The sequence below is a fragment of the Flavobacterium sp. SLB02 genome (genome assembly GCF_009664855.1).
Lineage (GTDB): Bacteria > Bacteroidota > Bacteroidia > Flavobacteriales > Flavobacteriaceae > Flavobacterium.
In genome coordinates this window covers 576,714-634,384 of the sequence record NZ_CP045928.1, presented here as the reverse complement: position 1 = coordinate 634,384, position 57,671 = coordinate 576,714, and the positions used below count along the sequence as shown (strand labels likewise).

The following is a 57,671-nucleotide window of genomic DNA, read 5'->3' as shown; positions in this document are numbered from 1 at the left end:
TAGATCTTTGTTTTGCCGGATCACCCTGAACTCCTTTTCCTACGGTATTTCTGGTATCCTGACTGAACTTGGTACCATCAAATTTCTGAGCAAATTCTTTTCTGATTCTAAGTGCTCCTGTCCATCCGCCAATTCCAAAATCAGCACCATTATTTTCCCAAGCACCAATTTGTCCGTTTGTTAAAACAGTTGTTGCTCCCCAGTTTTGAGAAACCGCTCCATCTGACTGGATTCCGAAAATGATTTCTTCAGAGGTATTGTTATCTGCTTTAAAGTTGTCCAGGTATTTTGGTTTCAAAGTATAACCGCCTGCAATAATTTCGTTACACATTATAATACAATCATCAAAACGATTGGCCTGAATGTAAACCTGAGCATTCAAATACATTTTAGCCAAAATCATGCGCGCCATAGACTGATCTAATCTTCCGTATTCATTTGTTCTGGCTGCTTTTAGATCTGGTAAAACTGCTTTTAATTCATTTTCGATAAAATCAAATAATTGCTTTCTGTTAAACTCAGGTCCGGTAAAATTTACGGGATCGTTCTCAGTATACATTGGTGCTTTTCCAAATAAATCCATCATATTGTAATACGCATACGCTCGTAAAACACGAACTTCTTTACGCCAAAGTGCAATATCTGCTAATGTTGTAGCATTAGTAATACCTCTTGAACTTAATTTTTCGGGTGTACTCTGACGTAAAAACTCGTTGGCATAAGAAACTGAAACCATCGTTCTGCTAAACATTCCTAAAATAACCGGATTTGCCGCTGTCCAGATATTACGTTGTAATTCTGCTGTTCCTCCATCATTTTCATAACTCCAAACCAATTCGTCTGTTGTTAATTCCTGCATGTATAATAAACATCTTGTAAACTGGCTTGTTCCTGCATCTACACCTTCAAGCGAAGAGTTATCAGGGCCAAGTACTCCTGTTAAAGTTAGATTTCCGTACACTCCGGCAAATGCTTGTTTGTATCCTGCAGGTGTAGCAAATAATACATCTGAAGAAAGAACATCGTCATCTTCTGAGACTACATTTAAATCATCAGTACAAGACTGAAAAAGGGTAGTCAATGCTAAAATTGTTATTAAAATATATTTTTTCATCGTTTCGTTATTAAAATTTAAGATTAAGACCAAACAAGATAGATCGCTGTCTTGGATAAATCGTTTTGTCTACACCATTATTAGTAATTTCAGGATCTAAACCACTGTATTTTGTAATTACAAAAACGTTTTGAACTCCGGTTGAAAATCTTAAAGATGCTTTGCTGTTTAGCCAGTTATTCAGCGTGTATCCTAACGTAATATTGTCCATTTTTAAGAAAGACGCATTCTCGATATAAAGATCTGACAGTACTACATTTGAAGTAGTCTGAAAATTAGTTTCTCTTATCTGAGACGGAATATTACTTAAAACACCACCGTTTTCCATCGCATCATATTGTGCTCTGCTGGCGTCTACTGCATTAAAAATCCTATTACCAATACTGGCTCTTAAATTGAATGAAAAATCGAATTTTTTATAATTCATATTAGATGCAAATCCTAAAGTAAAATCTGGATCCGGATTATTATAAATGTATTTATCAGCATCATTTCTGACATTATCGCCATTTAAATCTGCAAAACCTCCTTCGATTGGTTTTCCTTCATTATTGTATAATTGCTTGTATACGTAGAAAGAATACGGCGTATATCCTTCTCTGAAAATTTGGCCCGGAGTTCCTGTTCCTGCAATATTGTCTCCTAAAAAGATATCGCTTCCGTTTACCAGATTCTTGATTCTTCTTTCGAATTTGGCAATATTAAAATTCATATTCCAGTTAAAATTCTCTGTTTTGATAGCATTTGCATTGATCGTAAATTCGACCCCTTTTGTGGTAAAGCTTCCTACGTTTTGATACACACGGTTAGAGAAATTACTACCATCAGATATTGCGGCGTTTACTAATAAATCTTTAGATTCTTTGTAATACACATCAAGTCCGGCAGTTAAACGATTGTCTAAAAAACCAAAATCAAGACCTGCGTTATACGAAGTAGTTTCTTCCCATTTTAAATTATTTGTCCTTTTTGAAGGAAGTGCCACCGGAACCGGACTCGAACCAAAATAGTATTCAGAGTTTCCGCCACCAAGCTGGTATTTTTGCAGGTATCCGTTTGGCTCAGGAATATCCTGTTGCCCTGTTATACCATAACTTAATCTTAATTTTAAATCAGACAATACCGTGCTTTCTTTAAAGAAATCTTCTTTGATTTTCCATGCAAAGGCTACAGATGGAAAATTCCCCCAACGATTCGCTTCTTCAAATCTTGAAGAACCATCTCTTCTGTAAGACAGTGTTAGTAAATATTTATCTCTGAAATTTAAATTTGTTCTGGCAAAGAATCCTAATAAAACAACATCTGTGTCCAGAGTAGTTTCAGGAAATGTAGATGGCAAATCCGGATTTAGAATATTACCGGTTTCAAATTTTGAGCTTTGAAATTTTTGATACGAATAACCACCCGTCATTTCAAAAACCAGTGAGTTGAATGTTTTGTTATACACCAAATAAGTATCTAATAATTTATTCTTTCTGGTCGCTTCTGTATATTCATTTGTACCATACGGAATGTTGTTATTTGATGGCGCAGAACCTGCATCAGCACCAACCAATCTTCTTCTTTCTCCATTCGATTCGTCATAACCCACATTTACAACAGCTCTTAACGCAGGTAAAAAATGAAATTTATAATCAATTTCAAAATTTCCAAAAATTCTGTCATTCGTTCCTCTGTCATTGGTATTCAACAATTGCGAAACTGGATTTCTTGCTGCAGTTGAAACTAAAGGATAATTTCCGTTGGAATCAATTCCGGTAGTATATTCAAAATATCCTCCGTAAGGTGCACCCTCAACTTTGATAGGCTGAGTTGGGTCAAAACCAATAGCAGCTCCTTCAACAGCATCTGTAAATCTGTTTTTTTCGTTGGTATAATTCGCAGAAAGTCTTAGTTTTAAATGATTGTCAAAGAATGTAGGATTCATTACTAAACCAACTGTATTTCTTTTAAAATCATTGGTCAAACGCAATCCTTGCTGATCTGTATTTCCCAAAGTTAAACTTGTTGGAATGATGTTGAATAAACTTCCTCTAACGGCTAAACTCTGATCTATAGTTCCTGTGTTTCTGTAAATTGCTTTTTGCCAATCTGTATTTGCAGTTCCTAATTTATTTAGATCATCGCTTCTTCTGTCTGCGATAACACTTCTAAATTCATCTGCACTAAAAACATCAACTGTTTTAGTTAGCGTGCCCGCAGCATATTGTACATTATAATCTACAGATAATGTTTTGCTTCCTTTTTTGGTAGTAATAATAATAACACCATTTGAAGCACGAGAACCGTAAATTGCAGAAGCCGATGCATCTTTTAAAACCGTAATAGATTCAACAGTCGCTGGATTTAATGATGCCAAAAAGGAAGAAGACCCTGTATTAGTAGCATTGTCAAGCGGTAATCCGTCAATTACAATAAGAGGATCATTACTGGCAAAAAGCGAACTTCCTCCTCGAATTCTGATTTGTGAACTAGAACCTGGAGCACCCGTTGAATTTACGGTTAAACCAGCTACTCTTCCACTAAGCAGATTTTCTGTTGTAATATTATTTCCTTTGTTAAAGTCTTTCGTAGTAAGTGCAGTAACAGATCCGGTAGCGTCTTTCTTTTTCACGCTTCCGTAACCTACCTGAACCACTACTTCTTTTAGTTGATTATTATCTTCTTCCAGATTTACCGTTATGTTTTTCTGTCCGGCAACCGCAATAGTCTGAGTGGTATAACCGGTATAAGAAAATGTAATTTGACTATCTGCTTTTACTCCGGATAATTGAAATTTTCCGTCAAAATCAGTAGAGGTACTAATGTTTGTCCCTACTACTTTAATGTTTACTCCCGGGATGGGCTGCTTGGCCCCCTTTTCCATGACAACTCCGCTAATGGTGTTCTGAGCAAAAACACAAAAAGGAAGTAAGAGTAATAAAAGTAAAAATTTGTTTTTAATTCTTTTCATACTTTTTTAATTGGGTTGGTTTAAGTTAGTGTTGGTTACAAAATGATTGCAGGGATAAATAACCTGTAAAGAAACAAGGCTTATTTTTTTAATAATTCTTTGTATAGAAATCGTTTCTTAAGAGTATAACCTGCTTTTTAAAATAAGCTTACGCTCTTCTTTTTACAATAAGAAAAGATCTTTCTCTGTAGATTTTAATTGAAGTGTTGGTCATCTTTAAATTGTTTTTGGTTAGATAATTGGTTAGTTTGGTTTTATTGACTTACTCTGATCGAAAAATAAAGTAGTATTACTCAAACGTTGTAGCTGTCAACTCACATTGCAAATTAAGGATACAGGAAGTTATTAAGACAGGGAAAAAATCATTTATAAAAGGGGACAATTTCGTAAAAGTGTATATACAACACTTCATAAAAACATATTCTTCAATTTTTTCTTTCAAAAAAAATGATAATCTGAATAATCAACCTCTATAATAATCGATTTAACAATCAAATAGTTTGTGGTTTTTTAATGGGCATATTCTCAAAAAAAAACAATTTTAAAAAGTCTCGAATATTAATTTCTAACTAAGAAAATTCAAAAAACAACGAAATCAGAAACTATCAATAATCCATTTTGGCAATTATTCTTAACACATAGAAACATAGAATTATTGAACTCAAAAAAAGGCGTTTTACTTGCATTAATACATCTCAATACTTCGGGAAATGTCGTGAAGTTAAGCTTTAACAAAATAAAATTATTGCAAATAAAATCCGTTTTTTTCGGCGTTTTTACAAAGTAAATCTGTTTTATCCGCGTCAAAATTATACGCTGATTTCATTGATTCGCTAAAGCGAAAATGCTCATAAAAACGGATTTTTCTAAATACTTTCTTGATTAAACTGTCGTAATTTTATAGATTTCCCCTTAAGCTAATGACGTTGTGCTTTGGGACTATGATTGAGAAACGAGTTTCTTTTTGATTTACCTTTTTCACAATCACAAAATCTATGTTTCTATATGTTTAATTTTTATGCACAGCCCATAGCTTATTGTTGATCTAAAAAAACCAGTAGTGTTTTTTATACATTAGATAATAATTGTGTTAATTTCGCAAAGTATCAGATTTTAAATATTTCACATAAAAAATTGATCCCGCGTTCTGATCACATCCCTTTATTTTTCGTATATCAAAGAGCAGTAAGCTTTTTAAAAAAAATTCTATGAATAAGTTAATGTTCTTTCTTGTTATTAGTCTCCTGCACCTACCTGCATCGGGACAGAATTACCCGATAAGACATCTTGATATTTCATCAGGACTTTCTAACAACTCTGTTGCCTCTATATATCAGGATCAAAATGGTTATATGTGGTTTGGAACTTTTGATGGACTGAACAGATATGACGGAAATGATTTTAAAATTTACCGCCATATTCACACTGATCCAAATTCTATTCAGGGAAATGCCATTAGCTGTATCGAAGGTGACTTTGAAAATAATTTATGGGTAGGAACAACGGCAGGACCAGTGGTTTTTAATGCCGAACGATCTTCTTTTAGTCCCTTGAAATATTATGATACCAACAAAAAAATTAAACCTTTAAATGTTACCGCCTACGAAATAATTGCCGTTCATTCTTTGCATATTATTCTGGTCGCTACCAAAGAGGCGATTGTACTTTATAAAGAAGGTGAGAAAATTGGAACCGCAATACCTTTCAACGGAAAGTTAAATTATATCGCAAGATCAATATCTTATAATGCAAAAAAACAAATCTTCTATGTTTTTATAACCGGAACCGGTCTTTGTCAATATGACATTAAAACAAAAAAACTAACACTTTTAAACAACTCCATTACAGGCGCAAATTGCATTAAACTCACAAACGAAGGTCTCTGGATTGGATCAGACGAAGGTGCTTACCTGTATAATGACAATGTGAATACCTATTCTAAAAATTACTTTCTGGAAAAAACTGTGGTTCGCGATTTTTATCAGCAAGAAAACAGACTCTGGATTGCCACTGACGGAGCTGGTCTTTACACCCTCACAAAAAATCAGAATACTCCTGTTTTATATCGTGCCAGCGGTCCGGTTTCATTGCTTAACAGTAAATCGCTGTATGATATCTTCGAAAGCAAAAACGGCGAAATGTGGTTGGGAACCCTGCGTGGTGGCGTAAGTATGATGGGAAAAAAACCGCTTTATTTTAATCATTTTAAAAGCAAAGATCCGCTGACCAATAAAGAAGACGAAGATCCTGCCGCAAACTTCATGCTTTCTTTCTGCGAAGATGAAAAGAAAAACATCTGGATTGGTACTGATGGCGCCGGAATGAGATACTGGAACAGAAAACAAAACACTTACGATGTTTACTCGACAACAGCGGCTGCGGGCAGAAAAATTCAGAGCAATTTTGTTACCAGCATCGTCAGGGATTCTGATAATGCGATCTGGGTGGCGATGTGGAAAGGCGGAGTCTGCCGTATTGATCCCAAATCAAAAGCCATCCAGAATTTCTCCATTTACAATCAATTCACTAAAAAAGCAGAACAGGAATCATGGCTGCTTTTTATAGATTCAAAAGAAACGTTGTGGCTTGCCGTAACTAATGGCGGAGCATTATATCAATTTGATAAAAAACAAAACAAATTCATCTGCTATAGCACAACTTTACGAGACGTTACTTGTCTGTACGAAACCAAAGACGGAAAAATCTGGGGCGGAACCTTCAATTCTTTTTTTGAAATAGAACCCAAAACAAAAAAAGTAAAAAACTATCATTCAGATTATACTATTAGATGCATAACCGAAGATCAAAACAAAAATCTTTGGATTGGTACTGTTGAAGGCGGCCTGCTTTTATTCAACCGAAAAACAGGCACTTTCAAAAATTATACGACACAAAACGGTCTTGCGAGCAATACCATACTTCGACTTTTAGAAGACAAAAAGGGGAATTTATGGATGAGCACGTATCACGGAATCTCAAGATTGAATCCGAAGAATAATACTTTTAGAAATTTTGGAGTTACTGATGGACTTCAAGGCAATCAATTTAGCTGGAATGCAGGCAAGAAACTTTCGACAGGAGAATTTATTTTTGGCGGTATAAACGGGTTCAATGTTTTTGATCCTGACAATATCAAGGACAAAAAAAATGCGGGTAAATTTTTATTGAATGATTTGCTGGTAAACAATCAGTCTCTAAAATTGGACAGTCCTTATATCACAGAGAAAAAACTCGAAATGATAAGCGCTGCCGAACTTCCTTATGAAAAATCGGCATTGAGTTTTGATTTTGTTTATCTTGATTATGTCAATTCCGAAAAAATTAATACCGCTTACTTTCTGGAAGGATGGGACAAAAACTGGAATTATACCTCTAATAATAACAGGGCAAATTACTCCAGACTGACTGAAGGAACCTATGTTTTTAAAGTAAAAACAACCGATGTTTTTGGAAATTGGACCAATGAAGTAACACTCGCGACGGTAAAGATCCTTCCGCCATGGTACAGAACATGGTGGGCTTATACTTTTTATCTAATCGCTGCTGCCGCTGCAATTTATGCCTACGTAGGTTATCATAAAAACAAGGAAAGACTTCGCTACGAAATAAAACTGGCCCGTATGGAGCATAAAAAAGACAAGGAACATGCCGAAAAACAGTTTTCTATGTTTACCTATATGGCTCATGAATTGCGCACTCCCCTATCTTTAATTATAAATCCGCTAAAAAGTACCATTGAGAGAAAAAACCGTTCTGAAGATGATCTTGACCTAAATCTTGCCTATAAAAATGCTAAAAGATTACTGAGTCTCACAGATCAGTTATTATTGTTTAGAAAAGCGGAAACAGATCTTGATGAACTCAAAATTTCTAAGATTGATTTAAACAGTTTGTGTCGCGAAATCTACGACAGCTTCACACAAATGGCAGCCGTTAAAAATTTAAATTACCAGTTTATTGAAGAAAAAACACCTGTTGAAATATATGGCGATTATGAAAAATTAGAAATTACGCTTTTCAATTTAATCTCCAATGCTTTCAAATTTACCCCCAATAACGGATCAATAAGTATCGAGATAATCGAAAAAAACGCTGATGTTTCTATTATTATATCAGACACCGGCAGCGGAATTAATGAGAATGATATTGATACTATTTTTGAAAAATTCAAGCAAATTCAGTCAAAAGCCAGCAATGGTTTTGGAATAGGTCTTTATGTGGCCAAATATTTTGTCACTAAACATCATGGCGAAATAAAATGTACAAGTGAAGTCGGAAAAGGTACTTCGTTCACTATTAGCCTTCCAAAAGGAAAAAGTCATTTTGCAGAAATGAGTATTAATGAGATGCATCCGCAAATGTCACCTCTTGTAGGCGAACTTCTTGAAGGAATGCCGGCAGATAGTCAAAACACATCAAATCTACCAAATCCTGAGAATATACAGAACGAATTAATCAGTACAAAAAAGGTATTGCTTATTGTTGAAGACAATCCCGAAATGAATCATTATCTGGTACAGCTTTTTACCAAAAACTATATTGTTTATTCGGCAGCAAATGGAATCGAAGGACTGAAACTGGTCGAAAAACACATGCCCGATATTGTACTAAGCGATATTTCTATGGAAGGCATGAATGGTTTGGATTTATGCAAAAAAATCAAACAAAATGATGATTTGAGCCATATTCCGGTGATACTTCTTACAGCCACAACCAGCAATGACATTCATTTGCAAAGTATTACCGAAGGTGCAGATGATTATGTTACCAAACCTTTTGACAGCGATATACTTCTGGCCAGAGTTGATTCTGTTCTTCGAAACAGAGGACAATTGCGCAAGTATTTCCTGGACAGCATAACACTTCGTGAAAATATAAATAAAGTTCCTCTCGAGTACAAAGAATTTCTGGATAAATGCATCGAAATTGTCGAAGCCAATCTTGAAAACAGCGAATTTAATCTAAAAAGCTTCTCTGCAGCAATGGGCATGAGCCATTCAAGTCTTTACAAAAAGATTAAAGCAATTTCGGGACAAACCGTAAATGTTTTTATCCGATCGATCAGAATCCGCAGAGCCGCAGTAATTATGCTTACTGAAAATATTAATATCGCGCAGGTTGGCCCTCAGGTTGGTATAGAAGATCAGCGCTATTTCCGTCAACAGTTCGTAAAATTGTTTGGCATGAAACCTTCAGAATATATCAAAAAATATAGAAATTCATTTAATAAGGAATTGAATATTATTCAAAAAAGAGATATTACATAATTTAGAATTAAGAAGCATTAATTTAAGCGCTTTTTAGTTAATTAAAAAGCGCTTTGTTATCTTGTAAGTAATGCATTGCTTCTTTTACAACTTGTACAGAGTTTTTAGGATTAAAACCCAATTCTGATCTTGCTTTAGAAATGTCAAAGTCTTGTTGTAAACCTGAAAATATTGCAATGTCTTTTGTAGTAAGTAAAGGCGCTTTGCCACTTAGTTTGCTCCCTACTTCCATAAACCAGGCAGCCACAAACAATACTACTTTAGGAACTGCTATTGGCAGCTTTATTTGCAGTTCGGGAAAAAGTTCCTGTGCAATTTTGGTTGTATCTTTGATTGACATACATTTTTCGTTTGCCAAAATATATCGTTCCCCATTTTTACCTTTTGTTGCCGCCAGGTAGCAGCCTTCAGCAACATCCTTTACGTCAATCCAATTCAAAGTGATCTTGGTTTCAATAGGAATTTGCTTTCTCAAAATCAGGTTAATGATGTTATAAGAAACACTCAAAGAGGCAAAGGCTTTACTATTAATCATTGCTGAAGGTAAAACAGCAACTAGCTCAATATTATATTTTTTTGCTAATTGGAAAGCTAATTTCTCCCCATCATTTTTAGAATTGAAGTACATGTCCCTGCGGTCAGGATTATAGCCATTACTTTCCTTTATGGGAAGTTTCGAAAAATCTGTCGATGCGATAGAACTCACATAAACAATTCGCTTTACACCAGCAGCAACTGCGGCTTCTATCGTGTTTTTTGCCCCTTCAAGATTTATATCATAGATTTCTTTTTTCGGATCTTTTGCCCAAAGTTTAAATGCTGCTCCCACTGCATAAAAAACCTCAACCCCTTGCAATGCATTTATCAGTGACTGTTTGTCGGTAATATCTGCCTTGCACCACTTCACAATTCAATCCGGCAAAAGGCTCTTTATTTTTGATATTACGAACCGAAGCTCTAACAGGAATACCTTTTTCAATCAGCAATCTCACTAAGTTATTTCCCAAATGTCCGTTTGCTCCTGTGACCAATGCTAAATTTTTCTGTGTCATATTTTTATTTTTTAATGATGACACAAAATTGAGAATCGCTTTTTCAAAACTACCTCACAAATGTTACCTAATCATTTCTTTGCGGATTCTGCTTAAACTTTTAGGATTCATTCCCAAAAACGAAGCGATATAATGCAAGGGAACATTGTGCAAAATGTCAGGGTAGTTTTTCATTAATTTACGGTATCGTTCTTCTGCCGTTAGAATTGCCATTTCTTTTGAACGGTTTTCATGATAAAAAAGTGATTGCTGAAAAACAGAAATGCTGAAGTCTTTAAAAACCATACTTTGCCCTATCAATAAATCCAAATTGGCTTTGGTAATTCTAAGCAACTCACAATCTGTAACACTCTCCAGATTTTCGTCAGACTTTGTTTGGTTAATAAAATGTATATACGATGTAATAAATCCAGTTGGACAATTGATGTTTGTCGTAACTTCATTGCCTTTGCTATTGTAGTGAAAAAGTCGCAAAAATCCGGATACAACAAAATACAAGTGTTTAGGAATTTTCCCTTCTTCTTCAAGAATACAATTTTTCAAAAAAAATACAGGCTCAAAATACTGTTCGAACAATTCCTTCTCTTTTTCAGAAAGTATTATATCTTTAGAAATAAGTTTTAATAGTGGTAAGTGCATTTGCCAAAGTTAGAGAATTATTTTTTTGAGTTATGCTCAATTCGGCTAAACTATTGTTTCAGTTCATTTATCAATTTTCCGAACTCTAGCCCTATCCAACTGAGCTACGCGCTTAAAACCAATAAAATATAAAACAAAAATACCACTCGACTTGAGTGGTATTTTCCGTGAACGCAGAAGGATTCGAACCTTCGACCGCCTGCTTAGAAGGCAGGTGCTCTATCCAGCTGAGCTATGCGTCCTTATTTTAAATATAACTAAACCACACTGATAAAAACAAAAAAGCCACTCGATTGAATGGCTTTTTATGTGAACGCAGAAGGATTCGAACCTTCGACCGCCTGCTTAGAAGGCAGGTGCTCTATCCAGCTGAGCTATGCGTCCATTTGTTTTAAAACTTTATGGCAAAGTTTTCGTCGGGGTGGCAGGATTCGAACCTGCGGCCTCCTGCTCCCAAAGCAGGCGCGATAACCGGGCTACGCTACACCCCGAGCTTTATTTTAAATTTTGTATCACTGTCTATCTAATCAAAATTAGATAACGATAACTGGGTTAAGCTAAAACCCAAAAAGCAAATTATTAAGCGGAGAGACAGGGACTCGAACCCTGGCGACGGTTACCCGTCGACAGATTAGCAATCTGCTCCATTACCGCTCTGGCACCTCTCCAAGCTCAAGAAACGTGTTCTGTTTTGCGGTTGCAAATGTAAGACAACATTCCATATCTCACAACTATTTCTGCGCTTTTTTTAATCTTTTTTCAATCTTTTTTTTAAAACACTTAACAATCAAACAAATAGAATTAACAAAAAATTCATATTAAATTTAAAATCCAATCGAATTGCCCCAAAATTTGAATTTATTCAAATAAAGAGTAAATTTGCTTGATTAACTAATATTAACAGAAAATGAACAAAAGAGTTGTTATCGTTTCTGCCGTTAGAACACCTATCGGAAGTTTCATGGGAGGTTTATCTACCGTACCCGCACCAAAATTAGGTGCTGCCGCTATTAAAGGCGCACTTCAAAAAATTAACCTTGACCCAAAATTAGTTGATGAAGTATTCATGGGGAATGTGGTACAAGCAGGAGTTGGACAAGCTCCCGCACGTCAGGCTGCACTTTTCGCAGGTCTCTCTGAAGAAGTTGCTGCAACAACAGTAAACAAAGTTTGTGCCTCAGGAATGAAAGCTGTAATGTTTGCTGCTCAGGCCATCGCTTGTGGTGATGCTGAAATTGTCGTTGCCGGTGGAATGGAAAACATGAGTTTGATTCCACATTACGTACAAATGCGTAACGGAACTAAATTTGGCCCTGCTACAATGCTTGACGGAATGCAGAAAGATGGTTTGACAGATGCTTACGATAATAACGCAATGGGAGTTTGCGCTGATTTATGTGCGTCTGAATACAACATTAGCCGTGAAGAACAAGACAATTTTGCCATTCAGTCTTACGAAAGAAGTGCAAAAGCATGGGATGCCGGAAAATTCGACAACGAAATTGTTCCAGTAGAAGTTCCGCAAAGACGTGGCGAACCAGTTATTGTTTCTAAAGATGAAGAATACACCAATGTAAAATTGGACAAAATCCCTTCTTTAAGCGCAGTTTTCACCAAAGACGGAACTGTTACGGCCGCAAACGCCTCAACAATCAATGACGGAGCTGCAGCTTTGGTTTTAATGTCTGAAGAAAAAGCAATCGCATTAGGATTAAAACCCCTAGCCTACATAAAAAGTTATGCTGATGCTGCTCAGGAACCAAAATGGTTCACAACGAGCCCTGCAAAAGCATTACCAAAAGCCTTAGACAAAGCAGGAATTGCAATTGGCGATGTTGATTATTTCGAATTCAACGAAGCTTTTGCCGTTGTTGGATTAGCCAATTCAAAAATCCTTGGTCTTGATAACAATAAAGTAAACGTAAATGGCGGAGCTGTTTCATTAGGCCATCCCCTAGGATGTTCGGGAGCAAGAATCATCGTAACTTTGCTAAATGTTTTAGAACAAAATAATGCCAAAACCGGAGCTGCTGCAATTTGCAACGGTGGTGGTGGCGCATCAGCAATTGTTATTGAAAGAGCTTAAATAATATTAAATTTGGAGTTGTTTATAAATCAAACAACTCCAAATTTTCAACTAATAAATTACCTAAATGTTCGGAATTTGCAATCTAGCCATAGTACCCGTTCGATCTGAGCCAAGTGACAGAAGTGAAATCGTTACACAACTTTTGTTTGGTGAACATATCGAGATTTTAGAACGCCAAAATCAATGGGCCCGAATAAAAATACAATTCGATGACTACGAAGGTTGGGTCGATTCGAAACAATATCAGGTAATTTCAGAAGCAAATTATAATCAGCTAAGCAATGACGCCATTATTCTTAATGCTGATTTGATTGATTATATCAGCGCACCCGAGAATTTATTATTACCAATTCCGCTTGGTGCGTCTTTATCCTTTTTAAATAATAACGAAATCAATACTGCTAATTTCGAATTCGAAGGCACAAAAACAAGTGGCGTAAAACCTAAAAGCGCTTTAATAAATACCGCTTTCATGTACTTAAACGCACCCTATCTTTGGGGCGGAAAAACACCTTTTGGCATTGACTGTTCAGGTTTCACACAAATGGTCTACAAACTAAACGGATACAAAATTCACCGCGATGCTTCACAACAAGCACTTGAAGGAGAAGCTTTAAGTTTTATCGAAGAAAGCGAAGCAGGAGATTTAGCCTTTTTTGATAATGACGAAGGAAACATCATTCACGTAGGCATTATTATGGACAACAATTACATCATTCACGCAAGTGGAAAAGTCCGCATTGACCGTTTAGACCACTTAGGAATCTACAATCCAGAAACAAACAAACACACTCATAAGCTACGTGTGATAAAGAAGATCATTTAATACCATTATCTCTAAAACCTAACCTTTTGGCAAAATTTTCATTATCTAAAACACATTTTCAAATAAATGAAGTTTCTATTGAGTTCCCTGTTGAGATTGCTATTTTAGAAAAAGTTCTTGGAGATTATCGATTAAAAAAGAGTAAACATAACTATGTTTATACCTGGGATGCCCATGGTATTATTGCATTTTCTAAAGAAGGATTAAAAGCAGAGAATTTATTACTTGATTTAAATTATGGCACTTATGATTACTGCTCAAAACAGCCATTTTCAGGAGAATTTATATTTGAAGATCAAAATCTATTTGAATTTTATGCAGCCAATAAAAAGCAACTTGTAAAACTTTTTAAAGGAGATGACAGTGGCGCTTTTATTCTTAATGGCATAAGCGTTTGGTTCAATAAAGAAAATGATACCATAACAGCGATCGACATAGCTGCATACGAGGAAAAAATTAAAAAGCCTCAACTGCCTGTTGACAAAGAATTTAAACAATTCGAATTTCTATGGCAAGAATGGATCATTGAAATCAATAAAATTATTGAAGCAGACAATCGTTATTACAATCTCACAAATGGCATTTCTGCAGAAGATTTAAAAGAACATTCCCTTTTAGAAGATGAAATTACAATTCCGCCGGCACTTCAAAATTTTTACAAAGTTCAAAATGTAGAATACGATGCCGTAACTTCTGCTTTTCAGTTTTTAATCAGTGATTGGACGTATGATCTTATTCCGTTTGAGGACATTAAGGAAGAATGGAATTCGATACAAGATTTACAATTTGACCAAGACGACCTTCCGGAACAGGAAATAGATTTTGAAAAAATCAAAACCAACAACTATGCAAATCCAAAATGGATTCCTTTTGCAACCGGACGAAATGGAGATTATTTACTATTTGACACAGATCCCGCCACAAAAGGAAAATTCGGCCAAATCATAGAACTTCAAAACGAATCCTGGGAACGAAACATCGTGGCTGAATCTTTAGAAGAGCTTCTAAAAAATGAAATCAACAACCTAAAAACCGGCAAAAACCAGCATTTCGATTTTATAATCGGCAAAGAAGAAATAGATTAAAAAAAACCGCGACAATCCGTGTTTTCGCTTGCGAATCCGCGTGATCCGCGTGCTAAATTTACGCACTGACACGAATCACTTTTCGAAACTCCGAAGGACTATTCCCTCTCTGTTTCTTAAAGAACTTATTAAAGTGGCTTTCATCGGTAAAACCAAACTCATACGCAATTTCATTAATACGTTTATCACTAAACTGCAAACGATGTTCGATCAGTTTCGTTTTATAATTACTTATATATTGCTGCATTGTTTCATTGGCATGCTTCTTAAAATAACGGCCTAAATACGTATTCGAAATCCCAAAATAATCACTAATCGATTCCGCTTTAATCCTTTCAGGATAGTAAATATTATTCTGGATGTATTGCAAAATATCCATCGCTTTAGCCTCACAACCAATATTTACCTGCTCTGGCAAATACTTTGCAATGTTGCGCGCCACAATAATAATCAAAGTATTCACCAATTGCTGAATCAACTCCTTATTATAAACATCTTTATCCTGGCGTTCGCGAATAATCGCTTCCACCATCACTTTTACCAGACATTTATCAGCATCATTCTTTAAAATACAACCCGGCTGATGATTCGCATTTTGTAGAATATATTCTAAACGCTGAATATTCTCATTCTGCAAACTCGAATTCTTCAAATAAATATCATTAAACCTTAAAAAGAAAAACTTCGTTTTTGTTTCAATCGTAAAATTATGACAATCCTCAGGCGTCAATAAAAACATATGTCCCGCATCATACTCAAAAATATTTTTGTTGATACATTGCCTTCCCGTTCCTTCCAGAATATAAACCAGTTCAAAGAAATTATGACGATCTCCAACATCTGGATATTCATCCAGAGTTTCAAAGGAAACAGTAAACGGCTCGTATAAATTTTCTTTCTTCATGACGTTCTTTATTAATTCGGCTACAAATTTACATAAAAAAGACAAATATATACAACTTAAGGCTCTTAAAAATGGTATAATTTTGCCAAAAAAAATTTAAAGCATTAAAATATAATATTATGGAATATAGAAAATTAGGCAACACAGAACTTGAATTATCAACTATTACATACGGTGCATTTGCCATTGGCGGAAACATGTGGGGCGGAAACGAAAAGAAAGATTCAATCGATTCTATTCACGCTTCAATCGATCATGGCGTAACTACAATTGACACTGCTCCTTTCTACGGATTCGGTTTAAGCGAAGAAATGATTGGCGAAGCCCTAAAATCACAAGACAGATCAAAAGTACAATTATTAACCAAATTTGGTTTAGTTTGGGACGGAAGCAACAACGGAAAAGGAGAATTCTTTTTTAATGCCGAAGACAACAGAAAAGAAATCCCGATTTACAAATACGCATCAAAAAGCAACATTATCAAAGAAGTCGAAGACAGTTTAAGACGTCTTCAAACCGATTATATCGACTTATTACAAATTCACTGGCCAGACTCCACTACTCCAATTCACGAAACTATGGAAGCCTTGGAAACCTTAATAAAACAAGGAAAAATCAGAGCAGCCGGAGTTAGTAATTATAGTGCAGATCAAATCAAAGAAGCGCAAAAAACCATTCAACTGGCATCAAACCAGGTTCCGTACAGTATGCTAAATCGCAGTATCGAAGCAGATTTAATACCATACACAACTGCAGAAAATATCGGAATCATTGCTTACAGCCCGATGGAAAGAGGTTTGTTAACCGGAAAATATTTCACAGACAGCAAACTAAAAGACAACGACCACAGAAACGGATATTTCGGTCAGTTTGATCTTCAAAAAGTAAAAACTTTAGTCGAAGAATTAAGCTCATTGGCAAACACAAAACACATCTCAATTTCACAATTAGTATTGCGTTGGACTACTTTACAAAAAGGAATCACAATTGTTTTAGCCGGAGCAAGAAACGCAGAGCAAGCCATTTCAAACGCAAAAACATTGGATTTTGATTTATCAATTTCAGAATTAGATTTTATTAATCAGGCTATTGCGAAAGTAAAATAATCGCATTCTTAAAAAATATTTAAACACATAGAAACATAGCCAATTAGGAATGTATAAAGGCGTTTCACTTATTTAAATTCACATAGCTGTAACGAAAAGCCTGTTATGAGCTTTGACAAAGCTTGTCACTCACTGTGTGTTAGAAACTAGTTTCTTTTTACATTCTCTAAACACAAAGCAAAAACCTATGTTTCTATGTGTTTAAAATTCTACGCAATAAATAAAAAACAATAAAAATAATTAGGGTGTGTCCCAAGGGCCGGGCTATTCATTACAATCTTTTATGCCGAACCCCGGCACAAAAAGATTTCCACTTCTATCCCTCACACTCACAAATTCATAAGAAAACAAAAAAATGAAAAAAATATTCATCATCAACGGAAGTCAAAATTTTGCGCATTCAGGCGGAAAATTCAACGAAACCGTTACCGACTGGACAATCGAATACTTAACCAACAGCAAGCAATTCGAAATAAAAACAACCGACATCAAACAAGATTTTGATCTTGATGAAGAAGTAGAAAAATTCGTTTGGGCCGATGTAATCATTTATCACACACCAGTTTGGTGGTTTCAATTACCTAATCTTTTCAAAAAATACATCGATGACGTTTTTACAGCCGGACACAACAAAGGAATTTACAAAAGCGACGGAAGAACCCGAACAAATCCAGATATTAATTACGGAACCGGCGGACAATTACACGGTCGTAAATACATGCTTACCACAAGCTGGAATGCGCCTGCAGCCGCTTTTACACTTCCGGGAGAATTCTTCGAAGAAACATCTGTAGATGATGGAGCGATGTTTGGCTTTCATAAAATGAATAAATTTACAGGTATGGAAAAATTAGACGGTTTCCACTTTCACGACGTTGAAAAAGGTGCAACTGCAGAAAACATTGACATCTTTAAAGAAAATTACACCAAACACTTAGAAAAAACTTTTAACTTCTAACCTTTAACTTTTTACAATTATGATCTCAATTACAGCATTATTTAAAAGCAAACCCGAAAATATAGAGCAATTACAAAGCATGCTTAATCATTTGGTGACCGAAACCAGAAAAGAAGCAGCTTGTGTACGTTACGACCTTCATCATTCTGAAAATGTTTTTATCATTTGGGAAGAATGGCAAGATCAGCCAGGTCTTGACATTCATAATAATCAACCCTATTTATTGGATTTTATTGCCAAAAGCGAAAGTTTAGTTTCAACACCAATTCAGGTTTACAAAACGCTTCAAATATTATAATTCAAAAAATGAAAGCACTTTTCACAAACACATACGAATCTGATTTTGTAACTACAGAAACAGCAAAACCAACTCCAAAAAAAGGAGAAGTTTTAATAAAAATTCACGCAAGTGGCGTAAACCCTATCGATAACAAAATCAGATTAGGACTTTCGCCTTATGCATCTCCTGTTTTACCAGCTATTTTAGGAACAGATCTTGCCGGAGTTATCGAAACAATTGGCGAAGGCATTACTAATTTTAAAGTTGGCGACGAAGTTTACGGACTTGCCGGAGGCGTTCTTGGAGTTCAGGGAACTTTAGCCGAATACACCGCTGTTGATGCAGATTTATTGGCCATAAAACCAAAAAACCTAAGCATGAAAGAAGCTGCTGCAATTCCGTTAGTCTTACTTACCGCCTGGGAAGGTCTGATTGACAGAGCTAAAGTACAAAAAGGCGATAAAGTTTTAGTGCATGCCGGAGCTGGCGGCGTTGGTCATATGGTAGTTCAGCTTGCTAAAATTTTTGGTGCCGATGTTTATGCAACCGTTTCTGAGCAAAAATCAGCAATTGTAAAAGGATTTGGAGCAACACCAATTGATAAAAACACTCCCGTTGAGAATTATGTAAATCAATATACAGACGGAAAAGGATTTGATCTTATTTACGATACACTTGGTGGTCAATCACTTGATGATTCTTTCAAAGCCATTCGTCATTACGGACAAATTGCCAGTTGTTACGCTTTCGGGACACATACTTTAGCCACGAGTTCGCTTCGTTCTGCCAGTATTCATGGTGTTTTTGTTTTACGCCCGATGATTGGTAATGAAAATGAAGGAAGAAAACATCACGGAGATATCCTAAAACAAACCACAAAACTAATCGAAGAAGGAAAATTAAAACCTTTAATCGACCCTAGAAAATTCACTTTAGACAACGCTATGGAAGCGCATAAAGCCGTAAGTGATGGTTCTGCAATTGGTAAAATTGTTGTAGATATCGTTTAAGTTTTTTTTTGCCACGAATTACACGAATTGGCACGAATTTATTACTCTTGATGCTTTAAAATTAGTGCAAATTCGTGAAATTGGTGGCAAACTATTATTTAATTCCGCCAAAAGCGCCAAAACACATATTCTTATGTAAAATTTCAACGCTTTTAAAACCAACTTTTTTCATTAAATCCAATTGGTAATTCATTGATCTTGGCGTATCTTCTTTTTCGATATAATCAAATACATTCTGGCGATATTCTGCCCCGCCAATACCTTCTAAATAATCACCATAACGCTGCCAGGTATATTCATTCAATAATTCGGTATCCTGCGTAATTAAGTCCGAAATCATAAAACATCCTCCCGGTTTTAATAATTTGAAAATCTTAGCAAAAGTCGTTTCCCAATCCTGATCATCACGCAAATGATGCAAAACAGCTCCCGCCAAAATAATATCAAAATGATTTTCCGGTAAATCGACTTCACGAATATCACCCTGCTTCACTTCTACACTTCCATTCGTTGCTTCCGACACCCTTTCAAAAGCCCTGTCTAGCATTGGCAAACTCAAATCAACTAAAGTACAATTCAGAGTAGGTGTTTTAGACAACATTTTCAAAGTATAATTTCCCGCTCCACAGCCAATATCCAAAACAGCTGAAGCATTCGGAACAATCCTTTTAGAGGCTTCTGTAATTAATTCTAAGGATATTGTCGCATCAATTGTCGCAACCTGTCCTGTTTCTAAATTCGAAAATCGTTCGACGTCTTTATCGAATCTTTCTTTGATTTCTGTGATAGTTGATTTTTTCATACCTTTTTATTTTGGGTTTAACGCAGATTTTAAAAAGATTAAAGCAGATTTAAAATGATCTTTTATTTTTAAATCGGCACAATTAAAAAATAAATTTGCGTCAATCAGCTTAAATCTGACAAAATCTGCGTGAAACAATTTTTTATCAAAACTACCACTTTGATATATACTTCAAAAATACTTATTTTGTCAATTATTAATACCTAATAAGTATTTATGGAATTAAGACACTTGAAATATTTTTTGGCTGTAGCCGAAGAATTAAACTTTACCAAAGCGGCTGAGAAACTTTTTATTTCTCAACCTCCTTTAAGCCGGCAAATCATAGAACTGGAAGAAGAAGTCCAGGCGCGTTTATTCATCCGGAACAATAAAAAAGTAGAACTCACTGAAGCCGGAAAATATTTCGAAAAAGAGGCACGAGAACTTTTTCACAATCTGGAACGCATTACTGTGAAAACAAAAAAAATTGCAGAGAATGTTTCTGGAGAATTCAGGATCGCCTACATCAGTTCTATTTATTCTTCTGTAATTTCAGATTTGATTAAACATTTAAAAGATCAATTTCCATATGTCAATTTCAAACTTTTTGAAGTCTCTACAACCAAACAAATTGACGCTCTGGAACAAGGCAAAATTGATTTGGGAATAATTCGATCTCCCATAAAATCTCCTAAAATAAAATCGCAATTGTGGTTTCAGGACGGATTTTCGGTAGTTTATAATAAGAGTTTAATTCAAATTAATTCCGAGATAGAAATCCCGAACCTGAAAGACGAAACTTTTGTATTCTTCAACAAAGATTATGCACCGCATTATCATGAGGTTTTGTTAGAATTATGTGCCTTTTATGATTTTACACCAAAAGTAGTTCATGAATCGAACAATATCAACTCAATTGTACAATTGGTTAAAAACGGATTAGGGATTTCGATTGTTCCATCAAATATTGCCAAAAATAATCACGATCCGGATATAGGCTTTATCGAATTAAAAAAAGTCAATTTATATACCGATGTTTCATTAATTACTTCAAAAGAAGACAATTCAGAAATCACAAAATCAGCCGTTGATTTTTTATTGCATTTTTCTAAGAAGTAAATTTGCCACGAATGGCACGAATTAATTTAAAACGATGGAAATCCGTAAAAGTTAAATTTTAAAAGAATTTAAATTGCATGCTTTAAAAATAATTGCGCAATCCCGATAGCTATCGGGAGCAAAAGTGCAAAGTTTTTTGTTTCACGCAGATTTCTCAGATTTAGGTAGATTTTTTTAATCCTTCTAATCTTTATAATCTGTGGCTTTAAATTAATTCTTTGCGACTTTGAGATTAATATAAATTCGTGAATTTGTGGCTAAAAAAATTCCTTACAATTTATCACACGAATCTCAATCATAAAAAGAGAACTTTTAAATACCTTAGCAGATTATTACATTATCTAAATAAAATCAATAAAAATGGCAGAGCAATCTTCAATTCAGTGCCCAAATTGCGGAACAACTATCGATGTAAATGACATTCTAAAACATCAGTTAGAAGATAGTATACGTAAAGAATTTCAACAAAAGGCAAATGCTCAGGCCAAAGAACTGGAACTTAAAAACGAGCAATTCGAAAAAGCAAAAACCGAATTTGAAGCCAAAAAGAAGCAGGAAAATGAACTTTTTGCAGAACGTTTAGAACGTGAAAAAAAGGTAGCCGAAAAAGAAATTACCGAAAAATTAAAAACCAAACTCGACGAAGAAAACAAAGATCGTTTGCTTTCTATGGAAAAAGAACTTTCTGAGAAATCAGAAAAACTTCGTGAACTAAATAAAATGACAGGCGAAATTGCAAAGCTACAGCGTGAAAAACTGGAGATGAAAGAAGCAATCGAAGCCGAAGCTCAAAAACAATTGAACGCTACTTTGGTACTCGAGCGTGATAAAATTCGTAAACAGGAAGAAGAAAAAAATGAGTTAAAAATCAAAGAATACCAAAAACAATCTGACGATCAAAAAAAGCTGATCGAAGAAATGAAACGCAAGCAGGAACAAGGTTCTATGCAATTGCAAGGCGAAGTAATGGAGTTAGCGATCGAAGAATGGCTGGCAAATAACTTTCCGCTTGATAGTATCGATGAAATTAAAAAAGGCGCAAACGGAGCCGATTGCCTTCAGATTGTAAATACCCGCGAATTGCAAAATTGCGGTTCAATTTATTATGAAAGCAAGCGTACAAAAGCGTTTCAACCCGCCTGGATTGAGAAATTTAAAAATGACATTAGAACAAAAAGAGCCAATATTGGAGTTTTAGTTACTGAAGTGATGCCTGCCGGAATGGACAGAATGGGAACGCGTGACGGAATCTGGATTTGTACCTATGAAGAATTTAAAGGTTTAAGTGCTGTTTTACGTCAGTCGTTAATTCAGATTAGTCAGGCCGTTCAGGCACAGGAAAACAAAGGCGATAAAATGTCGATGTTGTATGACTTTTTAACCAGCAATGAATTCCGTTTGCAGATTGAAGGAATTGTAGAAGGTTTCACACAAATGCAAGGCGATCTTGATGCAGAAAAAAGAGCGATGCAGCGTATCTGGAAACAACGCGAAAAACAAATCGAAAAAGTGGTTCACAATACATTAGGAATGTACGGTTCTATTCGTGGTATCGCCGGAAACGCGGTTCAAACTGTGAGAGCTTTAGAGTTGGATTTTATTGAAGAGGATAAAGAAGATCCTAAAGAATTACTTGAATAGCAACGTGAAATGGCACGCGGATTAGACGGATTCGCTAAAGCGAAAACGCGGATTTACACGGATTTTTTATATTTATAATAATTAAACACAATATTTGTCATTGCGAGCAACGAAGCAACCTCACGAATAATAATCACTTACTGATTTAGCAAATGAGATTGCTTCGTTCCTCGCAAAAACAAGATTATGCAAAAAAAGGCTTCCACTATTAATTAGTCGAAGCCTTTTATATTTAGTTCGCTTTTTTGAAAACCATTGTAGGTCCAAACTGATTCGAAAGCCATAACTTATCATTATCAATTGAATAGCTTGTTGTTGTTTTCAATAACTTTACAAATTCTTCTTCTTTTTTAGCCGTAGAACACTTTTTAGTTTCTGATGTAAGATTCAGGAACTGAATTTCTTTTGAACCTTTAGAGAATAAATTTCCATTGATCGCATTACATCCTGTAGAGCCACTAAAAGTTGACAATTTTAATTCAATCTTTGGAACATTTTTCTGAAAATCGGCTGAAGTTATTTTCTTTTCGTTTAATTATTCCAAAGTCCAGGTTTGTTGTATTTTCTTTTCAATTGTCTTTGAAGTCACACTTGTTGCTGTATTTCCTTCTTTAGTAGATTTACAGCTGTATGTTAATGAAACAATAATAAATAACATTAAAATCCTTTTCATGTAAAATATATTTTATACGTTTTATTTTACAAAAATAATTTTACAGACTATTATAAAAGGAAGCTACAAGTTATTATTTAATCATATTAAGACATATTTTATTCGCTACAATCTCAATCCACTTTTCTAAAAACCAAAAGTTTTCCTGAAGGATTAGACAAGGTCAATCTGTTATCTCCAATAGAATACGTAGTGGTACTTTGCAGTGCTTTTGTAAATTGATCTTCTTTATTTCCCGGCGCACAAGCCATCATAGTTGCCGCTACTTTAGAGAATCTTAGCACATCTTTTTCATAAAAAACACTGCCACTGATGGCATTACAGCCACCGTAACCCATAAATTTATTTTCTGATGAATTGATTTCAATCCTTGGCAATTCCTTTTGAAAATCGGTTACAAAAACTTTAAATCCGTTTAATTCCTCCAGAACCCAAATATCGTGCAGACGATAATCGGTATTATAATTTCCGCATCCGCTTAATTTTGTAAAAGTAAGTTCGCTATTATTTTTAATTTCAACTGAAACTTTATAAGGAGAGATTACACCCGACATCGAATTTTGACATTCTAGCTGCTGAATCGTAATTGTCGCAGTTGATATTTCATTACTTACCTTATACATTTTCACATTAGCATCCATTGCCTTTATTGCTTCGGTTGCAGGGAAAACAAGTTTTTCTTTTCCAGAAATTATAGAAGTAAACTCAATATTCTCATTCCCCATTTTTATTCCCCAAAAAGGCTCGTTTCCGGTTCCTGTAAAGTAATATTTCATCTGATCTTCCTGAGTTCCGTATTCAGAAGCAGTTGTTGTAGTATCTGAAATTTTGCCCGCTGTAGATTTACAACCTACTATCAATGATAGTAATAGCAAAAAGAAAAGTGATTTTTTCATAGAATTTATGTTAAGAATATTCCCTTTAAATAAAACATATGTAAAATTCTTATGAATTTACGACATTTTTTGGAAATCCTTATTTAGAATCTTTTCAAATTTATAGTAACTATAACTTTCTTAATTCTTTGAAAACCCGCACTACGTAAAAGATTACGATAAAATACGTAATTAAAAACGCATTTTTATTCTAAAAAAACAAAATATTAAGTAATCAAATAAGTATAAATACTTATATTTGCATAATAATACTTAATTAAAGAAATCATGATAAGAGTAATAGTAGTTGGAAACGGCATGGTTGGTTATAAATTTTGTGAAAAATTCATTGCAAAATCAGGACAGGAAAAGTATCAGATAACCGTTTTTGGCGAAGAACCAAGACGTGCTTACGATCGTGTTCACTTAAGTGAATACTTTGGCGGAAAAACTGCAGACGATTTATCACTCTCAACAACCGAATGGTACTTAGAAAATAATATTACTCTCAACACATCAGAATTAATTACAGATATTAATCGTACAGAAAAAACAGTACACACCCATTTAGGAAATACACATACGTACGATTACTTAGTACTGGCAACAGGATCCTCTGCTTTTGTTCCGCCAATTGACGGAGTCGAAAAAGAAGGTGTTTTTGTGTACAGAACCATCGAAGATTTAGATGCGATTATGGGGTACGCCAAAAAAATAAAACAAAAAGGTGCAACAGAAGCTGCTGTTTTAGGCGGTGGTTTATTAGGACTGGAAGCTGCAAAAGCTGTTCGAGATTTAGGTTTGAATCCGCATGTAGTAGAATTTGCTCCGCGTTTAATGCCAAGACAATTAGATAAAGGCGCAAGCGATATGCTGCAATCTAAAATCGAAGAATTAAATATTGGTATTCATCTTAACAAAGCCACGCAATATATTGACGGAACGACATGCATAACAGGAATGATGTTTGCCGATAACGAATTATTAAAAGTAGACATGTTGGTTATATCTGCCGGGATTAAACCTCGCGACGAACTGGCCCGCGTTTCAGGACTTGAGGTGGGTTTACGAGGCGGCGTTGTGGTAAACAATCAAATGCAGACATCAGATCCTTCTATTTATGCAATTGGTGAAGTAGCACTTTACAACCAAAACATATACGGACTTGTTGCTCCCGGTTACGAAATGGCCGATGTTGCGGCTGAACAAATCTTAAAGGGTTCTAAAACCATGAGAGAAACTATCGATATGTCGACACAATTAAAATTAATTGGCGTTGAAGTAGCGAGTTTTGGTGATCCTTTCGTAGAAAATAATGATGTAACTGCCATTATCTACGAGAATAAACTAAGCGGAATTTACAAAAGAATCAACGTTACCAAAGATTCTAAAACCTTATTGGGCGGAATTTTAGTTGGAGATTCGAGCGATTACAATTCTCTTTTTCAGATTTTCAGTAATGCCATGGCGCTGCCAAAAAATCCTGAAGATTTAATTTTAGGTTCCAGAGACGGTTCTGAAGGTTCAAGTCTGGGAAGCGTTATGGATTTACCTGATACAGCTGTAATTTGTTCTTGCGAAAATGTTACGAAAGGTGCTATTTGCTGTTCACTTTTAGACGAAACCTGTTCTAATTTTTCAGATGTTGTCAAACATACCAAAGCTACTTCTGGTTGCGGAGGCTGCAAACCAATGGTTTCTGATTTGGTAAAAGCCACTCAAAAATCTCTTGGTAAAGAAATAAAAGATGTGATCTGTGAGCATTTTAGCTATACACGTCAGGAATTATACGATTTGGTAAAAATTAACAAATACGAGAATTTTTATGAAGTAATTGATCATCATGGCAAAGGCGATGGTTGTGAGGTTTGCAAACCTGTCGTAGCTTCTATTTTCTCTAGTATTTATAATGATACTGCGAATAAACACCTCACAACTCAAGATACAAACGACAGATTTTTGGCCAATATTCAACGAAACGGAACCTATTCTGTAGTACCAAGAGTTGCCGGAGGCGAGATTACTGCCGAAAAACTAATCGTAATTGGCGAAGTAGCCAAACAATTCGATTTATATACTAAAATTACCGGAGCACAACGTGTCGATTTATTTGGCGCGCATTTGAGTGATTTGCCAAAAATCTGGAAAATCTTAATCGATAATGGTTTCGAAAGTGGTCACGCTTACGGCAAATCGCTTCGCGCCGTAAAAAGCTGCGTTGGAAATGCGTGGTGCCGTTACGGAATGGACGACAGCGCCGGATTTGCAATAGAACTCGAAAACAGATACAAAGGCATTCGTTCTCCTCATAAATTAAAAGGCGGTGTTTCGGCATGTATTCGCGAATGCGCAGAAGCCCGAGGAAAGGATTTCGGATTGATTGCCGTTGAAGGCGGCTGGAATTTATACATCGCCGGAAACGGTGGTGCAAACCCAAAACACGCTGTTTTATTAGCCGAAAAAATCGACAAAGAAACAGTTATTAAATATCTCGATCGTTTTTTAATGTATTACATACGTACCGCTGGACCGCTAATCAGAACTGCAACCTGGTTAGAAAAACTGGACGGAGGTTTAGAATACCTAAAAGAAGTAATCATCGAAGACAGCTTAGGAATCTGTGAAACCCTTGAAGCCGAAATGCAGACTCTCGTAAATACGTTTGAATGCGAATGGAAACAAGTGCTGGAAAAACCAAGATTATTAAAACGTTTCAACCACTTTGTAAACTCTGAAGAGAAAGACGACAATGTTGTTTTTGTTCCGTTAAGAGATCAAAAAGCGCCAAAAGCTTGGACTTAACTTTATAAATAATTTTTCAACACATAGAAACATAGAATAATTGAACTTAAAAAAGGCGTTCCACTTTCATTAACACACATAGCTTTCAAAGATTTTTAATTTTTAATTCTCAATTTTTAATTAAACAATTCAGCTCCAAAAAAAAGAAAAAAAATATCACAAAACGTTTGCTGTCCTCTTTCCCTCTTTTTTACTGCGCCATCAAACTCTCTTGATTGTAAAAAGAGGGATAAGAAACAGAAACACAAAACTTATCAAAATGGAAGAAATCTTAAATCAATACAAAACAGTTCATCCAAACGATGCAACAATTTGGTTCAAAGCCGGAAAAGTAGAAGATTTCCCTACCAATCGTGGCGGTTGCATCAAATACAAAAACAAACAAATTGCCATTTTTAATTTCGCACGCCGCAACGAATGGTACGCTTGCCAAAATGCCTGCCCGCATAAAATGGAAATGGTTCTCGCAAGAGGCATGACAGGATCTACAGATGATATCCCAAAAATTGCCTGTCCAATGCACAAAAAAACATTCTCATTAGTAGATGGTTCTAACCTAAATGGCGATGATTATAAAATAGCAACTTACCCTATTAAAGTGATTGAAAACGAAGTATTTGTAGGTTTTACAGATTAATTAATTTCCAGACTAAAACAATTTAAACACATAGAAACATAGCCTTTAGAAACCCTAAGAAGGCGTTTCACTTGCATTAACAAACATAGCTATGTGTTAGAAACTAGTTTCTTTTTAATTTTCTTTTTTCTTAAAAAGTCAAAAACCTATGTTTCTATGCGTTTAAAAATTAAGCTTTATTAGTTAATTATGTATCTTTGAAATTCTATTATCTTACCAAAAAAATGAACACACCTTTTCAAAAAGCAAGCGAATGGATTGATGCTGAAAACGCACAGGATCCGAATATCGAAATCGACCAGAATACCGAATATCCAAAGGAATTGTTGTACTCCAACAGAATGTACGAAAGACTGATGCAGTTTGAACCTGAAGCTTCAGAACAAATTCAGATTGCCTCAAAAGCACAGCACATTTGCCGATGGAAAGTAGCGCGCGAATCCTACCCAATGGATCGTGTGGGTTATTTGAGATGGAGAGAAGACCTGAAAAAATTTCACGCCAAAACCACCGCCGAAATTTTAGAAAAAGCAGGATATAATCAGGATTTTATCGATCGCGTTTCTTTTTTAATCGAAAAGAAATTATTGAAGAAAGATGCCGAAACTCAATTGCTTGAAGACATAATTTGTCTGGTATTTTTAGAATATTACCTGGATCCGTTTGTTCATAAACACGATGATGAAAAACTAAAAAACATCATCAAAAAAACCTGGGATAAAATGTCTGACAAAGGACATCAGGAAGCCTTAAAAATTAATTATTCTGAAGAAAATCTCAACTTAATAAAAGCCTCTTTAGGATTGTAATCTGAGGATGAAATGAGCTAAAGGCGAATTTCATTTTCCGATAAAAGACAAATCTCTTCGAATGAAAAAAAGCAATCAGGAAGCTGCAGATAAAATCAATTTCAAAAATTTACGCCGTTGGTATTTTTTTGCCCTCTGGACTATTGCTATAACCGTTATTCTAAGCCAGATCCTGGTTCAGTACAATTTAAAACAACAATTAAGCGATTCTAAAATCATAAACATTTCAGGCAAACAGCGAATGCTGAGCCAGAAAATTGTAAAAGAAGTTTTGATTTTAAATTATGTTTCAGACACCGTTTCCCAAAAACAAATTTTGCATTTAAAGAATGTTCTCGAACTCTGGAAAACCACTCAAAATGCGCTTGAAAACGGCAACGACAGTTTAGCTTTCCCTAAAGAAAAAAGCGAAACCTTAAATAAATTGTATGCCGAAATCAATCCGGTTTTCAGCACTATCAGCCAATCGACAGATTCTTTTCTATTAAACTTAAAACAAAAAAGCAATTTAGCCCAGAATCAAAAACTGGTTCAGACGATCCTGAAAAACGAAGGGCTCTTCCTTTCAAAAATGAATCGAATTGTAAGTCAGTACGATCTTGAAGCCCACGAAAAAGTAACCGAACAACGCAAAATAGAATATTGGATTTTTGCCTTTACACTTTTCGTTTTGCTAATGGAGTTTTTCTTCATCTTTAAACCTACCAACAAAAAAATAGAAAAACTGATTGCCAAACTTTTATCTTCTGAAAAGAAAGCTTTAAAACTCGCTTATGACACTGAAATTATTAGCGAAATAAAAGAAAACTCTGTAAAAGAATTAAAGTCCCTGAATTACGCCATGGAAAATACGCTGCTGTATTGCCGTATTGCACCCGATGGCTCGATTATTCATATTGGAGAAAAATTTGCCAAACTTTTAAATTATACCCGATTCTCCTCTGATAAAAAATTCTCTGAAGTGCTAACAACCGACGAGAAAGAACAACTCAATATTGACCGAATCATCTTTGAGAAACACAGAAGTGGCTGGCAGGGCGAAATTAAAATCATCAATAAAGAAGCCCAGACTTTTTGGCTTGATTTGTCGATGGTTCCAGTCACAATCAAAAAAGAAGAATCAGAACTTTTAATAATTTGTTTCAATATTACCGAGCGTAAAAAAGCACAGCGCGAAGTCGAACGTCTGAATATCGAAAACAGCACCGAAAAAATCAATCAGCAAAAAATCATTTCGAGTAAAATCGTTGAAAATCAGGAAAACGAACAAAACCGAATCGCAAAAGAAATTCACGACGGAATTGGGCAAATGCTTACCGGATTAAAATTTAGTCTGGAAAGTATCAATCTCGACGACAAAGAAAAATCAGCTCAAAAAATAGAATATCTAAAGAAACTATCTCTTGACATTATAAAAGGCGTTCGCACCGCCACTTTCAACTTAATGCCTCCGGAACTCAGCGATCACGGCATAGTTTCCTCTTTGGCAAAACTTACCCAGGAACTTTCTAAACTAACCGGAAAAGAAATTCTGTTTTACAACAAAACCGACTTTAATCAGCGTTTAGATTCTCTAATCGAAATCAACATTTACCGACTAACACAGGAAGCCATCAATAATGCCATAAAATATGCCGAATCATCGCATATAATTGTCCAGCTTTCGCACAGTAATACTTTGTTAAGCATTATCGTAGACGACAACGGAAAAGGCTTTGATATTCATGCCGTAGACAAAAAACGCAATAGCGAATCCGGAATGGGATTATTGTTTATGAAAGAGCGAATTCAATACGTAAACGGTCGCGTATTTATTAATTCTATTCCGGGCGAAGGAACGAGAATTACTTTTAATATTCCGATTTAGAAAAAGGAAATTCCAAATTCCAATTACACACAATCTTGTCAGGCTGAGCGAAGTCGAAGCCTCGAAACGTAAAATCTATCAAATAATAATAATAATAATAATAATAATAATAATAATAATAATAATAATAATAACTTGGGCGAGACACCATCCCGATAAGAGGGCAAATTTACTTTGCGCTTATTCGCCCTCTTACAGGCATGCTGTCGGGCTATCCGGTCCACTGCGGCGGATTCCTCTTATCCCTCTCGCGGCAATCGCTTTCAAAAGAACTTCTGATTTACTCAAAATTTACCAGAAATGATAAACTTCATGAAAAAACTTTGTCAAAGTTCAGCGCAAGACGATTCGCAATCTTTTCATCCTGAGCGAAGTCGAAGGAACACAATCTTAATCACCAATCTTTGATAAATGAATAATGTAATTCGCAGCAAACTTTGACAAAGTTCAACCCAAGACCATCTCAAATAGCAACATATAATTTATGATATGATTCATTTTTTAATGATATTTTAATGTTGGCTTTAATATTAGAATTTGCAATTTTAAAAATTTAGAAATTAAAATCTAAAAATTACGTATATTAGCGTCTTCTTTGTAGATGAATATACGTAAAAATCCAAAATAAAATTTAAGTAAATTATGAGTAATATCATTCGTGTAGTACTGGCAGATGATCATGTTTTTGTAAGAGATGGAATTAAATCATTACTTGAAAACGAAGCAAACATCGAGGTTGTAGGAGAAGCAATCGATGGTGCAGATGCTCTTGAAGTGGTTGCAACCAGCAAACCTGATTTACTTATAGTAGATATTCGTATGCCTAACTTAACCGGTATCGAGGTAGTAGAAAAACTTAGAGGCGAAAATAATAATGTAAAGATCATCATGCTTTCTATGCACGAGTCTGAAGAATACGTATTAAAGTCTATAAAAGCCGGAGCCGATGGTTATTTATTAAAAGGATCAAGCAAAGAAGAATTCCTAAAAGCACTGCATACCGTTGCTGCCGGCGGAAAATATTTTAGCGGAGATATTTCGTCTATATTAATTAGCCAATTAACCAACTCTTCGACATCATTAGAACCGAAACAAAGCTTGTCCGAAGAAATGATGATTACCAAAAGAGAAAAAGAAATCCTCACACTTTTATTGTCCGGAAAAGGGAACAAAGAAATCGCTGAAGCACTTGATATCAGTAAGCGTACTGCCGAAGTACATCGTTTTAACTTAATGAAAAAGTTAAAAGTTAAAAATTTAATGGAACTTTCGAATAAAGCGACTGAGTATTCTTTACTATAATAACTTCTCAATGAGAAACCTATTAAAATTTACTCTTCTAATTTTTATCTTAAGCCTAAAAATTTATTCACAAAATAGTTCTGATTCAATTAGAAAAAACTGGAAATATTTTAAGCTAAAATCAAACACACAAGCCTTTATAGTTGATCACTTGCCGAGTCCTGCATTATGTGGACCACTTGCTTTTGCTTCTGTTACCATAGTAAAGACAGAAGAGGAGAAACTTTTCGTGTCTTAGATTTATGCAATTCCAAAACTTATATAACTCATCAAAAAATCAAAATAATTCCAGGTATTAAATCAAAATTTAATGTAATATTTCTATCACAATCTGTAATAAAACAGAATGCTGACAATAAATTAGAACCTGAATACGATTATAAAATTCTAAAAACAACTTGGGCTACAATAGAGCAATATAAGTCAAATAAAAATATACGTATAAATACGTAATTATTTTTCAAAAACTGCGTTTTAGCAGTTTTTAACTAAGTTATAGTACTTATTTTTATCAAAAATTATAAGTGCTATGAAAACTACAAACTCATTATCTCAATCTCACAAAATTTTAATTTTGAACACATTGGCATTTACAGTGTGTTTTGCCTGCTGGACACTAAACGGTGTTTTAGTAACCTTTTTAGTCGATAACGGAATTTTTCACTGGAGCGTTGTTCAGGTGGGCTGGCTTCTGGGTATTCCCATATTAACCGGTTCGATCATGCGTCTGCCAATTGGAATTTTAACGGATAAATATGGCGGAAAATACGTTTTTTCACTTTTACTCCTCCTCTGCTCGATTCCTTTATTTCTGCTTCCTTATGCCGACAGTTTTTTTATGTTTGCTTTATTGAGTTTTTTCTTCGGAATGGTCGGAACAAGTTTTGCTGTCGGGATTGGATATACCTCGATTTGGTATCCAAAAGAATGGCAAGGCCGTGCCCTGGGAATCTTCGGGATGGGGAACGCCGGAGCCGCAATAACCACTTTTCTCGCACCTTCCTTATTAAATCATTTCTCTGTTGATGATCCTCAAAATGGCTGGAAAATATTGCCTGTTATTTATGCCATCTCACTATTGGTCATAGGAGTCGCTTTTTTAATATTCGCCAAAAACAAAAAAATAGAGAACAATACTAAAAGCGTTTCTCAAATGCTGGGTTCTTTAAAATCAGCCCGGGTATGGCGTTTTGGAGCTTATTACTTTTTAGTATTCGGATGTTTTGTGGCTTATTCGCAATGGTTATTACCTAATTTCATGAATGTCTATCAAACCAGTTTAGTTATGGGCGGTTTATTTGCTACTCTTTTCAGTTTACCATCAGGGGTAATTCGCGCTTTTGGAGGATATTTATCAGATAAATTCGGAGCCAGAAAAGTGATGTATTGGGTTTTGAGTTCATCAGTAATTTTAAGCGCTTTATTGATGATTCCAAAAATGGAAATCACCACTACCGGACCAGGCGTTCTAGCCACTAAAAAAGGTACTATAACTTCCGTTTCAAATAGCAACATTAAGATTGGAGAAACGGATTTTACCGTTGCGCAAAAGAAAGAAGATCTAAGCGAAAGCGCCATTTTCCCAACCAGTACCTCCTGGCAGCAAGTCGTGGTCGAACAAAACCAGACAGTAAAGAAAAAAGAACTTTTAGCGAAAGGAATTACAGTGATTAAATTCGATGCAAATATGTGGGTCTTTCTGGTTTTGGTAATACTAATTGGAATTTCGTGGGGAATAGGAAAAGCGGCAGTTTACAAACATATTCCGGAATATTTCCCTACCGAAGTTGGCGTTGTAGGCGGTATGGTGGGCATGATTGGCGGTTTGGGCGGTTTCTTCGGACCAATCATTTTTGGATACCTTTTAACAGCAACCGGAATCTGGTCCAGTTCCTGGATTTTTATTCTCATTTTTTCTGCTGTCTGCTTAATATGGATGCATTACACTATAACTAAAATTATGAAAGAAAAATCACCAATATTCGCAAAAGTAATTGACAGACAATAAATTAAATAAAAATTTCAGAACAAAAAATAAGCATTAACATGATTTTCACCATATATAACGAACTATTTTTCTTATAATCTTGCTGATATTCAAAGAAACCAATTATGAAAAAACTACAATTAATTCTACTTTTATTACTAGTAGGAATAAGCTTTGACATTCAGGCGCAGGAATTTGATGCAAATTTGCAATTAAGACCACGTTTTGAATATCGTAACGGATACAAGACTCTTATACCAGAAGGAAAAGAAGCAACTTCGCAAATCTCACAACGTTCAAGATTAAATTTTAATTACAAACAGGATCAATTATCTGTAAAATTAACTTTACAGAATGTAAGAACATGGGGAGATGTGGGAACAACTGCAACTTCAGATAAAAATGGTGTAGCCGTTTTTGAAGCCTGGGCGCAATATGATATCAGTGAAAAATGGAGCGCAAGAGCCGGTCGTCAGGTTCTTTCATATGACAATCAACGTATTATGGGAGAAATTGACTGGTTGCAACAAGGACAAAGTCACGATGCTGTAATGATTTCGTTCCATCCAAAAAACCATCAGCTTGATATGGGATTTGCCTATAACTCTGATGCCGAAAACAATTTTCAAACTCCTTACAAAGTAGGTAATTGCAAAGCGATGCAATACGCATGGTACCATACTAATGCAGACAAATTAGGTATTAGTTTATTAGTTTTGAATACAGGTTATGAATATGCTAATCCTGCACAAAAACTACTAGTTGACTACAAACAAACTTTTGGAACTTACCTGACTTACAAAACCAAAAAAACTGACAGTAACTTAAGTTTCTACGGTCAAACCGGAAAAAGTACAGACAATCAGGTTAGTGCATGGGATGGTGCAGTAAACTTTGCATATGCTATAACAGATTCATTTAAAGCTGGTGTTGGTTACGAATATTTATCAGGAAAAGATACAAATGAGGGAAGTACAGTAATCAAATCATTCAATCCTATTTTTGGTACTAACCACGCATTCAACGGTTACATGGATTATTTCTATGTTGGCGGTGGTCATCAAAACAGTGTTGGTTTACAAGATGCTTCTTTGAAATTCAATTACAATGTAAAAAAATGGCAATTTGCATTAATGCCACACGTATTCTTATCTGCTGCTGATGTAGTGGTAGCAAATAAAAAAATGGATTCTTATTTAGGAACTGAGGTTGACTTTACAGCCGGATTCAATTTCAAAAAAGATATCACACTTACAGGAGGATATTCTCAAATGTTTGGTACCAAAACTTTAGAAGTTCTTAAAACTCCTGGATATGCAGGACATACCAACAACTGGGCATGGTTAATGATTTCTGTAAATCCTAGAATTTTCACCTGGAAAAAATAGTTAAACTTTAATAATAACAAGATAATTTACCCTTTTTCTCTTTTAGAAAAAGGGTATTTTTTTGTTTTCTATATCAAGGACATTTACTCTTATAATTGGGTATATTTGATGTACAAATAACTAAATCTTTCTTATTTACCTAAAAGAATAATCAGTAAAGCATCTCTTGATGCAATCTTAAATCTTAATAACAAAAAACAATGAACGACACCTGGACAGACAGATGGAACGACCGCTACAGCAACGAGGAATTTGCTTACGGCACAGCACCCAACAATTTTTTAAAAGAACAATTAGAGAAACTAAACTCAGGAACTATTCTTTTTCCGGCTGAAGGCGAAGGTAGAAATGCTGTTTTTGCAGCCCAATTAGGTTGGAAAGTCTCCGCATTTGATATTAGTGCCGAAGGAAAAAACAAAGCCCTTAAACTAGCTGAAGCAAATAATATTGTAATTGATTACCAAGTTGGAGAACTGGAAACCCTTAATTATCAGGCTGAACAATTTGATGTAATTGCATTAATTTATGCACACTTTCCGGCAGCGATTAAATCATTCATTCACCAAACATTAGAAACTTATTTACGTAAAGATGGATACATCATTTTTGAAGCTTTCAGCAAAAAACATTTAGAATATATGGCTATAAACGATAAAGTTGGCGGACCAAAAGATATTGAATCCCTATTTTCTATTGAAGAAATACAATCTGATTTTCCTGATTATGAAATCATTCAGTTAGAAGAAAAAGAAATCGAATTAAACGAAGGTCTGTTCCATAACGGAAAAGGTTCTGTTATTCGATTTGTTGGAAAGAAAAAATAAGCTTTCTAAAAACGTTTCGTAGAGATGTACAAAAAAATTACTACTGTACATCTCTACACCATTTTACCCTCTAAAACAATAACTAACTACAATACAGCTATTTAAATTAAAGCCAATTGCTAAAATAAAAACTTTTATTTGTATTTTAGTACAAAAAAAAGAAACTATCTACAAGCGGCAACCTATATTAAAAAGGTTGTTTATCATTTTGCATTGCCCTATTCTAAAATTAGTATCAATTTTAAATAACCTTAATAATGGCAAAATCAAAAACAATTGTATTAGTACACGGGATGTTCGTGAATGATAGTACCTGGTCAGAATGGAAAAATTACTATGAGCAAAAAGGATATACAGTATATGCTCCTGCAAATCCCGGACACGATGGCAATCCTGCAGCACTTCGGGAAAATATACATCCGGAACTTGTTGACACAGGCTTTATAGATGTAGTACAGAATATTGCAAAACTGATCGATACCTTACCCGAGAAACCACTTGTAATTGGACACTCCATGGCGGGATTAGCGGTACAAAAACTGATTGATTTAGGCAAAGCTGATGCCGCAGTAAGTATTAATGGAGCACCTCCTAAAAATGTTTTACCTCCATTTTCTACAGTAAAAATCGTTTGGCCGGCAGTAAACTTCTTTTCCAGTAAAGGCTATTATTTAGGATCTAGAGACTGGTACAACCGGGCCTTTTTTAATACACTCCCAAAATCTGAACAAGACAAAGCTTACGATCTTATCGCTGTTCCCGAAAGCAGAAAAATTGGCAGGGAGACCTTATTGAAATCTTTCTCAAATGCCGATTTTAAAAAACCACATCAGCCTATTTTATTTATTGGTGGCGGAAATGATAATATATTTCCGCAGGCCTTAACCAAAAAAATTGCCTCCCAATACAAAGATCCCAACAGCAGAGTTGATGTAAAAATTTACGATAACAAAAGTCATTTTATCTGTGGCGAAAAAGGTTGGGAAGAAATCGCAGATTACATATTAAATTGGTATTCTAATTTATAAATCTCACAAAAGAGACGTACAAAAGAAATATACTATTGTGCGTCTCTAAAATTATAAGCAATACTACTTAATCAATTTAAATAGCAAAATATTTATGTTCCATAATTTCAGATCGTAATTCAGGCATAGCCAAAATTCCTATTTTTTTCCCGACAGTTTTAATGAGCATTTCTTTTTTTAGATTCGAAAGTACACGAATGGCCTGCTCTTCTGTAGTTCCTGCAAAATCAGCAATTTCTTTTCTGGAAAGTTCAATATCAATTAAATCATTGGTTTGACCAAACTTACGATGAATGTACAGCAACAAATCAATTACACGTTCGCGCACATTCATATGAGCAATTTTACGAATGTTGTTCTCACTTTTATTGAGTTCATCAGCATAAAATAACATTAAAGCATAGGTAAATTCAGGAATCTTCTGAAGAATTTCCAACATCGTTTCGTTGCTAAAATTACATAAAACGGTATCTTCTAAGGCAGAGGCACCAATCAAATATCTACTGCTCGTTCCAAATCCGCGGAAGCCAATTGTGTCTCCATTTTTTGTTAACCGAACAATTTGTTCCCTCCCGTTTATGCCGGTTTTTATTGTTTTGACTTTACCTGAACAAATAAAGTACAATCCTTTTATGAGATCGCCTTCTTTAATAAAAGAATTCGATTTTTTACAAACAAAAGTTTCTTTCCTTAAAACATATTCTTTCATCTGTTCTAAATGCAAATGTTTCTTAATAAAACAATTTTCGTTGATACAGGTATCACAAATAGGTTGCTCTTCTTTCATGAGTTCAAATTTTATGCATGGTACACTAAATTGTTGTTCCTCTTTTATTTGAATCAAAAGTAGAAAAATAAATTATAAAAATAAGTATTTATACGTAAAAATACTTATTTTTGTTTAAGAATAAATAAGTGAATTATTTAGATCCAAACAGATTTCATTAGTTATTACTTAAAAAAAGTTGTGATGCAAAATACCAAAATCAAAACTACCTGTTCGTATTGTGGCGTCGGCTGTGGTATAATCGTAACTAAGGATGCCAAAAATGGCGTAATGGTTACGGGCGACAAAGACCATCCTGTCAATAAAGGAATGTTGTGTTCTAAAGGAATGAATTTGCACTACGTAGTCAATGACACTTCAGACAGGATTTTATATCCCGAAATGCGCGGCAGTAAATCCTATCCTCTGGAACGTGTAAGCTGGGATACTGCACTTGATCGCGCGGCAGCTGTTTTTACTTCTATCATAAAAAAACACGGTCCTGATAGTGTTGGATTTTATATTTCGGGGCAATGTTTAACCGAGGAATACTACTTAGTAAACAAATTGGTAAAAGGCTTTTTGAAAACCAATAATATCGACACGAATTCGCGTTTGTGCATGAGTTCAGCCGTTGTTGGCTATAAAAAAACTTTCGGAGAAGATTCTGTACCCATTGCTTATGATGATATCGAACTTGCCGATACGTTCCTTATTACTGGCGCCAACCCCGCCTGGTGTCATCCTATTTTATTTCGAAGAATAGAAAAACATAAGGAGAAAAATCCAAAAATAAAAATCATTGTTATTGATCCCAGACGCACGGATACAGCTGCTTTTGCCGATTTGCATTTGCAGATTATTCCGGGATCTGATATAATATTGTATCATGCCATTGCCAAACGTATCATCGAAAAAGGCTATGTCGATCATGATTTTGTAAAAAACAATGCCGAAAATTTTAAACAATACAAAGACTTAGTTTTAAGTACTTCTTTAGAAAAAGCTTCCAAAATTTGTGGTATTTCGGTTAATGATATTAAACTTGCTGCCGATATTATTGGCAAAGCCAAAGGTTTTATTTCGCTTTGGGCAATGGGACTGAATCAAAGCGCTGTTGGCGTAGATAAAAATACCGCTTTATTGAATTTGTCTTTATTAACGGGACAAATAGGAAAACCGGGTTCAGGGCCATTTTCGTTAACAGGACAACCCAACGCAATGGGCGGACGGGAAGTTGGCGGAATGGCGACACTTCTGGCGGCACATAAAGACATTGCAAATCCGGAACATCGAAAAGAAGTGGCTGATTTTTGGGGCGTCGATGCAATATCAGACAAACCGGGTTTAACCGCAACCGAAATGTTCGAAGCCTTGGAATCTGGAAAAATGAAGGCCGTCTGGATTATCTGTACCAATCCCTTAGTTAGTTTACCCGATTCCCGCCGAATCGAAAAAGCGTTACAAAATGCCAAATTTGTCGTGGTTCAGGATATTTCGCATAATGCAGATACTTCAAAATATGCCGATTTATTATTGCCTGCCGCTGGTTGGTTAGAAAAAGAAGGTACGATGACCAATTCTGAGCGTCGAATTTCTTATTTGCCAAAAGGGATTAACGCACCTGGCGAAGCACTTTCGGACATTGAGATTTTAATTCGCTTTGCTAAAAAAATGAATTTCAACGGTTTCAACTTTAATAGTGCCGAAGAAATCTACAAAGAACATTGCGCACTAACTAAAAATACCAACATCGATATCTCGTTCTTAAATTATCATCGCTTAAAAACCGAAGGTACTTTTCAATGGCCAGTTCCGGATTACGGACATCCTGGAACTCCCCGACTTTTTACTGATAAAAAATTCTATACGCCATCACAAAAAGCGATTTTCAATTTACCAACGGCTATAGAAAATACATCCGAACAGCCTAATGCTCAGTTTCCGTTTATTTTAACTACAGGACGAGTTCGCGATCAATGGCATACGATGACCAAAACCGGAAAAGTATCCAGATTGATGACACATACTCCAAGTCCGGTTTTAGAAATAAATCCAATCGATGCTTTTAAAAATGATATTAAAAATGGAGATATTGTCGTTGTGTCGAGCAAAAACGGAGAAGTTCGCGTAAAAGCAAAAGTTACAGATGCTATCAAAGAAAAAGTTCTTTTTTTGCCAATGCACTGGGGAAAACAACTAGAAAATGACCTGAACAGAACTAATAATTTGACCAATACGGTAGTTGATCCCGTTTCTAAAGAACCTGATTTTAAATACACCACAGTCAATATTTCCAAATATGTAAAACCGTTTCAGAAAATTGCTATTGTGGGCGCCGGAGCAGCTTCTTTTAGATTTATTCAAAATTATCGTGAGTTCAATCAAACAGATGAGATTGTAGTTTTTTCAAATGAAGTAAACCCGTTTTATAATCGCGTTTTACTTCCGGAATATATGACTGGCGAATTTAGCTGGGAACAATTGCTAAAAGTAAAAGATGGTGAGGCTTTAAATAAATTAAAAATCACGATGAATGCCAATGTGGCAATCACTAAAATCGATTCTCATAAAAAAACAATAACAGACAGTCAAGGCGAAATACATACATATGATGCTTTGATCATGGCAACAGGAAGCCGTCCCTTTATTCCTGAAAACACACAACTGCACCTTCCGGGCAGATTTACCGTAAGACGTAAAGAAGATGCAGATCGTTTAAAAAAACATCTTGACAGCACTAATTTACCGCCCGAAGAACAACACGTTGTGATAATTGGCGGAGGTTTATTAGGTCTGGAACTGGCTGCTGCTTTAAAACATAAAAAAGTTAAAACAACCATTGTTCAAAGAGCTTCTCGTTTGATGGAACGTCAATTAGACCGAATTTCAAGTAAATTATTAGCAGAAGAAGTTCAGCTTCGTGATATTCAGATCTATTTTGATAATGAAGTCAGTACGGTTTTTGAAACCGATAATCCGAATGAAATAGAAATTGCCTTAAAAAGTGGCAGAATCATCACCGCAAATGCTATTGTTTATACGATTGGAACAATTCCGAATATCGAAATTGCCAGAGAAAGCGGTCTTGCCTGCGGACGCGGTGTAAAAGTAAACCAGTATTTGCAGACCTCAAACCTTGATATTTTTGCTATTGGAGAAATCGCCGAATTCAACAATAAGTTGTTCGGAATCACATCTGCCGCCGAAGAGCAAGCGGATATTCTGGCTAACTTTTTAGCAGGTGATATCAGCAGCTTTTACAAAGGTTCTATTTTAATGAATATTCTGAAACTGGAAGATATTAACCTGTGTAGCATTGGTGATATCGAAATTCCGGAAAACGACGATTCGTACGAAGAGATTATTTTTGCCGATCTTAAAAAACGCTATTACAAAAAATGTATCGTTAAGGACGATCTTCTTGTTGGCGCCATTTTAATGGGAGATAAAAATGAATTTGCCGAGTTTAAAACCATGATCGAAAGCAAAATCGAATTGTCAGACAAACGAAATTTATTACTGAGAGGAAGTTCAAATGCAAAACCAGTCCTAGGAAAATTGGTTTGTTCCTGCAGTCAGGTCGGAGCCGGAAATATAGAAGAAACGATAAAAAGCGGTGTAAACAATTTTACGGATTTATGCAAAAATACAGGTGCAGGATTAGGTTGTGGTAGCTGTAAAACTGAGGTTAAGGAGATATTGGCGAAGTGTAAAGTTTAGTTTCAAGTTACTTTGAACATAAATTTTACCACAGAGGTCACAAAGGTTTTTGCGGTTAAATCAAAACAATACAAAAACCTGACCCGAGGCTAAAAGCCGAATAGACAAAGCAAACAAAAAAAAAACTGAAACCTGAAACAAAAATAAAGATATGGAACTAACAAGATTAATAGTAAAAGGAGGCGTTATTTCCCCGGGAGAATTAAGAGAAGTAGTCAATATGGCGATGGATCAGGGTTTAGATTCTATTTCCTTTGGTTCAAGGCAGGATATTATTTTCCCAAAAGGATTTAAAACCTTAGATAAAGAGCAATTAGGCAAGCATCACTTTGTTTTCCCGGAGCAAAAAAGCGGCAATAATATTGTTTCTTCCTATCTTTCTACAGATATTTTTAGAAATACCAATTGGCTTACCGGCAATAAGTTTTTGTACATTCTGGAGCAATTTAAAGAGCAGCCGCGATTAAAAGTCAATATCAACGATCCCAAGCAACAACTTGTTCCTTTGTTTACTGGACATCTTAATTTTATTGCTTCGGAACACGAGGATTATTGGTATTTGTACATTCGTTTGCCTAATTGGGAACGTATGGAAGTATATCCCATCCTCATTTACAGTTGGGATATTGCGCAATTTTACTATGAAATCGAAAAAATTACAGCCGAAGAATCTATTGGTATCGATATGATATTTGCGCTTGTTAGCGAAGCTTTAGACACCAATAATCGAACAATCGACAAGCCATTGAATATTCCGTTTTATCCATTTCCTTATTACGAAGGTATGAATAGAATGGGAATCGATCAATATTGGCTGGGTTTATATTGGAGAAATAATTTATATGATCTTGGTTTCCTGAAAGAAATGTGTGATTTGTGTTTTGATTGCAAAATTGGAAAAATATGCATCACGCCCTGGAAATCTTTTATTGTAAAAGGAATCCCGAAAGATCGAAAACTGGAATGGGAAAAATTCCTGGGTAAACGAGGTATCAATGTGCGCCATTCTTTATTAGAGCTCAATTGGCATTTACCTGTGGCGGTAGAATGGGCTTTGAATCTTAAAACCTATCTTGTTCGAACACTTGATCAATTTGATATCAGTACTTACGGACTCACTTTTGGCATATCAGAATACAATCGCGACGGCCATTATTTTACATCGATTGTGGTCGAGAAAAATGAGTTGCCTAAGGATCTTGAATCCATTAAAATAAGAGATACTTATAATGTTTTGTATGCAAAGAACTTCGACGCCAATACACGCGAATATGTTGTGCATTCGCAAGATATCGACAAACTCGAACTCCCTACCATATTAATTGAGCTTAGTCGAAAATATTTTGAAGAACTCGGAAATTCTGTTTCTGAACCAACAGAAAATCCACAGAAAAAAGAAAAACCACAAGTAGACATTTACCAATGTCAGGAATGCTTAACACTCTATAAATCCGAATACGGAGATGAAAGTCAGGGAATTCCAAAAGGGATTTTATTTACCGATTTAGCAGAAAGTTATTGTTGTTCTTTATGCGAAGCTCCAAAGAGTAATTTTAAAATTTTAGAAATTGTCGAGAATTAAACTAACTGATTTCACTAGTATTTTCAGGAGCTAATCCAGCTGTCCGCTATATCTTTTACTTTTTAAAGAAAAAAGTAAAATTATGCCGCTTCCATCTGGGCTAAGGCACTCGTTTCCAAAAGAAAAATCAAGTAAAACTATCACTTATCATTCTTTCATCTTTACAAAGTAATTTACATTATTTCTCAAGTAGAATTGTTAAGAGATTTTATACTTTTATTTTTAGCAAAAACCCAACATATTAAAAATAAACACCTTATAGTTAATTTTTAAGCAAAAACTTAACATTGGCGGACTTGTTTTATGTTTATCTTTACTTAACTGTTAATTAACAATTTAGTTACATTGTAGCAATTACTTATCTAAAAACGCATCAATATGGAAAACGAGAATGAAAAAATTACCCAGGAAAAAACTGATTCACCAACACCTGAAAATACCCAGCCTGTTACAGAAAATAAAAAACCAGTAAATACACCGGCTACAAAAACACCAGTTCGCAGAACAGCACCAGTTAAACCAACAACGGCTGCAAAACCTGTTACGCCAGCATCTACAACGCCAAAAGCGACAACAAAAACAGCTGCAACAACTTCTCCAAAACCTGCAGTTCGAAGAGCTCCGGCAAGAAAAATTACTCCGGCAGCTATCGAAAAAACAGAAGAAATAACAACTCCAAAAGTAACGATCAAAGAACCAGCAAAAAAACAGCCGTCAGAAAATAAAACTGATGACGCAGTTGCAACAAAAGGAGAAAGTAAAAAAGATAAATCAACAGATAAAAAGAAGAAAAAAGTGAAAGACAAAGACAAGGAAAAAGAGAAAAAGAAATTAGCTAAGAAAAAAGATCAGGCTAAAAAAGACAAAAAGAAGGAAAAAGCTAAAAAAGCAAAACAAAAAGCTGCTGCCAAGAAAAAAGAAAAAGCGAAAAAAGCTAAGGAAAAAGCAAAAGCTAAAAAAATAGCCAAAAAGAAAGCGAAATCTAAGAAAAAAGACAAAGCTAAAAAGAAGAAATAATTTAGAAAGAAGGTTTGACTTGAAAAAGTTAGACCTTTTTTATTTGACAAAAACTCATTCCTATAGTTTGTCATTTCGAGGTACGAGAAATCTCCACAAGAAGCTCGACAAAGATTGGGTTTTCGTTGCGGAGTTACTTGCGAAGATTTCTCGTACCTCGAAATGACAATATTGCGTAAACTCCAAAAGAGCTATCCCCCAATCGCAATCATACTACGATTATCAAAGTGAAGTTTAGGATCGTCTATTTCTTCGAGCGTAACCATTCCTGCTCTGACTTTCTTTTTACTTTTTATAGATTCAGAAATCAAATTAGTAATCGATTCTCCATTCCTTAAAGCGGTAAGTAAATCGGTTTCGGAATTAGAGAAAAGGCAATTCTTGATTTTTCCGTTTGCCGTAAGACGAATTCTGTTGCAGCCATCACAAAACGGATTTGTAATAGAACTTATGATTCCAAAATCGCCCTGAAAATCTTTTATTCTATAAGTTCTCGCCGTGAAGTTTTTTTCGTCTTCGAGTTTCTGAATTTCTTCAGAAGAGAAAGTTTTCTCCAGTTCTGATAAAATTTCGTTTTGAGAAATCATTTTACTTCTGTCCCACTCGTTTCCTGCAAAAGGCATAAATTCGATAAAACGAACTGATAAAGGTAAATGCTGCGTTAATTTGACAAAATCTATAATTTCATTTTCATTAAAACCTTTCATCAAAACTACATTTACTTTTACCTTAAAATCATTATTCAAAAGCAAATGCAAATTATCAACTACTTTCTCAAACTGATTTCTAAGTGTTACAGAATGAAATTTGGAAGAAACCAGCGTATCAAGACTCAAATTGATTTTATTGATTTTGTTTTGCTTTAAAACATCAATATGGCGATCAATCAAAATACCATTTGTAGTAATCGAAAGAGCAACTCCAAGCGTGGCTAATTTTAAAACAATCTCAGAAAAATCTTTTCGCAAAAGCGGTTCTCCTCCTGTTAATCTAATTTTATCAACACCATTTTCTACGAAAGTCCGGGCGATCGAAAAAATCTCATCGGCCGTCATTAAACTGGCTTTTGAAGATAATGCGATTCCGTCAGCAGGCATGCAATACGTACAACGCAAATTGCATTTCTCTAACAGCGAAATACGCAAATAATTGTGTTTTCGCCCAAAATCATCCGTTAAAATGGTTTTAGAGGGTATCATGATTTTTTCCTTTTAAAATATGTAAAACATGCAATACATGAGGAAAAACAGCATCCATAGATTCTCTGGCTCCGTTTGTTGATCCCGGCAAAGCCAAAATCAAACTTTTTCCTAATGTTCCTGCAACTGTTCTGGACAACATCGCATACGGCATTCTTTGCTGGCCATAATTGCGAATCGCTTCTTCAATTCCCGGAATTCTGCTTTCCAGTAATGGCGATAAAGCTTCGGGCGTAACATCTCTTGTTGATAATCCTGTTCCTCCCGTAAAAATAACCAACTGATGTTCTTTGGCAAAAGCCTTAGTTTTTTCCTGAATAATATCTAATTCGTCAGGAATAATTTCATAATGGGCCGTTTCAACTCCGCAGGCATTCAATTTTTCTACGATGATTTTTCCGGAACGATCTTCCTTATCACCTGCAAAAATAGAATCAGAACAAACAAAAACTGCTGCTTTGATTACATTCGAAAATTTATTTTTGAAAGATGATTTTCCACCCTCTTTATTAATTAATTTAATAGTCGAAATTTCGATTTCTTTATCAATCGGTTTTAACATATCATACATCGTCAACGCCACTATCGATGCTCCGTGCATGGCTTCAACCTCGACGCCTGTTTTGTAAACTGTTTTTACATTAAAGATAATTTCGATCGTTAGATCCTCAATTTTATAGTCAACCGAAGTAAACTCAATTGGAATAGGATGACAATCCGGAATCGATAAATGCGTATTTTTTACTGCGAATAACCCTGCTGTTTTCGCCATTTCGAACACATTCCCTTTTGGCACCAGATTATTCACCACAGCATCAATTGTTTCTTGTTTACTTACTTTGACAATTGCTGTTGCTGTTGCAGCTCTTAAGGTGTTTATTTTATGCGTAATATCAACCATTAGTATTTTGTTTCCAGGTGAATGTATCGTTTTCAAACATTTCTTTACCAAAGATTGGCACATCGGTTTTTATCCAGTTTACAATAGCTTCTGTTGCTTCATAAACTTGTTTGCGTCGCGTTGCCGAAACAAATACAAATAAGCAAATTTCACCTGCTTTTACCACTCCTAAACTATGGTAAATGTGCATACAGGTCAAGTCGAATTTAGCAAATGCTTTTTCGCGAATTGTATACAATGCTTCATTTGCCATATCAGTATAAGCAGTATAATCGATTGCTACAACCGTATTATCATGAATAACATCGGCACGAACTTGTCCTAAAAAAATATTATGTGCCCCAATCGTATGTTTCGATTGATGTTTAGCAATCGACTCGGCTATAAATTCAGGAGCAATTGGCCCTTCTACAAATACATTTTTACTCATTTTTTATTTTTTTTCCACAGATTAAAGGATTTAAATGATTTTTCGTTCTACCACGAATTTCACAAATTTTCACTAATTTTTATTCTTAATAATTGGTAAAATTTAATTCGTGAAAATTCGTGAAATTCGTGGCTAACAAATCTCTTAGACTATTTTCAATAATCATTTGAATCCTTTAATCTGTGGCTATATTTTTATCTCTTTCAACAATTGCTTCATTGCCAAAGCACCACCAGCAATACTTTTTATATTTTTAAATTGATGTCTCTCCAGCAATTCTGCTGCAATTTTACTTCTGATTCCGGATTGACAGAAAATGTAAATTGTTTGGTTTTTGTCCAGTTTTTCAATTTGATTTTCAAAATTCATTAAAGGAATCTGGATTTGATTCTTCAAATTGATTTTTGGTAATTCATCACTATTTCTAACGTCTAGAAATAAAACCTCATCATTATTGATTTCATCCAAAAGCGAGTGAAAATTTACCTCTTCAATTTGATTTTCTTCTTTATATTTTTTATCAAAAATCTCTTTGTTCATCAATTGAACATCCCTTTTATCAAAGTCATATTTTTGCTGTTCATTATTCAAAATATTATACACTACTATTTTACCACTCAAAACTTCTCCAATTTCCAAAATCATTTTGATGACTTCGTTTGCCTGAAGCATTCCGATAATCCCAACTGTAATTCCGATTACTCCGGCATCTTCACAACTGGCTGATTGTGTATTTTCATCCGGATATAAACATCTGTAAGTGGGTCCATTTTGATAATTAAAAACCGAAACCTGGCCTTGAAATCTAAAAATAGATCCGTAAACCATAGGTTTATTAGTTATCAAACACGCATCGTTTATGAGATATTTAATTGCAATATTATCCGTTGCATCAACAATAATGTCATAATTTTCAAATAAGGAAATAGCATTTTTTCCAGATAATTTCTCCGTAATCGCAGTCACTTTTACAAGCGGATTCAATTGGGTAATCATCAATTTCGCTTCCTCTGCTTTATATTTTCCAACAGCCGAACTTTTATAAATCACCTGACGATGCAAATTCGAAATTTCGATAACATCATCATCAACAATTCCTATTTCGCCAACGCCGGCCGCAGCTAAATATGGCAATATAGATGCGCCCAAACCTCCTGCTCCAATAACCAGAACTTTAGCTTTAGATAATTTATCCTGACCGTCCTCTCCTATTTCAGGAAGTATTATTTGCCTGTTATAACGTGCTGTTGTATTCATACAAACTCAATTTATCCTCCTGCAAAAGGCGGTAATAAGGCCACGATATCACTTGTTTGCAACTTGTAATCTGCTTCTTTTGGTAGAATTTTTTGGTTTACTGCCACGCTAAAAGATATAGATTCAAATCGATATTTCTCCTCCAGATCCTGCAATAAATCCTGCAGTGATAATTCACAAGAAGCTATCTTTTCGAAACTACATTTCGTTTTTTCAGCTACAGCACCAAAATATTTAATCTCAATCATTATTTTAAATTTAAATTCTGAAAAATAAATTCATCTTCAAAATGTTCCTGAAAATAAGAAGTCAGACTTGAAGTGTTTTTTACTACCTCACCAATGACAATAATTGCCGGTGACGAAATTTTATTTTCAGCTACTAATTTACTAATTGAACTTATCGTTCCTACTACTTTTTGTTCGCTATTTTTAGTACCGTTCTGAATAATGGCTATGGGCAAATCATCTTGTCTATTTTGCTGATAGATCGCAATGATTTCCTCTAATTTATGCATTCCCATCAAAATAACCACCGTCGCATTCGATTTTGAAGCTAAATGAACATCTTTAGACAATTCATGATTAGAAGTTGTTCCTGTAATTACCCAAAAACTTTCGGCAATTTGTCGCTGTGTCAGACTTATTCCAACCGAAGCCGGAACTCCTAAAGCAGACGAAATTCCCGGAACAATATTGCTTTCTAACCCAAATTGTTCTGCATATTCAATTTCTTCACTTCCTCTGCCAAAAATAAACGGATCACCACCTTTTAAGCGTACTACATGACCATAACGATTTGCCATCGAAACAATCAATTCGTTAATCTGATCCTGCGTGTAAGCGTGGCAACCTAATCTTTTACCCACAAAAACAATTTCTGCCTTTGTCGCATATTGCAATAACTCTTCATTGACAAGCGCATCGTATAAAACAACATCAGCATTCTCTAAAGCTTTTATTGCTTTTAATGTAATTAATTCAGCATCGCCAGGACCTGCGCCTACAACAGTTAATTTTGGTATTTTTAAATTTCGCATAGCTTTTAACTTAAATTGATATTCAGGTCGTTTAATTCGTCAACGGAATTAATATTGGTCAGATGAAAATTTTCACTTTCTTCTATCGTGATGATTTGATGCGGAATTTTCGCTATTAAATTCATCATTTTTAAATCGTCATTATCAATTGCGCTTTTGATAACGGGTAATACTTTTTTAGAATAAATTCCAATTAAGGGATGCATTCTGCTTTCAGAAGCAAAAACGGTAATTTCAGCTTCCTGATTGTGTTTCGAAATTAATTCTGATAATAATTCAGTCGAAATTAACGGAATATCACAACTCAGAATCAAATTGAATTCTGTTTCAGAATTTGTTAAAGCCGTATAAATCCCTCCCAAAGGCCCTTTATCAGTAATTATGTCGGGTATTTTTTGGTACGGTAAATAATCGTATTCCTTATTATTTGTTATTAATTTTATAGTCAATGTAATGGGTAAAACTGCTTTAATAATATGTTCAATAAATGGTTTATTCTGAAACAGAACCAATCCTTTCTCTGACTGCATTCGGGAGCTTTTTCCTCCACAAAGAATAAATACTGTTAAAGCTTCCATATTTAATCATTTATAATTATAGCTTTTTAACACATAGAGTCATAGCTTTTCAGACTGCTTAAAAGTCGTTTCACTTTGCATGAATACAAATAATTATGTGATAACGTGTTATCATTATGATCTTTCCGCGAACTATAAAATCTATGTTTTGATGTGTTTAAAATTTAAACTCATTTTAGGGAAAGATCAATTTTATACTTGCCATTAATATCACAGTTCCTAACACAAATTTTAATGTTTTATTAGAGAAATAGCCACTTCCGTAAAATCCGCCTAAAACTCCTCCAATAACTGCAATAGGAACCAAATAAAAACTCTCCATCGGGATTGTTTTTCCTCCTAAAAAGAAACCTAACATACCTGCAAATGAATTCACAAAAATGAATAAACTTGATATTGCTGCAGACTCTTTTACCGTTGCCCAGCCCAAGAATAAAAGGATCGGACTCAGGATAATTCCGCCACCAATTCCTAACATTCCAGACAATAAACCTATTATAAATCCTATTGCCAATGCAAAGGGCAATTTAATCTCAACTGCTTCTTTTTCTTTAAAATTAAATACCCCAAACAATCTAAGTGCTGCAAAAACCAATACAATACCTAGAATAATTTTATAAATTGTACTATCCAAAGTCACAAAACCTCCAATAAATGCAGCCGGAACTGAAGCAATTGCAAAAGGATAAAAAAGTTTGGGCTTGAAATAATTCATCCTGCAATAAAAGAAAAACGAAATACTGGACACAAATAAATTCAACAGCAAAGCCGAAGGTTTCATAATTGCCACCGGGAAAGCAAAAATGGTCATCAAAGCCAAATAACCCGATGCGCCGCCATGTCCTACACTAGAATACAAAAAAGCAATAACAATTAAGGCGAAGCTGAATAATAGCATATTTTCGGAACTAAGAAGACTCATAATTTTTGTTTCAGGTTTTTATCTTTTTGTTTCAATTTTTCTTTGTTTCACCTTTATGCTGTATGTTTAAATATACATAATGCATTTCAAACTCTTACTCATTTTTCTATTGTCTCTAATCTTTATTCTATCCTTTTTATTCTATCCTTTAAAATCTAATCTATTGGTAAAATAGTCACCAGTTGTCCTTTTTTTAAGCTTTCCACATCATTTGGAACCACTAATAAACTATTGGCAATTGCAAAAGTATTTAGCATTGCTGAACTCTGACCGTCTAAAACGGTAACATGGGTTTGATCATACAAAGCTTTTAAAAATAATGTTTTTCCCGTTGTATTGGTAAGATTATCATTCAATTTTCGAAGCATTTTCTTTAAATGAATATCTGAAAATCCCATTCTGTTTTTGATTGCCGGACAAACATAAATATAAAAATTAGTTAATGATGAAGCCGGGTTTCCAGGTAAAGCAAAAACTAAAGTATCATTTTTAGATCCAAAAAACATTGGTTTTCCGGGTTTCTGGTTGATTTTATAAAAAAGTTCCTGTACATCGTTCTCTAATAAAGCTTCTTTTACAAAATCGTAATCGCCAACAGAGATTCCTCCAGAAATTAAAACGATATCATATTTCTTTAAAATTTCTTTTAATGCCTTTTTAGTGGCTTTGAGATTGTCTTTTACTTTATAAACTTTGGTTTTATTCACGCCAATTGTCTGAAGCGCAGCCTGCAACATTACCGAATTACTTTCGTAAATTTTTCCTTTTGATAATTTCTTACCAGGTTTTACTAATTCGTTTCCCGTTACTAAAATCGCCACTTTGGGCTTTTTATATACCTCAACTTCAGTAATTCCTAAACAGGCTAAAAAACCAATAGCCGCAGGTGTAATTAAAGTATTCGCCTTAAAAACAACTTCTTCTTCGCCAATTTGCTCTCCTTTATTGCGAACATTTGTATAACGTTCGGGCATTCTGGTAATTAAAATGGAACTTTCAGTAGCCATTACGTGCTCCTGCATAATTACAGTATCAGCATTATCAGGTACATGGGCGCCTGTAAAAATCCTCACCGCTTCATTTTCTTTCAGTTTTATTTTTGAATGATCTCCGGCTTGTGAAATACCTACCACATCATATTGATGTTTTTCGCTATGAATAAATGCATAACCATCCATTGCCGATTGACGAAATGGCGGCATTGCAATTGGAGAATAAACTGTTTCTGCCAAAATATATCCTAGTGATTTACTCACCTGAATTTTCTGAACTGGCATATTAGTGCTATTCTCTGCAATAATTGATAAGGCTTCTTCGACTTGAATCATGGTGGCTATTTGGTATATAAACAAAAAATACTTATTGCAAATATAAGTATTTTTACTTAGTTTAAATCATTAGTAATCTAAAACTTTAAAATAATATAAATTTAAGCTTAATTCTTGATATACTTCCAGAAAAAACAACAAATAGCTTGTTGTTGTGTTTAATAAATTTTATTTCGCTATTTTTCTCCTGAAATTTCCCAATAGCAAATATACATCCATGCAAATCCGATAAAAAAAGACTGCAAAAGCTGTAAAAGCAGGTAATAAAATTTCTTTACTATTATCTTTCTACCTAGTTAATTACTATTTTTTTCTTACAAAATTACATCTTCAGAAAACAATATTTAATCCGAAAATTACGTATCTGGTTCTAAATTAGTCAATAGTAGACTTTTTTGAAGCGTTTTTTAATTGGGTCGGCCTTTCAAAAACTAGAAAATCAAGTATAAAATACTACATTTTTAATCTGATAGTGGATACTTTTTTAACATTTGTTTTAGATCATCAAAAAACTCAATGCCTTTATTTTCAATACATTAAACCACTAACATCACTTATAAAATTGCATATTTTGCTACCGAAGTGAAAAAAAATGAACAAATTTTTGGATTTTATTATATTAAAATTAACTTTGTCTATAGGACTAGTAGAGTATAAAAATATTTGAAACCATAAAGAATTATATTTTGAAAACAACTGAAAGCATAGCGTATTACATTCTTCCTAAAAAATATACTTATAACGCAGTCTGTTATATGTGCTTCTGTTGCTAATTCTTAGCTTTTTTTTTGTTCACGTTCGAGATCTCTTTTTCATCGAATCGATTTAAAAGACGAAATTTAAAATACACCACTAGATTACTTACCAAAATTACACAAATCTGTTTGATACCTTAATTTGTATCAAAAGGATTATTGAAATTGTACCTATAAAGTAAAAGAAAATAACTAATAACTAAAAAAACAAAGATGAAAAAAATGCAAAGTTGTTGTTGTAAATAAAAAAAGCCATTTCTGCGGCAACAGAAATGGCAAGGCTTAAAGAACATTTATCACTAAATCAAGAATACCATTAGAGAGTTGAAAAATCAACTTTCAAGGCCTCTTGTTAATTACTTAAAACCAGTACAAAGAAATGAAAAATTTTTTAAAAATAAACTCATTACTATTTCTCCTGCTTGTCACGGCAGGAATTAATGCCCAAAATACAACACCGCTTATACAGTCTAAGCTCGATGGAACTGTAGTAGATGACCTTACCAATCAGCCTATTATTGGGGCTTCTGTTATTATAAAAGGAACAACACACGGTGTTCAGACCGATGCTGAAGGAAAATTTTATTTTCAAACCGGTCAAAAATTCCCTTATACTTTAATTGTAAGCTATATTGGATATAAAAAAGCTGAAATAATCGTAGATAAAAATCCAATTACAATTAATCTTAAAGAAGAACGCCAGGAATTAGAGGAATTGGTTGTTGTTGGATACGGCTCTCAAAAGAGAAAAGACATTACAGGTTCTGTAGCCTCTGTTGCTAAAGCAAATTTATCTCAAGTAACCTCATCTGCTGATAACCTCTTAAGAGGGGCAATTCCGGGAGTGGTAGTTACACAAAGTTCGGGTCGTCCGGGAGCTTCATCAAGCGTGCGTATTAGAGGAGGAAACTCGATCACGGCAGGTAATGAACCTCTTTATGTTGTAGACGGAATATTGATTTATAATGATAACAATAATAGTACAGCAGGAGTTACCAATGCCGGTGCAACAGTCAATGTTCTCTCGACTATAAACCCCGCGGATATTGAATCTATTGAGGTATTAAAAGATGCTTCGGCAACTGCCATTTACGGATCACGTGGTGCCAATGGTGTTGTTATCATTACCACCAAAAAAGGAACAAAAGGACAGGATAACATTTCGTACCAGGGTTATTTTGGATTCCAGAATGTTTCGAAAAAATTACACTTAATGAATGCCAACCAATGGGCAAGCTTGCGCAATGATGTTCAGGCTAGTATTGGTCAGGCTCCGTCTTTTTCTGCGGCTCAGATAGAAGCTTTTAAAACATCAGGAAGTTATGACTGGCAGGATGCTCTTTTTAGAACTGCGGCTCCTGTACAAAATCATCAATTATCATTTTCAGGTGGAGATGAACGCTCACGATATGCTATTTCAGCAGGATATTTTCAACAGGACGGAGTTGTAATTGCATCAGATTTTAAAAGGATTTCGCTGCGTGTTAATTACGAAAGAAATTACTCTGAGAAGTTTAAATTTGGAGTAAATGCCAACTACAGTAATTCGATTTCTAATGGTGTGGGTACTAATGGCGGTGCTACTGCCGGAAGATCTCCAAACCCACTAGTTGTGGCTCTGTATCAACCTCCGGTAGTACCTATTAAAAATGCTGACGGGAGTTATAATTTAACCAATAATCCTTATGCAACTGCTGTTAACGGTATTATAGCCAATCCTATTAATGATTTGGTAAGTACAACCAACGAAACTAAAATAAACAGAATATTAACCAGCTTATTTGGTGAATATAAAATTACTAAAAAACTGGTAGCAAAAGTAGCGGTGAGCGGTGACGTTATCGATACAAAACAAAATTATTATGCTCCATCTACCACTACTGCCGGAGCAGGAACAAAAGGATTAGCCTCTGTTGGAGATCGTTTGGTAAGTTCTGTATTGAATGAAAACACGTTGAATTACAATACTACTTTTGGCCAAAACCATAAATTCTCCGCTTTAGGAGGATATACGCTTCAATACACACAGGGTGAAGTGGTAAATGCCGGAGCCAATACGTTTGTAAACGATGCAAATACTTATAACGCCCTGCAAGATGGTGTTCCGGTAAAACCGTATAGCGACGCATTTGAAAGTGTCTTGAAATCATGGTTAACCAGAATAAACTATTCATACAAAGGAAAATACAACTTTACTTTATCTGCTCGTGCAGATGGTTCATCACGATTTGGATCAGAATCTCTTTGGGGTTATTTTCCTTCAGCAGGGTTTTCATGGAATATTACCGACGAAGATTTTGCTAAAAATATTAAAGGTGTTACTGAAGCCAAACTTAGAATTACAGCGGGAACAACAGGAAACCAGGAAATTGGAAATTACCTTTCTTTAGCTCAAATGGGCTCTGTAAATTATGCTTTTGGAGGAACATTACAAACAGGTTTAGCCCCTACCCGACTGGCAAATCCGGATTTGAAATGGGAAAAAACAAATCAATATAATGTTGGTTTAGATTTATCACTATTAGACCGAAAAATTAATTTTGTTTTTGATGTGTATTACAAGAAAACAAACGACTTACTAATCAATGTACCTATTCCGCTTACTTCAGGTTATGCTACGGTTCTTCAGAATATTGGTGGAGTTGAAAATAAAGGTATTGAAATTGGTTTAACAACAGAAAATGTAAAAACAGAAAATTTCTCATGGAACTCCAATGTAGTGTTCTCTGCCAACAGAAACAAAGTAGTTTCGATAGGAAATGGAGTTGACCAGTTCTTTCCTGTGGTACCAAACGGATCTTTATTGCAACAGCAACCTGTAACGGTAAAAGTAGGATTGCCTCTTGGAACTTTCTGGGGGTATAGAACCAACGGAATTTTCCAGACTCAGGAAGAAGTAAATACCCAGCCAAAAATTAACAGTTTAGCCAATACAAAAGTGGGAGACAGAAGATATGTCGACACTAACGGTGATGGTGTAATTAGTGCACTTGACAAAGGTAATCTGGGAAGTTCTCAGCCAAAATTTGTTGGAAGTTTCAGCAACACCGTGTCTTATCGTGATTTTGATCTTAATTTCTCTTTTCAGGGATCGTATGGCGGAAAGATATTTAATGCTTTAAATCAGCAATTAGAAATTTCTACTCTTGGAACAAATGCTAATGTTACGCTGGAAGATCGCTGGACACCAACTAACCCAAGCAATGAAATACCTAGAGCGACAAGTTCTCCTCTTGGAATCGTTTCTGAACGTTATGTAGAAGATGCTTCTTTTTTAAGATTAAAATTAATCACTTTAGGATACACTTTGCCTAAGAGCGCTTCTCAAAAATTAGGAGCCAAGAGCATTAAATTCTATGTATCTGCTGAAAATTTAATTACATGGACAAAATATACTGGTTACGATCCAGAGGTAAGTTCATATGAACAAAACAATTTATATCCCGGAATTGATTTTGGTTCTTATCCAAACTCTAAAACATTCATTTCGGGTCTGAACATAACTTTCTAAGTAAAATATATATATACAATGAAAAAGATTATAATAACAATATTATTTAGTGCCGGTTTATTTGCATCGTGCACAGATTTAGAGGTAACACCTACCTCTTTTGTTACCGAAGATAAATATTTTAAAACACAGGATGATGCTGTTGCAAGTGTAACTGCTGTCTATGCTTCTTTAAGTCTTGATCCGGGAGAACAAAGTTTATTTGGCAGAAACCTTTATTTCTTAACAGATATGGCTTCTGACTATGCTGCAGCAGGTGTTTCGGCAACAAATCCTCAGGTAAGAGCTTTGAGCAGTTTAACCCATGATGCAACTTCTGATCGTGTTCAGGTTGCTTGGCGTCAAATTTATAACGGAATCAACAGAGCCAATGTTTCTATCGATAATATCCCTAAAGTAACAGGAAACGAAACGGTTAAAACACGATTAATTAATGAAGCAAAATTCATTAGAGGCTTGCTTTATTTTCAGGCAGTTCGTCTTTGGGGTGGAGTTCCAATTGTTTTGCATGAGCCAACATCTATACAATTAGAAAGCTTAAAATCAAGAAGAGAAACCGTAGATGCTGTTTACACTCAAATTATTTCAGATTTAAATGCTGCCGAAGCTTTACCAGCCACTTATCCTACAAGTGATGCAGGGCGTGCAACATCAGGAGCTGCAAAAGCAATTTTAGCCAAAGTATACCTGACTAGAAAAGATTATCCAAATGCCATTTTAAAAGCCAGAGAAGTAATTAATGGGGGTTATGGATATGCCCTTTTTGAAAGTTTTCAGGATATTTTTACTAAAACAAAAAAGAACGGAAAAGAACATATTTTCTCTGTTCAGTTTGAGCCTAATCAGGCAGGAAACGCATCAAGCGGAAGTACTTTTCAATCTACATCATTTATAGGATTTACTGCTACTGAACCGGCAGATATCATATCAGATGTCGCTTTGTTTTATGATATTTATGCAGCTGGTGATACCCGAAGAGATGTAAGTTATGCAAAGACATTACCAATTCCGGGAACTGCAAACACTTATACTTTTCCAAAACCCATCTTTAAAAAATACATCGATTTTACCAATTTGGCTACTCCGGGTAACGTAGCCATTAACTTCCCGATTATTCGTTATGCAGATATCTTATTGTCTTTAGCGGAAGCGATAAATGAGCAGGGAACACCAACGCCAGAAGCTTACGAACTGATCAATCAGGTAAGAAGAAGAGCTTTTGGAAAACCAATTACAACACCCGATGCATCTGTAGATTTATCAGGATTAACACAAACTACTTTTAGAGCTGCTATTCAGGAAGAACGCAAAAAAGAATTTGTACAGGAAGGACAACGCTGGTTTGACCTGGTTCGTTGGGGAACTTTGGTTACCGAAGTGAAAAAAGTAACGGCAAAAAACTCTGTTTCAGAAAGAAATAATCTATATCCGATTCCGCAAAGCGAAAGAAGTATCGATCCGGTTGGTTTGCCACAAAATCCTGGATATTAATAAAAGCCTTACATACCAGTAAATAAAATGATTAAAAAAATGTTCATCCTCGCCCTATTGGTTGTTGCACAATCCCCACTATTTGCACAAGAAAAGCAACCTAACATCATCGTCATTTTGGCAGATGATTTAGGCTTCTCAGATATTGGTGCT

The 57,671-nt window shown here is 35.0% G+C and carries 45 protein-coding genes and 4 tRNA genes (2 of these 49 cut by a window edge); 25 read left to right on the top strand and 24 right to left on the bottom strand.

Annotated features, from left to right (window positions below; genetic code table 11):
• Positions 1 to 1,114 carry the 5' portion of a RagB/SusD family nutrient uptake outer membrane protein gene (locus GIY83_RS02800; protein WP_208684594.1) on the bottom strand. It extends 494 nt beyond the left edge of the window, so only the first 1,114 of its 1,608 coding nucleotides appear in the window; the start codon lies at positions 1,112 to 1,114; the stop codon falls past the left edge of the window.
• Between the two features lie 10 nt (positions 1,115 to 1,124).
• Positions 1,125 to 4,067, bottom strand: coding sequence for a SusC/RagA family TonB-linked outer membrane protein (locus GIY83_RS02795; RefSeq protein ID WP_208684591.1), 2,943 nt, complete (start codon positions 4,065 to 4,067; stop codon positions 1,125 to 1,127).
• A gap of 1,208 nt (positions 4,068 to 5,275) precedes the next feature.
• Here GIY83_RS02795 and GIY83_RS02790 point away from each other — a divergent pair.
• Entirely contained in the window at positions 5,276 to 9,334 is a 4,059-nt protein-coding gene (locus GIY83_RS02790) for a two-component regulator propeller domain-containing protein (RefSeq protein WP_208684590.1), read from the top strand.
• A 37-nt stretch (positions 9,335 to 9,371) separates the two neighbouring features.
• Here GIY83_RS02790 and GIY83_RS02785 read toward each other — a convergent pair whose 3' ends face one another.
• From GIY83_RS02785 to GIY83_RS02760, 7 genes are all read right to left on the bottom strand, one after another.
• Entirely contained in the window at positions 9,372 to 10,241 is an 870-nt protein-coding gene (locus GIY83_RS02785; protein ID WP_255474334.1) for an NAD-dependent epimerase/dehydratase family protein, read from the bottom strand.
• Positions 10,177 to 10,386: an NmrA family NAD(P)-binding protein gene (locus tag GIY83_RS25065; protein WP_255474333.1), complete on the bottom strand. Its 210-nt coding sequence runs from the start codon at positions 10,384 to 10,386 to the stop codon at positions 10,177 to 10,179. Before GIY83_RS25065 ends, GIY83_RS02785 begins: the two co-directional genes overlap by 65 nt.
• A gap of 63 nt (positions 10,387 to 10,449) precedes the next feature.
• Positions 10,450 to 11,025 (bottom strand): Crp/Fnr family transcriptional regulator, encoded by a 576-nt coding sequence (locus tag GIY83_RS02780; protein ID WP_194619036.1) that lies wholly within the window; start codon positions 11,023 to 11,025, stop codon positions 10,450 to 10,452.
• A gap of 168 nt (positions 11,026 to 11,193) precedes the next feature.
• Positions 11,194 to 11,267, bottom strand: a tRNA-Arg gene (locus tag GIY83_RS02775).
• A gap of 68 nt (positions 11,268 to 11,335) precedes the next feature.
• Positions 11,336 to 11,409, bottom strand: a tRNA-Arg gene (locus GIY83_RS02770).
• Between the two features lie 32 nt (positions 11,410 to 11,441).
• Positions 11,442 to 11,516 (bottom strand) — tRNA-Pro (locus tag GIY83_RS02765).
• 93 nt (positions 11,517 to 11,609) lie between these two features.
• Positions 11,610 to 11,693: transfer RNA gene (locus GIY83_RS02760), tRNA-Ser, on the bottom strand.
• Between the two features lie 239 nt (positions 11,694 to 11,932).
• Here GIY83_RS02760 and GIY83_RS02755 point away from each other — a divergent pair.
• The 3 genes from GIY83_RS02755 to GIY83_RS02745 all read left to right on the top strand — a co-directional run bounded on the left by GIY83_RS02755 (position 11,933) and on the right by GIY83_RS02745 (position 15,025).
• The gene (locus GIY83_RS02755) at positions 11,933 to 13,111 is read left to right on the top strand and encodes an acetyl-CoA C-acyltransferase (RefSeq protein ID WP_194619583.1); all 1,179 of its coding nucleotides are present in this window, start codon (positions 11,933 to 11,935) and stop codon (positions 13,109 to 13,111) included.
• A 67-nt stretch (positions 13,112 to 13,178) separates the two neighbouring features.
• Complete coding sequence (locus GIY83_RS02750) at positions 13,179 to 13,940, top strand: C40 family peptidase (RefSeq protein WP_194619585.1); 762 nt, start codon at positions 13,179 to 13,181, stop codon at positions 13,938 to 13,940.
• Positions 13,941 to 13,966: 26 nt separating this feature from the next.
• Complete coding sequence (locus tag GIY83_RS02745) at positions 13,967 to 15,025, top strand: SMI1/KNR4 family protein (RefSeq protein WP_194619587.1); 1,059 nt, start codon at positions 13,967 to 13,969, stop codon at positions 15,023 to 15,025.
• Positions 15,026 to 15,083: 58 nt separating this feature from the next.
• On the opposite strand, the gene GIY83_RS02740 is transcribed toward GIY83_RS02745, so the two are convergent.
• Entirely contained in the window at positions 15,084 to 15,929 is an 846-nt protein-coding gene (locus GIY83_RS02740; protein WP_194619589.1) for an AraC family transcriptional regulator, read from the bottom strand.
• 119 nt (positions 15,930 to 16,048) lie between these two features.
• Here GIY83_RS02740 and GIY83_RS02735 point away from each other — a divergent pair, with 119 nt between their 5' ends.
• The 4 genes from GIY83_RS02735 to GIY83_RS02720 all read left to right on the top strand — a co-directional run bounded on the left by GIY83_RS02735 (position 16,049) and on the right by GIY83_RS02720 (position 19,283).
• Positions 16,049 to 17,035: an aldo/keto reductase gene (locus GIY83_RS02735; RefSeq protein ID WP_208684588.1), complete on the top strand. Its 987-nt coding sequence runs from the start codon at positions 16,049 to 16,051 to the stop codon at positions 17,033 to 17,035.
• A gap of 355 nt (positions 17,036 to 17,390) precedes the next feature.
• Positions 17,391 to 17,993: an NAD(P)H-dependent oxidoreductase gene (locus tag GIY83_RS02730; protein ID WP_194619593.1), complete on the top strand. Its 603-nt coding sequence runs from the start codon at positions 17,391 to 17,393 to the stop codon at positions 17,991 to 17,993.
• A 19-nt stretch (positions 17,994 to 18,012) separates the two neighbouring features.
• Positions 18,013 to 18,291, top strand: a complete 279-nt coding sequence (locus tag GIY83_RS02725) for a putative quinol monooxygenase (RefSeq protein ID WP_208684586.1) — start codon at positions 18,013 to 18,015, stop codon at positions 18,289 to 18,291.
• 8 nt (positions 18,292 to 18,299) lie between these two features.
• Entirely contained in the window at positions 18,300 to 19,283 is a 984-nt protein-coding gene (locus GIY83_RS02720) for a zinc-dependent alcohol dehydrogenase family protein (RefSeq protein ID WP_194619596.1), read from the top strand.
• A gap of 94 nt (positions 19,284 to 19,377) precedes the next feature.
• Here GIY83_RS02720 and GIY83_RS02715 read toward each other — a convergent pair whose 3' ends face one another.
• On the bottom strand, positions 19,378 to 20,085 hold the full coding sequence (locus GIY83_RS02715; protein WP_194619598.1) for a class I SAM-dependent methyltransferase: 708 nt from the start codon (positions 20,083 to 20,085) through the stop codon (positions 19,378 to 19,380).
• Positions 20,086 to 20,301: 216 nt separating this feature from the next.
• On the opposite strand from GIY83_RS02715, the gene GIY83_RS02710 reads away from it, so the two are divergent.
• Together GIY83_RS02710 and GIY83_RS02705 are read left to right on the top strand one after the other, a co-directional pair.
• On the top strand, positions 20,302 to 21,186 hold the full coding sequence (locus tag GIY83_RS02710) for a LysR family transcriptional regulator (protein ID WP_208684584.1): 885 nt from the start codon (positions 20,302 to 20,304) through the stop codon (positions 21,184 to 21,186).
• Between the two features lie 360 nt (positions 21,187 to 21,546).
• Complete coding sequence (locus GIY83_RS02705) at positions 21,547 to 22,827, top strand: DUF2130 domain-containing protein (protein ID WP_208684582.1); 1,281 nt, start codon at positions 21,547 to 21,549, stop codon at positions 22,825 to 22,827.
• Between the two features lie 232 nt (positions 22,828 to 23,059).
• On the opposite strand, the gene GIY83_RS02700 is transcribed toward GIY83_RS02705, so the two are convergent.
• The 3 genes from GIY83_RS02700 to GIY83_RS02690 all read right to left on the bottom strand — a co-directional run bounded on the left by GIY83_RS02700 (position 23,060) and on the right by GIY83_RS02690 (position 24,396).
• Complete coding sequence (locus GIY83_RS02700; RefSeq protein ID WP_208684580.1) at positions 23,060 to 23,299, bottom strand: META domain-containing protein; 240 nt, start codon at positions 23,297 to 23,299, stop codon at positions 23,060 to 23,062.
• Positions 23,300 to 23,362: 63 nt separating this feature from the next.
• Positions 23,363 to 23,500 carry a hypothetical protein gene (locus GIY83_RS02695; RefSeq protein WP_194619606.1) on the bottom strand — a complete coding sequence of 46 codons (138 nt, stop codon included), beginning with the start codon at positions 23,498 to 23,500 and terminating at the stop codon, positions 23,363 to 23,365.
• Between the two features lie 113 nt (positions 23,501 to 23,613).
• Positions 23,614 to 24,396 (bottom strand): META domain-containing protein, encoded by a 783-nt coding sequence (locus GIY83_RS02690; RefSeq protein WP_208684578.1) that lies wholly within the window; start codon positions 24,394 to 24,396, stop codon positions 23,614 to 23,616.
• A gap of 267 nt (positions 24,397 to 24,663) precedes the next feature.
• Between GIY83_RS02690 and nirB the strand changes: the two genes are divergently transcribed.
• The 9 genes from nirB (at position 24,664) to GIY83_RS02645 (ending at position 37,019) form a co-directional block, all read left to right on the top strand.
• Positions 24,664 to 27,177 (top strand): nitrite reductase large subunit NirB, encoded by a 2,514-nt coding sequence (gene nirB, locus GIY83_RS02685; RefSeq protein WP_208684577.1) that lies wholly within the window; start codon positions 24,664 to 24,666, stop codon positions 27,175 to 27,177.
• Between the two features lie 259 nt (positions 27,178 to 27,436).
• On the top strand, positions 27,437 to 27,814 hold the full coding sequence (gene nirD, locus GIY83_RS02680) for a nitrite reductase small subunit NirD (RefSeq protein WP_208684575.1): 378 nt from the start codon (positions 27,437 to 27,439) through the stop codon (positions 27,812 to 27,814).
• A gap of 224 nt (positions 27,815 to 28,038) precedes the next feature.
• Complete coding sequence (locus GIY83_RS02675; RefSeq protein ID WP_194619615.1) at positions 28,039 to 28,623, top strand: DUF4202 domain-containing protein; 585 nt, start codon at positions 28,039 to 28,041, stop codon at positions 28,621 to 28,623.
• Between the two features lie 61 nt (positions 28,624 to 28,684).
• Positions 28,685 to 30,490, top strand: a complete 1,806-nt coding sequence (locus GIY83_RS02670; RefSeq protein WP_194619617.1) for an ATP-binding protein — start codon at positions 28,685 to 28,687, stop codon at positions 30,488 to 30,490.
• Positions 30,491 to 31,132: 642 nt separating this feature from the next.
• Positions 31,133 to 31,792 carry a response regulator transcription factor gene (locus GIY83_RS02665; protein WP_194619619.1) on the top strand — a complete coding sequence of 220 codons (660 nt, stop codon included), beginning with the start codon at positions 31,133 to 31,135 and terminating at the stop codon, positions 31,790 to 31,792.
• A gap of 529 nt (positions 31,793 to 32,321) precedes the next feature.
• Positions 32,322 to 33,800, top strand: a complete 1,479-nt coding sequence (locus GIY83_RS02660) for a nitrate/nitrite transporter (RefSeq protein ID WP_208684572.1) — start codon at positions 32,322 to 32,324, stop codon at positions 33,798 to 33,800.
• A 104-nt stretch (positions 33,801 to 33,904) separates the two neighbouring features.
• Positions 33,905 to 35,167, top strand: coding sequence for an alginate export family protein (locus GIY83_RS02655; protein ID WP_208684570.1), 1,263 nt, complete (start codon positions 33,905 to 33,907; stop codon positions 35,165 to 35,167).
• A gap of 200 nt (positions 35,168 to 35,367) precedes the next feature.
• Entirely contained in the window at positions 35,368 to 35,991 is a 624-nt protein-coding gene (locus GIY83_RS02650) for a bifunctional 2-polyprenyl-6-hydroxyphenol methylase/3-demethylubiquinol 3-O-methyltransferase UbiG (RefSeq protein WP_208684568.1), read from the top strand.
• Between the two features lie 257 nt (positions 35,992 to 36,248).
• A complete protein-coding gene (locus GIY83_RS02645) occupies positions 36,249 to 37,019 on the top strand; it encodes a carboxylesterase (RefSeq protein ID WP_208684566.1) in 771 nt (256 codons plus the stop codon).
• 76 nt (positions 37,020 to 37,095) lie between these two features.
• Here the strand turns inward: GIY83_RS02645 and GIY83_RS02640 are convergent, their stop codons facing one another.
• A complete protein-coding gene (locus GIY83_RS02640; protein WP_208684564.1) occupies positions 37,096 to 37,806 on the bottom strand; it encodes a Crp/Fnr family transcriptional regulator in 711 nt (236 codons plus the stop codon).
• A 183-nt stretch (positions 37,807 to 37,989) separates the two neighbouring features.
• Here GIY83_RS02640 and GIY83_RS02635 point away from each other — a divergent pair, with 183 nt between their 5' ends.
• The 3 genes from GIY83_RS02635 to GIY83_RS02625 all read left to right on the top strand — a co-directional run bounded on the left by GIY83_RS02635 (position 37,990) and on the right by GIY83_RS02625 (position 44,107).
• Positions 37,990 to 41,508 carry a nitrate reductase gene (locus GIY83_RS02635; RefSeq protein WP_208684562.1) on the top strand — a complete coding sequence of 1,173 codons (3,519 nt, stop codon included), beginning with the start codon at positions 37,990 to 37,992 and terminating at the stop codon, positions 41,506 to 41,508.
• A 151-nt stretch (positions 41,509 to 41,659) separates the two neighbouring features.
• Positions 41,660 to 43,090, top strand: a complete 1,431-nt coding sequence (locus GIY83_RS02630) for a rubredoxin (RefSeq protein WP_194619635.1) — start codon at positions 41,660 to 41,662, stop codon at positions 43,088 to 43,090.
• 378 nt (positions 43,091 to 43,468) lie between these two features.
• On the top strand, positions 43,469 to 44,107 hold the full coding sequence (locus GIY83_RS02625; protein WP_194619638.1) for a hypothetical protein: 639 nt from the start codon (positions 43,469 to 43,471) through the stop codon (positions 44,105 to 44,107).
• A 191-nt stretch (positions 44,108 to 44,298) separates the two neighbouring features.
• Here the strand turns inward: GIY83_RS02625 and moaA are convergent, their stop codons facing one another.
• The 9 genes from moaA to glp form a co-directional block, all read right to left on the bottom strand.
• Positions 44,299 to 45,306, bottom strand: coding sequence for a GTP 3',8-cyclase MoaA (gene moaA, locus GIY83_RS02620; RefSeq protein WP_208684560.1), 1,008 nt, complete (start codon positions 45,304 to 45,306; stop codon positions 44,299 to 44,301).
• Positions 45,293 to 46,207, bottom strand: a complete 915-nt coding sequence (moaCB, locus tag GIY83_RS02615; RefSeq protein WP_208684558.1) for a bifunctional molybdenum cofactor biosynthesis protein MoaC/MoaB — start codon at positions 46,205 to 46,207, stop codon at positions 45,293 to 45,295. The genes moaA and moaCB overlap by 14 nt, the downstream gene beginning before the upstream one ends.
• Positions 46,200 to 46,637, bottom strand: a complete 438-nt coding sequence (locus tag GIY83_RS02610; protein WP_194619644.1) for a molybdenum cofactor biosynthesis protein MoaE — start codon at positions 46,635 to 46,637, stop codon at positions 46,200 to 46,202. Before GIY83_RS02610 ends, moaCB begins: the two co-directional genes overlap by 8 nt.
• A 186-nt stretch (positions 46,638 to 46,823) precedes the next feature.
• Positions 46,824 to 47,894, bottom strand: coding sequence for a HesA/MoeB/ThiF family protein (moeB, locus tag GIY83_RS02605; RefSeq protein ID WP_208684556.1), 1,071 nt, complete (start codon positions 47,892 to 47,894; stop codon positions 46,824 to 46,826).
• Between the two features lie 11 nt (positions 47,895 to 47,905).
• On the bottom strand, positions 47,906 to 48,142 hold the full coding sequence (locus tag GIY83_RS02600) for a MoaD/ThiS family protein (RefSeq protein ID WP_208684554.1): 237 nt from the start codon (positions 48,140 to 48,142) through the stop codon (positions 47,906 to 47,908).
• Positions 48,142 to 48,933 (bottom strand): uroporphyrinogen-III C-methyltransferase, encoded by a 792-nt coding sequence (cobA, locus tag GIY83_RS02595; protein ID WP_194619650.1) that lies wholly within the window; start codon positions 48,931 to 48,933, stop codon positions 48,142 to 48,144. Before cobA ends, GIY83_RS02600 begins: the two co-directional genes overlap by 1 nt.
• 5 nt (positions 48,934 to 48,938) lie before the next feature.
• On the bottom strand, positions 48,939 to 49,511 hold the full coding sequence (locus tag GIY83_RS02590; protein WP_194619652.1) for a molybdenum cofactor guanylyltransferase: 573 nt from the start codon (positions 49,509 to 49,511) through the stop codon (positions 48,939 to 48,941).
• A gap of 175 nt (positions 49,512 to 49,686) precedes the next feature.
• Entirely contained in the window at positions 49,687 to 50,433 is a 747-nt protein-coding gene (locus GIY83_RS02585; protein WP_208684552.1) for a sulfite exporter TauE/SafE family protein, read from the bottom strand.
• Between the two features lie 155 nt (positions 50,434 to 50,588).
• Positions 50,589 to 51,761: a gephyrin-like molybdotransferase Glp gene (gene glp, locus GIY83_RS02580; protein ID WP_194619656.1), complete on the bottom strand. Its 1,173-nt coding sequence runs from the start codon at positions 51,759 to 51,761 to the stop codon at positions 50,589 to 50,591.
• Between the two features lie 1,134 nt (positions 51,762 to 52,895).
• Between glp and GIY83_RS02575 the strand changes: the two genes are divergently transcribed.
• The 3 genes in view from GIY83_RS02575 to GIY83_RS02565 are tightly spaced (at most 39 nt apart) and all read left to right on the top strand, a layout consistent with a single transcriptional unit that may run on beyond the window.
• Positions 52,896 to 56,027: a TonB-dependent receptor gene (locus GIY83_RS02575; RefSeq protein ID WP_208684550.1), complete on the top strand. Its 3,132-nt coding sequence runs from the start codon at positions 52,896 to 52,898 to the stop codon at positions 56,025 to 56,027.
• 18 nt (positions 56,028 to 56,045) lie between these two features.
• Positions 56,046 to 57,518 (top strand): RagB/SusD family nutrient uptake outer membrane protein, encoded by a 1,473-nt coding sequence (locus tag GIY83_RS02570; protein ID WP_194619660.1) that lies wholly within the window; start codon positions 56,046 to 56,048, stop codon positions 57,516 to 57,518.
• A gap of 39 nt (positions 57,519 to 57,557) precedes the next feature.
• Positions 57,558 to 57,671: the start of an arylsulfatase gene (locus GIY83_RS02565; RefSeq protein WP_229029192.1), read on the top strand. It continues 1,443 nt past the right edge of the window; the window shows 114 of its 1,557 coding nt (coding positions 1-114); it begins with the start codon at positions 57,558 to 57,560; its stop codon lies off the right edge, out of view.

Bases quoted from the DNA above. Each gene is read 5' to 3' on its own strand.
- GIY83_RS02795 (WP_208684591.1), bottom strand. From the start codon at position 4,067: ATGAAAAGAATTAAAAACAAATTTTTACTTTTATTACTCTTACTTCCT.
- GIY83_RS02790 (WP_208684590.1), top strand. From the start codon at position 5,276: ATGAATAAGTTAATGTTCTTTCTTGTTATTAGTCTCCTGCACCTACCT.
- GIY83_RS25065 (WP_255474333.1), bottom strand. From the start codon at position 10,386: ATGACACAGAAAAATTTAGCATTGGTCACAGGAGCAAACGGACATTTG.
- GIY83_RS02780 (WP_194619036.1), bottom strand. From the start codon at position 11,025: ATGCACTTACCACTATTAAAACTTATTTCTAAAGATATAATACTTTCT.
- GIY83_RS02755 (WP_194619583.1), top strand. From the start codon at position 11,933: ATGAACAAAAGAGTTGTTATCGTTTCTGCCGTTAGAACACCTATCGGA.
- GIY83_RS02750 (WP_194619585.1), top strand. From the start codon at position 13,179: ATGTTCGGAATTTGCAATCTAGCCATAGTACCCGTTCGATCTGAGCCA.
- GIY83_RS02740 (WP_194619589.1), bottom strand. From the start codon at position 15,929: ATGAAGAAAGAAAATTTATACGAGCCGTTTACTGTTTCCTTTGAAACT.
- GIY83_RS02735 (WP_208684588.1), top strand. From the start codon at position 16,049: ATGGAATATAGAAAATTAGGCAACACAGAACTTGAATTATCAACTATT.
- GIY83_RS02730 (WP_194619593.1), top strand. From the start codon at position 17,391: ATGAAAAAAATATTCATCATCAACGGAAGTCAAAATTTTGCGCATTCA.
- GIY83_RS02725 (WP_208684586.1), top strand. From the start codon at position 18,013: ATGATCTCAATTACAGCATTATTTAAAAGCAAACCCGAAAATATAGAG.
- GIY83_RS02720 (WP_194619596.1), top strand. From the start codon at position 18,300: ATGAAAGCACTTTTCACAAACACATACGAATCTGATTTTGTAACTACA.
- GIY83_RS02715 (WP_194619598.1), bottom strand. From the start codon at position 20,085: ATGAAAAAATCAACTATCACAGAAATCAAAGAAAGATTCGATAAAGAC.
- GIY83_RS02710 (WP_208684584.1), top strand. From the start codon at position 20,302: ATGGAATTAAGACACTTGAAATATTTTTTGGCTGTAGCCGAAGAATTA.
- GIY83_RS02705 (WP_208684582.1), top strand. From the start codon at position 21,547: ATGGCAGAGCAATCTTCAATTCAGTGCCCAAATTGCGGAACAACTATC.
- GIY83_RS02695 (WP_194619606.1), bottom strand. From the start codon at position 23,500: ATGAAAAGGATTTTAATGTTATTTATTATTGTTTCATTAACATACAGC.
- GIY83_RS02690 (WP_208684578.1), bottom strand. From the start codon at position 24,396: ATGAAAAAATCACTTTTCTTTTTGCTATTACTATCATTGATAGTAGGT.
- nirB (WP_208684577.1), top strand. From the start codon at position 24,664: ATGATAAGAGTAATAGTAGTTGGAAACGGCATGGTTGGTTATAAATTT.
- nirD (WP_208684575.1), top strand. From the start codon at position 27,437: ATGGAAGAAATCTTAAATCAATACAAAACAGTTCATCCAAACGATGCA.
- GIY83_RS02675 (WP_194619615.1), top strand. From the start codon at position 28,039: ATGAACACACCTTTTCAAAAAGCAAGCGAATGGATTGATGCTGAAAAC.
- GIY83_RS02670 (WP_194619617.1), top strand. From the start codon at position 28,685: ATGAAAAAAAGCAATCAGGAAGCTGCAGATAAAATCAATTTCAAAAAT.
- GIY83_RS02665 (WP_194619619.1), top strand. From the start codon at position 31,133: ATGAGTAATATCATTCGTGTAGTACTGGCAGATGATCATGTTTTTGTA.
- GIY83_RS02660 (WP_208684572.1), top strand. From the start codon at position 32,322: ATGAAAACTACAAACTCATTATCTCAATCTCACAAAATTTTAATTTTG.
- GIY83_RS02655 (WP_208684570.1), top strand. From the start codon at position 33,905: ATGAAAAAACTACAATTAATTCTACTTTTATTACTAGTAGGAATAAGC.
- GIY83_RS02650 (WP_208684568.1), top strand. From the start codon at position 35,368: ATGAACGACACCTGGACAGACAGATGGAACGACCGCTACAGCAACGAG.
- GIY83_RS02645 (WP_208684566.1), top strand. From the start codon at position 36,249: ATGGCAAAATCAAAAACAATTGTATTAGTACACGGGATGTTCGTGAAT.
- GIY83_RS02640 (WP_208684564.1), bottom strand. From the start codon at position 37,806: ATGAAAGAAGAGCAACCTATTTGTGATACCTGTATCAACGAAAATTGT.
- GIY83_RS02635 (WP_208684562.1), top strand. From the start codon at position 37,990: ATGCAAAATACCAAAATCAAAACTACCTGTTCGTATTGTGGCGTCGGC.
- GIY83_RS02630 (WP_194619635.1), top strand. From the start codon at position 41,660: ATGGAACTAACAAGATTAATAGTAAAAGGAGGCGTTATTTCCCCGGGA.
- GIY83_RS02625 (WP_194619638.1), top strand. From the start codon at position 43,469: ATGGAAAACGAGAATGAAAAAATTACCCAGGAAAAAACTGATTCACCA.
- moaA (WP_208684560.1), bottom strand. From the start codon at position 45,306: ATGATACCCTCTAAAACCATTTTAACGGATGATTTTGGGCGAAAACAC.
- moaCB (WP_208684558.1), bottom strand. From the start codon at position 46,207: ATGGTTGATATTACGCATAAAATAAACACCTTAAGAGCTGCAACAGCA.
- GIY83_RS02610 (WP_194619644.1), bottom strand. From the start codon at position 46,637: ATGAGTAAAAATGTATTTGTAGAAGGGCCAATTGCTCCTGAATTTATA.
- moeB (WP_208684556.1), bottom strand. From the start codon at position 47,894: ATGAATACAACAGCACGTTATAACAGGCAAATAATACTTCCTGAAATA.
- GIY83_RS02600 (WP_208684554.1), bottom strand. From the start codon at position 48,142: ATGATTGAGATTAAATATTTTGGTGCTGTAGCTGAAAAAACGAAATGT.
- cobA (WP_194619650.1), bottom strand. From the start codon at position 48,933: ATGCGAAATTTAAAAATACCAAAATTAACTGTTGTAGGCGCAGGTCCT.
- GIY83_RS02590 (WP_194619652.1), bottom strand. From the start codon at position 49,511: ATGGAAGCTTTAACAGTATTTATTCTTTGTGGAGGAAAAAGCTCCCGA.
- GIY83_RS02585 (WP_208684552.1), bottom strand. From the start codon at position 50,433: ATGAGTCTTCTTAGTTCCGAAAATATGCTATTATTCAGCTTCGCCTTA.
- glp (WP_194619656.1), bottom strand. From the start codon at position 51,761: ATGATTCAAGTCGAAGAAGCCTTATCAATTATTGCAGAGAATAGCACT.
- GIY83_RS02575 (WP_208684550.1), top strand. From the start codon at position 52,896: ATGAAAAATTTTTTAAAAATAAACTCATTACTATTTCTCCTGCTTGTC.
- GIY83_RS02570 (WP_194619660.1), top strand. From the start codon at position 56,046: ATGAAAAAGATTATAATAACAATATTATTTAGTGCCGGTTTATTTGCA.